General features: G+C 64.9%; 52 protein-coding genes, 1 tRNA gene and 1 riboswitch (2 of these 54 only partly in view). Of the genes, 35 read left to right on the top strand and 18 right to left on the bottom strand.

The genetic code is table 11. The annotated features are described in order from the left end of the window. Positions 1 to 38, top strand: partial view of a TRAP transporter large permease gene (locus tag OIN59_RS15520; protein ID WP_274111877.1) — the 3' end only. It extends 1750 nt beyond the left edge of the window; only the last 38 of its 1788 coding nucleotides appear in the window; its start codon lies beyond the left edge, outside the window; the stop codon is at positions 36 to 38. Between the two features lie 537 nt (positions 39 to 575). Here the strand turns inward: OIN59_RS15520 and OIN59_RS15515 are convergent. From OIN59_RS15515 to xseB, 4 genes are all read right to left on the bottom strand, one after another. Beyond that, a complete protein-coding gene (locus OIN59_RS15515) occupies positions 576 to 1658 on the bottom strand; it encodes a TRAP transporter substrate-binding protein (protein ID WP_274111875.1) in 1083 nt (360 codons plus the stop codon). 245 nt (positions 1659 to 1903) lie between these two features. Beyond that, a complete protein-coding gene (gene dxs / locus OIN59_RS15510) occupies positions 1904 to 3802 on the bottom strand; it encodes a 1-deoxy-D-xylulose-5-phosphate synthase (protein ID WP_274111873.1) in 1899 nt (632 codons plus the stop codon). Positions 3803 to 3893: 91 nt separating this feature from the next. Next, positions 3894 to 4868 (bottom strand): polyprenyl synthetase family protein, encoded by a 975-nt coding sequence (locus OIN59_RS15505; RefSeq protein WP_274111870.1) that lies wholly within the window; start codon positions 4866 to 4868, stop codon positions 3894 to 3896. Beyond that, positions 4865 to 5107 carry an exodeoxyribonuclease VII small subunit gene (gene xseB / locus OIN59_RS15500; protein WP_056639486.1) on the bottom strand — a complete coding sequence of 81 codons (243 nt, stop codon included), beginning with the start codon at positions 5105 to 5107 and terminating at the stop codon, positions 4865 to 4867. Before xseB ends, OIN59_RS15505 begins: the two co-directional genes overlap by 4 nt. A 275-nt stretch (positions 5108 to 5382) precedes the next feature. Here xseB and OIN59_RS15495 point away from each other — a divergent pair, with 275 nt between their 5' ends. The 5 genes from OIN59_RS15495 to flhC all read left to right on the top strand — a co-directional run bounded on the left by OIN59_RS15495 (position 5383) and on the right by flhC (position 9875). Then, positions 5383 to 6537 carry an aromatic ring-hydroxylating oxygenase subunit alpha gene (locus OIN59_RS15495; RefSeq protein ID WP_274111867.1) on the top strand — a complete coding sequence of 385 codons (1155 nt, stop codon included), beginning with the start codon at positions 5383 to 5385 and terminating at the stop codon, positions 6535 to 6537. A 140-nt stretch (positions 6538 to 6677) separates the two neighbouring features. Continuing rightward, positions 6678 to 7589, top strand: a complete 912-nt coding sequence (locus OIN59_RS15490; protein ID WP_274111865.1) for a DMT family transporter — start codon at positions 6678 to 6680, stop codon at positions 7587 to 7589. Positions 7590 to 7691: 102 nt separating this feature from the next. Beyond that, a complete protein-coding gene (locus OIN59_RS15485) occupies positions 7692 to 8597 on the top strand; it encodes a sulfurtransferase (RefSeq protein WP_274111863.1) in 906 nt (301 codons plus the stop codon). A gap of 345 nt (positions 8598 to 8942) precedes the next feature. Further along, positions 8943 to 9269, top strand: coding sequence for a flagellar transcriptional regulator FlhD (gene flhD, locus OIN59_RS15480; protein ID WP_015015270.1), 327 nt, complete (start codon positions 8943 to 8945; stop codon positions 9267 to 9269). Positions 9270 to 9314: 45 nt separating this feature from the next. Next, positions 9315 to 9875: a flagellar transcriptional regulator FlhC gene (flhC, locus tag OIN59_RS15475; protein ID WP_274111859.1), complete on the top strand. Its 561-nt coding sequence runs from the start codon at positions 9315 to 9317 to the stop codon at positions 9873 to 9875. A gap of 149 nt (positions 9876 to 10024) precedes the next feature. Here flhC and OIN59_RS15470 read toward each other — a convergent pair whose 3' ends face one another. Both OIN59_RS15470 and OIN59_RS15465 read right to left on the bottom strand, forming a co-directional pair. Next, positions 10025 to 10606, bottom strand: a complete 582-nt coding sequence (locus OIN59_RS15470) for a FlgO family outer membrane protein (RefSeq protein WP_274111857.1) — start codon at positions 10604 to 10606, stop codon at positions 10025 to 10027. After that, positions 10603 to 11337, bottom strand: a complete 735-nt coding sequence (locus tag OIN59_RS15465; RefSeq protein ID WP_274111855.1) for a hypothetical protein — start codon at positions 11335 to 11337, stop codon at positions 10603 to 10605. Before OIN59_RS15465 ends, OIN59_RS15470 begins: the two co-directional genes overlap by 4 nt. Positions 11338 to 11476: 139 nt before the next feature. On the opposite strand from OIN59_RS15465, the gene OIN59_RS15460 reads away from it, so the two are divergent. The 3 genes from OIN59_RS15460 (at position 11477) to OIN59_RS15450 (ending at position 14641) form a co-directional block, all read left to right on the top strand. Then, positions 11477 to 12724, top strand: coding sequence for a spherulation-specific family 4 protein (locus OIN59_RS15460; protein ID WP_274111853.1), 1248 nt, complete (start codon positions 11477 to 11479; stop codon positions 12722 to 12724). A gap of 68 nt (positions 12725 to 12792) precedes the next feature. After that, positions 12793 to 14043, top strand: a complete 1251-nt coding sequence (locus OIN59_RS15455) for an AI-2E family transporter (RefSeq protein ID WP_274111851.1) — start codon at positions 12793 to 12795, stop codon at positions 14041 to 14043. Between the two features lie 304 nt (positions 14044 to 14347). After that, positions 14348 to 14641, top strand: a complete 294-nt coding sequence (locus OIN59_RS15450) for a DUF4148 domain-containing protein (protein WP_274111849.1) — start codon at positions 14348 to 14350, stop codon at positions 14639 to 14641. Between the two features lie 194 nt (positions 14642 to 14835). On the opposite strand, the gene ppc is transcribed toward OIN59_RS15450, so the two are convergent. Further along, positions 14836 to 17625: a phosphoenolpyruvate carboxylase gene (gene ppc / locus OIN59_RS15445; protein WP_274111847.1), complete on the bottom strand. Its 2790-nt coding sequence runs from the start codon at positions 17623 to 17625 to the stop codon at positions 14836 to 14838. Between the two features lie 128 nt (positions 17626 to 17753). Between ppc and hemC the strand changes: the two genes are divergently transcribed. The 8 genes from hemC to OIN59_RS15405 all read left to right on the top strand — a co-directional run bounded on the left by hemC (position 17754) and on the right by OIN59_RS15405 (position 25048). Beyond that, positions 17754 to 18689, top strand: a complete 936-nt coding sequence (hemC, locus tag OIN59_RS15440) for a hydroxymethylbilane synthase (RefSeq protein WP_274111845.1) — start codon at positions 17754 to 17756, stop codon at positions 18687 to 18689. Positions 18690 to 18700: 11 nt separating this feature from the next. Then, the gene (locus tag OIN59_RS15435; protein WP_274111843.1) at positions 18701 to 19513 is read left to right on the top strand and encodes a uroporphyrinogen-III synthase; all 813 of its coding nucleotides are present in this window, start codon (positions 18701 to 18703) and stop codon (positions 19511 to 19513) included. Then, positions 19510 to 20652, top strand: coding sequence for a uroporphyrinogen-III C-methyltransferase (locus OIN59_RS15430; RefSeq protein ID WP_274111841.1), 1143 nt, complete (start codon positions 19510 to 19512; stop codon positions 20650 to 20652). Before OIN59_RS15435 ends, OIN59_RS15430 begins: the two co-directional genes overlap by 4 nt. Before the next feature lie 4 nt (positions 20653 to 20656). Further along, entirely contained in the window at positions 20657 to 21934 is a 1278-nt protein-coding gene (locus OIN59_RS15425) for a heme biosynthesis HemY N-terminal domain-containing protein (RefSeq protein ID WP_274111839.1), read from the top strand. A gap of 354 nt (positions 21935 to 22288) precedes the next feature. Next, complete coding sequence (locus OIN59_RS15420; RefSeq protein WP_274111837.1) at positions 22289 to 22861, top strand: cytochrome b; 573 nt, start codon at positions 22289 to 22291, stop codon at positions 22859 to 22861. 119 nt (positions 22862 to 22980) lie between these two features. After that, positions 22981 to 23556, top strand: coding sequence for a YceI family protein (locus OIN59_RS15415; RefSeq protein ID WP_274111835.1), 576 nt, complete (start codon positions 22981 to 22983; stop codon positions 23554 to 23556). A gap of 88 nt (positions 23557 to 23644) precedes the next feature. Further along, a complete protein-coding gene (locus OIN59_RS15410; RefSeq protein WP_274111833.1) occupies positions 23645 to 24223 on the top strand; it encodes a YceI family protein in 579 nt (192 codons plus the stop codon). 201 nt (positions 24224 to 24424) lie between these two features. Further along, positions 24425 to 25048, top strand: coding sequence for a VOC family protein (locus tag OIN59_RS15405; protein ID WP_274111831.1), 624 nt, complete (start codon positions 24425 to 24427; stop codon positions 25046 to 25048). A 195-nt stretch (positions 25049 to 25243) separates the two neighbouring features. On the opposite strand, the gene OIN59_RS15400 is transcribed toward OIN59_RS15405, so the two are convergent. Then, on the bottom strand, positions 25244 to 27100 hold the full coding sequence (locus OIN59_RS15400) for a M48 family metallopeptidase (RefSeq protein ID WP_274111829.1): 1857 nt from the start codon (positions 27098 to 27100) through the stop codon (positions 25244 to 25246). A gap of 467 nt (positions 27101 to 27567) precedes the next feature. Between OIN59_RS15400 and OIN59_RS15395 the strand changes: the two genes are divergently transcribed. Both OIN59_RS15395 and galU read left to right on the top strand, forming a co-directional pair. Then, complete coding sequence (locus OIN59_RS15395) at positions 27568 to 30465, top strand: valine--tRNA ligase (RefSeq protein ID WP_274111827.1); 2898 nt, start codon at positions 27568 to 27570, stop codon at positions 30463 to 30465. A gap of 133 nt (positions 30466 to 30598) precedes the next feature. Then, the gene (gene galU / locus OIN59_RS15390; RefSeq protein ID WP_274111825.1) at positions 30599 to 31486 is read left to right on the top strand and encodes a UTP--glucose-1-phosphate uridylyltransferase GalU; all 888 of its coding nucleotides are present in this window, start codon (positions 30599 to 30601) and stop codon (positions 31484 to 31486) included. A 124-nt stretch (positions 31487 to 31610) separates the two neighbouring features. Here galU and OIN59_RS15385 read toward each other — a convergent pair whose 3' ends face one another. The 3 genes from OIN59_RS15385 to cysM form a co-directional block, all read right to left on the bottom strand. Then, complete coding sequence (locus OIN59_RS15385; RefSeq protein ID WP_056067086.1) at positions 31611 to 31838, bottom strand: sulfurtransferase TusA family protein; 228 nt, start codon at positions 31836 to 31838, stop codon at positions 31611 to 31613. 5 nt (positions 31839 to 31843) lie between these two features. Further along, positions 31844 to 32428 (bottom strand): NUDIX domain-containing protein, encoded by a 585-nt coding sequence (locus tag OIN59_RS15380; protein WP_274111823.1) that lies wholly within the window; start codon positions 32426 to 32428, stop codon positions 31844 to 31846. Positions 32429 to 32554: 126 nt separating this feature from the next. Continuing rightward, positions 32555 to 33457 carry a cysteine synthase CysM gene (gene cysM, locus OIN59_RS15375; protein ID WP_274111821.1) on the bottom strand — a complete coding sequence of 301 codons (903 nt, stop codon included), beginning with the start codon at positions 33455 to 33457 and terminating at the stop codon, positions 32555 to 32557. Positions 33458 to 33496: 39 nt separating this feature from the next. Here cysM and OIN59_RS15370 point away from each other — a divergent pair. Next, a tRNA-Leu gene (locus tag OIN59_RS15370) sits at positions 33497 to 33581 on the top strand. A 499-nt stretch (positions 33582 to 34080) separates the two neighbouring features. On the opposite strand, the gene OIN59_RS15365 is transcribed toward OIN59_RS15370, so the two are convergent. Continuing rightward, a complete protein-coding gene (locus OIN59_RS15365) occupies positions 34081 to 34296 on the bottom strand; it encodes a hypothetical protein (protein ID WP_015015343.1) in 216 nt (71 codons plus the stop codon). A 95-nt stretch (positions 34297 to 34391) separates the two neighbouring features. Continuing rightward, complete coding sequence (locus OIN59_RS15360) at positions 34392 to 35336, bottom strand: LysR family transcriptional regulator (protein ID WP_274112015.1); 945 nt, start codon at positions 35334 to 35336, stop codon at positions 34392 to 34394. 177 nt (positions 35337 to 35513) lie between these two features. On the opposite strand from OIN59_RS15360, the gene OIN59_RS15355 reads away from it, so the two are divergent. The 3 genes from OIN59_RS15355 (at position 35514) to OIN59_RS15345 (ending at position 40129) form a co-directional block, all read left to right on the top strand. Further along, positions 35514 to 36707: an acyl-CoA dehydrogenase gene (locus OIN59_RS15355; RefSeq protein ID WP_274111813.1), complete on the top strand. Its 1194-nt coding sequence runs from the start codon at positions 35514 to 35516 to the stop codon at positions 36705 to 36707. Positions 36708 to 36915: 208 nt separating this feature from the next. Continuing rightward, positions 36916 to 38190, top strand: coding sequence for a CaiB/BaiF CoA transferase family protein (locus tag OIN59_RS15350; protein ID WP_274111811.1), 1275 nt, complete (start codon positions 36916 to 36918; stop codon positions 38188 to 38190). 337 nt (positions 38191 to 38527) lie between these two features. Next, entirely contained in the window at positions 38528 to 40129 is a 1602-nt protein-coding gene (locus OIN59_RS15345) for a methyl-accepting chemotaxis protein (protein ID WP_274111809.1), read from the top strand. Positions 40130 to 40223: 94 nt separating this feature from the next. Here the strand turns inward: OIN59_RS15345 and OIN59_RS15340 are convergent, their stop codons facing one another. The 3 genes from OIN59_RS15340 to OIN59_RS15330 all read right to left on the bottom strand — a co-directional run bounded on the left by OIN59_RS15340 (position 40224) and on the right by OIN59_RS15330 (position 42809). Then, positions 40224 to 40775 carry a 6,7-dimethyl-8-ribityllumazine synthase gene (locus tag OIN59_RS15340; RefSeq protein WP_274111807.1) on the bottom strand — a complete coding sequence of 184 codons (552 nt, stop codon included), beginning with the start codon at positions 40773 to 40775 and terminating at the stop codon, positions 40224 to 40226. Positions 40776 to 40927: 152 nt separating this feature from the next. Then, positions 40928 to 41098: riboswitch (FMN riboswitch) on the bottom strand. A gap of 136 nt (positions 41099 to 41234) precedes the next feature. Continuing rightward, a complete protein-coding gene (locus OIN59_RS15335) occupies positions 41235 to 41720 on the bottom strand; it encodes a hypothetical protein (RefSeq protein ID WP_274111805.1) in 486 nt (161 codons plus the stop codon). 114 nt (positions 41721 to 41834) lie between these two features. After that, positions 41835 to 42809, bottom strand: a complete 975-nt coding sequence (locus tag OIN59_RS15330) for a LysR family transcriptional regulator (RefSeq protein WP_274111803.1) — start codon at positions 42807 to 42809, stop codon at positions 41835 to 41837. Positions 42810 to 42965: 156 nt separating this feature from the next. Here OIN59_RS15330 and OIN59_RS15325 point away from each other — a divergent pair, with 156 nt between their 5' ends. The 6 genes from OIN59_RS15325 to OIN59_RS15300 all read left to right on the top strand — a co-directional run bounded on the left by OIN59_RS15325 (position 42966) and on the right by OIN59_RS15300 (position 49918). Then, positions 42966 to 43985, top strand: a complete 1020-nt coding sequence (locus tag OIN59_RS15325) for a TRAP transporter substrate-binding protein (RefSeq protein WP_274111801.1) — start codon at positions 42966 to 42968, stop codon at positions 43983 to 43985. A gap of 70 nt (positions 43986 to 44055) precedes the next feature. Further along, positions 44056 to 45837: an IlvD/Edd family dehydratase gene (locus OIN59_RS15320; RefSeq protein WP_274111799.1), complete on the top strand. Its 1782-nt coding sequence runs from the start codon at positions 44056 to 44058 to the stop codon at positions 45835 to 45837. A 52-nt stretch (positions 45838 to 45889) separates the two neighbouring features. Then, complete coding sequence (locus tag OIN59_RS15315) at positions 45890 to 47119, top strand: fumarylacetoacetate hydrolase family protein (RefSeq protein WP_274111797.1); 1230 nt, start codon at positions 45890 to 45892, stop codon at positions 47117 to 47119. A gap of 27 nt (positions 47120 to 47146) precedes the next feature. Continuing rightward, complete coding sequence (locus tag OIN59_RS15310) at positions 47147 to 47716, top strand: TRAP transporter small permease (RefSeq protein ID WP_274111795.1); 570 nt, start codon at positions 47147 to 47149, stop codon at positions 47714 to 47716. A gap of 43 nt (positions 47717 to 47759) precedes the next feature. After that, on the top strand, positions 47760 to 49040 hold the full coding sequence (locus tag OIN59_RS15305; RefSeq protein WP_274111793.1) for a TRAP transporter large permease subunit: 1281 nt from the start codon (positions 47760 to 47762) through the stop codon (positions 49038 to 49040). 209 nt (positions 49041 to 49249) lie between these two features. Next, entirely contained in the window at positions 49250 to 49918 is a 669-nt protein-coding gene (locus OIN59_RS15300) for a CPBP family glutamic-type intramembrane protease (protein ID WP_274111791.1), read from the top strand. A gap of 52 nt (positions 49919 to 49970) precedes the next feature. Here OIN59_RS15300 and OIN59_RS15295 read toward each other — a convergent pair whose 3' ends face one another. Then, the gene (locus OIN59_RS15295; protein WP_274111789.1) at positions 49971 to 50612 is read right to left on the bottom strand and encodes an NAD(P)-dependent oxidoreductase; all 642 of its coding nucleotides are present in this window, start codon (positions 50610 to 50612) and stop codon (positions 49971 to 49973) included. Positions 50613 to 50732: 120 nt separating this feature from the next. Between OIN59_RS15295 and OIN59_RS15290 the strand changes: the two genes are divergently transcribed. From OIN59_RS15290 to OIN59_RS15270, 5 genes are all read left to right on the top strand, one after another. Continuing rightward, entirely contained in the window at positions 50733 to 51635 is a 903-nt protein-coding gene (locus OIN59_RS15290; RefSeq protein WP_274111787.1) for a LysR family transcriptional regulator, read from the top strand. A gap of 113 nt (positions 51636 to 51748) precedes the next feature. Then, positions 51749 to 52072 (top strand): antibiotic biosynthesis monooxygenase family protein, encoded by a 324-nt coding sequence (locus OIN59_RS15285; RefSeq protein ID WP_274111785.1) that lies wholly within the window; start codon positions 51749 to 51751, stop codon positions 52070 to 52072. Positions 52073 to 52336: 264 nt separating this feature from the next. Then, positions 52337 to 53296 (top strand): chemotaxis protein, encoded by a 960-nt coding sequence (locus tag OIN59_RS15280; protein ID WP_274111783.1) that lies wholly within the window; start codon positions 52337 to 52339, stop codon positions 53294 to 53296. 340 nt (positions 53297 to 53636) lie between these two features. Beyond that, positions 53637 to 54188, top strand: a complete 552-nt coding sequence (locus OIN59_RS15275) for a hypothetical protein (protein WP_274111781.1) — start codon at positions 53637 to 53639, stop codon at positions 54186 to 54188. A gap of 46 nt (positions 54189 to 54234) precedes the next feature. After that, positions 54235 to 54897 carry a DUF4124 domain-containing protein gene (locus OIN59_RS15270; RefSeq protein ID WP_274111780.1) on the top strand — a complete coding sequence of 221 codons (663 nt, stop codon included), beginning with the start codon at positions 54235 to 54237 and terminating at the stop codon, positions 54895 to 54897. Positions 54898 to 54947: 50 nt separating this feature from the next. On the opposite strand, the gene OIN59_RS15265 is transcribed toward OIN59_RS15270, so the two are convergent. Then, positions 54948 to 55892: an NAD-dependent epimerase/dehydratase family protein gene (locus OIN59_RS15265; protein ID WP_274111778.1), complete on the bottom strand. Its 945-nt coding sequence runs from the start codon at positions 55890 to 55892 to the stop codon at positions 54948 to 54950. Positions 55893 to 55940: 48 nt separating this feature from the next. On the opposite strand from OIN59_RS15265, the gene OIN59_RS15260 reads away from it, so the two are divergent. Continuing rightward, positions 55941 to 56214, top strand: partial view of a CDP-6-deoxy-delta-3,4-glucoseen reductase gene (locus tag OIN59_RS15260; RefSeq protein WP_274111776.1) — the 5' portion only. 791 nt of this gene lie beyond the right edge of the window; the window shows 274 of its 1065 coding nt (coding positions 1–274); it begins with the start codon at positions 55941 to 55943; its stop codon lies off the right edge, out of view.

Raw genomic sequence — 56214 nt, 5'->3', positions numbered from 1 at the left:
AGGCCCTGCAGGACTCGCTGGCCAACGAGAAAAAGTGATCTAAACCACACGGGGCTGTTGACCAGCCTCTAAGGCACCAGAAGCCCCGGCAGATGCCATCTGCCGGGGCTTTTTTATGGGTGCTTCCAGATAGGCTGGGGCTACGGCCCCAAGATGTAAACAGACAACGCACTGTGGCAAATGTCCAGTGATCGGAGCCCCTGGAATCGACCGGGCCTATGGTTTGCCTACCGCCCCGTGCTGAGGTAGCACGCCATACGAGCCTGTTGACAGCCTCGCAAGAGATCGCCAGCAGGTTCTCAATGGGCTACACACGGCGCAAAACCATGGCGCCGACAACACACGGCAGCAAGGCCTGCCACAGCCGGGGGATCGCCGCTCGGTGCTGTGCAGGTACCCCCCTGCGGCCCACCCGATCGAACATTTCCGCTTGGTTCCACTGCCCCGTCTGCACCTCAGCCCCGCCTCTGCACCCACGATAGGACCCCATCTGACAAGACGCAAAAAAACCCGCCAGGCGAGCCGGGCGGGTTTTTGATCGGTCATGCCGTGCGGCTTGCGCCGCAGCCAGGCAATTAGATCTTCTGTGCGGACATGAAGGTGTCGTAGCGGGCTTCGGCAAAGCGGAACCAGAGGATCTGGTCGCGCTGGAAGGCACGCATGTCGGCGTAGATCTTCTTCCACTCGGGGCTCTTGGCATCGTTCTCGGCGAACACTTCCATCGAAGCCTTGAACGAAGCGTCCATCACGGCTTGCGAGAAAGGCAGCACCTTGGTCTTGGCAGCCACGAGTTGCTTGAGGGCCGTGGGGTTCAGCGCATCGTACTTGGCCAGCATGTCCACGTGGGCCACGTTGGTTGCGGCTTCGATGATGGCCTTGTTCTCAGCCGACAGGCCGTCAAACGCCTTCTGGTTGACGAAGAAGTCCACCTCAGGACCACCCTCCCACCAGCCGGGGTAGTAGTAGAAGGGCGCAACCTTGTTGAAGCCCAGCTTCTGGTCATCGTATGGACCCACCCACTCGGCGGCGTCCAGCGTGCCCTTTTCGAGGGCTTGGTAGATTTCGCCGCCAGGGATGCTCTGGGGCACGGCACCCAGCTTTTGCATCACTTCACCGATCAGGCCGCCGCCCAGGCGCATCTTCATGCCCTTGAAGTCAGCAGGCGACTTGATTTCCTTGCGATACCAGCCACCCATCTGCGTGCCGGTGTTGCCACCTGCAAAGCTGATCATGTTGAAGCCGCCGTAGAACTCGTTCATGAGCTTGCGGCCATTGCCATGCAGCATCCAGGCGTTCATCTGGCGGGCATTGAAACCAAATGGAATCGCCGAGCCCAGAGCGAACGCGGGGTTCTTGCCGTAGAAGTAGTAAGGCACGGTGTGTGCCATTTCCACGGTGCCTTGTTGCACACCATCGACCACGCCAAAGGGAGGCATCAGCTCGCCACCAGCGTGCACGGAGATTTCGAACTTGCCGCCCGACATGGCCTTGACAGCCTTGGAGAACACATCAGCGCCGCCATAAATGGTGTCCAGCGACTTAGGGAAGCTGGAGGCCAGACGCCAGCGAATGGCAGCCTGGGCGTGGACGGCGGGCGCAGCGCCTGCAGCCAGCACACCGGCGATGCCAGCGTGCTTGATGATTGAACGACGATCCATGAGGTTCTCTCCGATATATTGATTGCAAAACTTGGTCCGCACGCGTTGTGCACGGCCAGCCAAGGACATGTTTCAGCCGGGACCATTGTAGGAACATGACCCCCAGGACTTTTGCGGGTTTTCCCGCGAAAGTCCAGCCTCAACACATACCTTCAGGGTTCTGCAAGCATCTGCGCGACAACGGTGCAAAAGCCATCACGGCACCTACAGACAAGCGCGATGCGCCGCCTGTAGTCCACCCCGTTTCAGCCCGCGCTGCCAGGCAAAAACCGCGCTGCAATCGATGCGCGAATACCCGCTGCATCCAGCCCCTGCAACGCCAGCAACTTGGCCGGGTCCCCATGCTCGATGAACACATCGGCCAGCCCGAGTTGCAGCACCGGGCGCACGATGCCCATGGCGTTGAGTGCCTCGGTCACCGCGCTGCCAGCACCGCCCATGATGGCGCCCTCTTCGACCGTCACGAGGGCGTCGTGGCGCTCGGCCACCTCGCGCAGCAAGGCCTCGTCGATGGGCTTGGCCCAGCGCATGTTGACCACGGTGGCATCGAGCGCCTCGCCCACCTCCAGCGCGGGATACAGCAAGGTGCCAAACGCCAGGATGGCGATGCGAGGGGCCTTGCTGTCCGCCTCCACCCCCTTGCGCTCACGGCGGATCTCGCCCTTGCCAAACGGCAAACCATCCAGCGCTGCCAAGGGCGCCACGCCTGCGCCACTGCCACGCGGGTAGCGCACGGCCACAGGGTGGTCCTGTTCAAACGCACTGCTGAGCAACTGGCGGCATTCGCGCTCGTCGGCGGGGCAGGCCATGCTCATGTTGGGAATGCAGCGCACGAACGGTATGTCGTAGGCACCAGCGTGCGTGGCGCCGTCGGCGCCGACCAGGCCCGCGCGGTCCAGTGCAAACACCACGGGCAGGTTCTGCAGGGCCACGTCGTGGATCAACTGGTCGTAGCCCCGCTGCAGAAAGGTGGAGTAGATGGCGACCACGGGCTTGATGCCTTCGCAGGCCATGCCCGCTGCGAACGTGACGGCATGCTGTTCGGCAATGCCCACGTCGTAGTAGCGGTCTGGAAAGCGCTTTTCAAACTCGACCATGCCCGAGCCCTCGCGCATGGCGGGGGTGATACCCACCAGGCGCTCGTCGTGCGCCGCCATGTCGCACAGCCATTGGCCAAACACCTGTGTAAAGGTCTGCTTGGGGGGGGTGGCGGGTTTGGTCAGGCCTACGGAGGGGTCGAACTTGCCGGGGCCGTGGTAGGCCACGGGGTCGGCCTCGGCCAGCTTGTAGCCCTGGCCCTTCTTGGTGACCACGTGCAGGAACTGCGGACCCTTGAGGCTCTTGATGTTCTCCAGGGTGGGGATCAGCGAATCGAGGTCGTGCCCGTCGATGGGGCCAATGTAGTTGAAGCCGAATTTCTCGAACAGCGTGGCGGGCACCACCATGCCCTTGGCCTGCTGCTCGAAGCGCTTGGCCAGCTCCAGCAGCGGCGGCACGGGGCGCAGCACGGTCTTGCCCACGTTTTTGGCGGCGGCGTAGAACTGCCCGCTCATCAGCTGGGCCAGGTAGCGGTTGAGCGCGCCCACGGGCGGGCTGATGCTCATGTCGTTGTCGTTGAGCACCACCAGCAGGTTGCAGTCGGCCACGCCCGCGTTGTTGAGCGCCTCGAACGCCATGCCAGCGCTCATTGCGCCATCGCCAATGATCGCCACCGCATGGCGGTTGTCGCCCTTGCGCTTGGCGGCCAGCGCCATGCCCAGCGCCGCCGAGATGCTGGTGCTGGAATGCGCGGTGCCAAAGGTGTCGTAAATGCTCTCGGCCCGCTGCGGAAAGCCCGAGATGCCGCCCAGCTGGCGCAGCGTGTGCATGCGGTCGCGGCGGCCCGTCAGGATCTTGTGGGGATAGGTCTGATGGCCCACGTCCCACACCAGGCGGTCTTCAGGGGTGCTGAAGACGTGGTGCAGGGCCACGGTCAGCTCCACCGTGCCCAGGTTGGAGCTGAGGTGGCCGCCGGTCTGGGAGACGCTCTGCAGCACGAACTCGCGCAGCTCGGTCGCCAGCACCTTAAGGTCCGCGCGCGAGAGCCGGCGCAGGTCTGCCGGGTCATTGATGGTCTGCAGCAGGGGAAAGGATGTCGTGGACATTGACTATTCTTTTGATAGCTACCAGCGCAATAGATTCAAGCGCCAGCAGGCATTTTGACATGAAGAGAGTCGCCAGGGACCAAGGCCTGGCTCAGTGCGAGCGGCGCACGACCATGTCCGCCAGGGCCGCCAGGGCACGGGTGTCCGGCAAGCCACTGCGGCCCAGGGCCGCATGCGCCTCGACCAGCAGCTCCTGCGCATAGGCCTGTGCACGCTCCAGCCCGAGCAACGACACGTAGGTGGGTTTGTCTGCGGCAGCGTCCTTGCCCGCCGTTTTCCCCAGGGTGGCCGAGTCGGCGACCACATCCAGGATGTCGTCCACCACCTGGAACGCCAGCCCCATGGCAGCGCCGTAGTCTGACAGTGCCTGGTAGCCACTGGGCGCCGCGTGGCCACACAAGGCCCCCATGAGCACACTGCCCTGCAACAGCGCGCCGGTCTTGAGGCGGTGCATCTGGCGCAGTTGCGCTTCGGTCAGCGCCACCCCCACGCTGGCCAGGTCAATCGCCTGGCCGCCCGCCATACCGGCCGAGCCCGCAGCCCGAGCCAGCAGCCGGCACAGGGCCGCCTGCGTGGCGGCGGGGATGAGGGTGTTGTCGGGGGTCAGCAGTTCAAACGCAAAGGCCTGCAAGGCATCGCCCGCCAGCAGTGCTTGGGCTTCGCCAAACTGCACATGCACGGTGGGCTTGCCACGGCGCAGCACGTCGTTGTCCATGCAGGGCATATCGTCGTGGACCAGCGAGTAAGCATGGATCAGCTCGCCCGCGCACGCGGCCCGCAGGGCGGCTTCGTCGAGGGCTGCGCGCACCGCAGCATCCTGAGGCACTGCGGAATTCAACGCGCCGCTGCACGCCGCCTCGTACGCCGCCAGCACCAGCAGGGGCCGCAGGCGCTTGCCGCCATCCAGCACCGCGTAGCGCATGGCGTCGCCCAGCCCTGCCGGAGCGCCGTCGCCCACCCATAGGGACAGGGCCTGCTCCACGCGGGCCAGGTGGTTTTGAATCCAGAGGTTCGTGTCCAGGGGCTGGCCCATCACCGTCGCAGGGGTCATTGGCAACGCGCTCATTCCTGGTTCCATGGTTGCAGCTGGCCGTCGTCCAGCACTTTGATCTGGTCCTGCACGGCATCAAGCCGGTGGCGGCAAAAGGCCAGCAATGTGGCGCCGCGCTGGTAGCCCGCCAGCATCTGGTCCAGCGGCAACTGACCCGATTCAATGCGAGCCACGAGCTGCTCCAACTCCTCCAGAGCCGCCTCATAGCTGGCAGGTTCGGCGGGAAGAGCGGGGGTTGCGGGGGCCTTGGGCATGGAGGGGGCGGCAGTGCGCAGGTGAAAAACCGGTGATTTTAGGCGCAGCGCTGTAGCGCCCGTGTCAGACGGGGACCGATCCGTGGGGACCCTCTATTTTTCTGGAACCGGTGTTTTCTATTCACGTAGCAGGGGTGCGGGAATAACCCCACCACCTATAATCCCATTCCCGTCGAGCCGGCTACCTACCCTAGCCGGTTTTCTTTTTCCAGATGCGCCTTCCCTGGCGCACCTCCCGCACTCTCTCTGTGGGGAGTCTTTAGGTCAGGTCACCCATGTCTGATTTAAGTCTTCAACTGCAGCAGGCCGCAAGCCAACTACCAGTTTCGAGCTACTTTGACGATGCGCTGTTCCAGCGCGAGCTGGAGACCATCTTCCAGCGCGGGCCCCGCTATGTGGGGCATCAATTGGCTGTGCCCAACCCGGGCGACTATTACGCACTGCCCCAGGAGGGCGAGGGCCGCGCCCTGATGCGCGACAACCAGGGTGGCATCGAGCTGGTCTCCAACGTGTGCCGCCACCGGCAAGCGGTCATGCTCAAGGGCAAAGGGTCGCTGAACACCCAGCAAAAAGGCAGCGCGGGCGGCAACATCGTGTGCCCCCTGCACCGCTGGACGTATAGCCCCAAGGGCGAGTTGCTGGGCGCACCTCACTTTGCGCACGACCCGTGCCTGAATCTGAACAACTACAAGCTGCGCGAGTGGAACGGTCTTCTCTTTGAAGACAACGGCTACGACGTGGCCGCCGACCTGGCCCAGATGGGCCCGCGTGCCGACCTCGACTTTGACGGCTACGTGCTCGACCATGTGGAGCTGCACGAGTGCAACTACAACTGGAAGACCTTCATCGAGGTCTATCTGGAGGACTACCACGTGGGCCCCTTCCACCCAGGCCTGGGCAGCTTTGTCACCTGTGACGACCTGCGCTGGGAGTTTGGCAAGAACTACTCGGTACAAACCGTGGGTGTGGCCAACCGCCTGGGCAAGGCCGGCAGCCCGGTGTACGAACGCTGGCACAAGGCGCTGCTGGACTACCGCGAAGGCAAGCCGCCGAAGTACGGCGCCATCTGGCTCACGCTGTACCCGCACATCATGATCGAGTGGTACCCGCATGTGCTCACCGTGTCCACGCTGCACCCCATCAGCCCGACCAAGACGCTGAACATGGTGGAGTTCTACTACCCCGAAGAAATCGCTGCGTTCGAGCGCGAGTTCGTCGAGGCACAGAAGGCCGCCTATATGGAGACCTGCATCGAGGACGACGAGATCGGCGAGCGCATGGACGCAGGCCGCAAGGCCCTGCTGGCACGCGGTGACAACGAGGTCGGCCCCTATCAGAGCCCCATGGAAGACGGCATGCAGCACTTCCATGAGTGGTACCGGTCAGCGATGGGCAATGACACCATCGATCCGGCCACGCCGAATCGCTGAATACGACGGAAAAACCCCGCCAATCTGCGGGCCCGCCGGGGTCTGCTCTCATTACAATAGCTGCCAGTGCTTAAAAAATAAGCGCTAGCAGCTATTTTCACTTCTGCGCCACACGGCGCGCTTCAAGAGATCACAACCCGATGCAAGCCCTCTGGATGGTGTTGGCCGCGTTCCTGTTTGCCAGCATGGGCGTGTGCGTCAAGATCGCCTCGGACTTCTTCAACTCGGCCGAGCTGGTGTGCTACCGGGGGCTGATCGGCATGCTCATTCTGTGGCTGCTGGCGCGCTCGCAAAAGGTGACACTGGCGACGCAATACCCCGGCATGCACGCATGGCGCAGCCTGGTGGGCGTGGCGTCGCTGGGCGCCTGGTTCTACGCCATTGCCCACCTGCCGCTGGCCACCGCCATGACGCTTAACTACATGAGCAGCGTGTGGATCGCGGCGTTCCTGATCGGTGGCACGCTGCTGGCCTGGCGCCCCTCGCCAGCCACCCCGCGCCCTGCCCTGCAAGGCCCGCTGGTGCTCACGGTGCTGGTCGGATTTGTGGGCGTGGTGCTGATGCTGCGCCCCAGCCTGGACCAGAACCAGGCCTTCGCGGGGATGATCGGCCTCATGTCCGGACTGTCGGCCGCGTTTGCCTACATGCAGGTGGTGGCGCTGTCGCGTCTGGGCGAGCCCGAGTCGCGCACCGTCTTCTACTTTGCGGTGGGCTCTGCCGTGGCGGGCGGCGGGGCCATGCTGTTTACCGGCACCTCGGACTGGCCGGGCTGGCAGGCAATGTGGCTGCTGCCGATCGGTGTACTGGCAGCGGGCGGCCAGTTATGCATGACCAAGGCTTACGCCAGCGCCAAGACCCAGCGCGGCACGCTGGTGGTAGCCAATCTGCAGTATTCGGGCATCGTGTTTGCCGGTATCTACAGCGTGCTGTTGTTTGGCGACCAAATTCCGCCCATCGGCTGGATCGGTATGGCACTCATCGTGGGCAGCGGCATTGTGGCCACCATCTTGCGGGCCCGGGCTGCACCCGGCGCGCCTGCAGAAGAACACTGACAGATACAAAAACAGATACGCACGGACGAGGACACACCCCATCGGGATGGCCACAATGGAGCCCTCCTCGACATATCACGTCACTTCGCACCGCCCCTGCCGATGACCACCTACACCACGCTCATCTCCGCCCCCGACCTGCAAGCCCTCATCGCCAGCGGCACGCCGCTGATGGTGTTTGACTGCAGCTTCGAACTCATGCAACCCACGGCCGGGGCCCAGCAGTACGCGCAGGCGCACATCCCCGGCGCGGTGTACGCCAACCTCGACAACGACCTCAGCGCCAAACACGGCGCCCCCGGCGCGCACGGCACGGTAACCGCCCAAGAGGCCGACCAGCCCGCATCCGGCGGCCGCCACCCGCTGCCCAGCCGCGAGCATTTCTCCATGTGGCTGTCCAGCGTGGGTTTTGCCAACGGCATGCAGGCCGTGGTGTACGACCGCCAGGGCGCCAACTACTGCGGCCGCCTGTGGTGGATGCTCAAGTGGGCGGGCCATGACGCAGCAGCCGTGCTCGACGGTGGACTGCAGGCCTGGCAAGCCGCGGGCGGGGCGGTCCACAGCGGCGAGGAGCCCTCGCACTTCCAGTCCCAATTTCAATTGAAGGAGCCTTTGCGCCGGTTGGCCACGGCCAGCGACGTCCTCGCCCAACTGCAGCAGCCCGCCGACCAGACCGTGATCGATGCCCGCGCAGGTGCCCGCTACCGGGGCGAGGTGGAGCCGCTGGACCCGGTGGCAGGCCACATTCCGGGCGCGCTCAACCGCCCCTTTGCCGAGAACATCGGTGCCGACGGCCGCTTCAAGCCCGCAGCCGTGCTGCGCGCAGAGTTCGATGCCCTGCTGGCGGGCCGTGCCCCCGCCACCGTGGTGCACCAGTGCGGCAGCGGCGTGAGCGCCGTGCCCAATCTGCTGGCCATGGAGATTGCAGGCCTGGGTCATACCGCGCTGTTTGCGGGGAGCTGGAGCGAGTGGTGTTCAGACCCTACGCGCCCTGTCGAAAGAGGTTGAACAGCGCTGACTGCGGCGTCTAAGAACGTGTTCACGATTTAACGAACGCCGCGGGTTGCAAAAGCGCAAAAAAGATGGTTTTGCAGGCGCTATCAAAACCATGAGCAGAATTCAGGGACCGGCGCCTGCCAACGCAGCAGGCGCGCCCCCTGAAAAGCCAGCAGACGCCTGATCTGCGTGTAAGGCAATTTCCTACACGGCCCGCCGCGAAACCAGACACGCGGCACAGTCAAACCCCGACTTAATTTCTGATTGGGGCGGTTTCACAATCCATTTCAACGGATCACGCAAAACCTGCAGTCAGCAGAAAACGCAAGACCCGGTACTGGAAAAAAGGAAGCTGCCATGACCAACGAACAAATCCTCGCTGAAATCCGCGAAGCCAACCTCACCTACCTGATGCTGGCCCAAACCCTGATCCGTCAGGACAAGGCCGAAGCGGTTTTCCGTCTGGGCATGAACGAGGAGTCTGCCGACATTCTCGCTTCGCTGTCGGCAGCGCAAGTGATGAAACTGGCCTCCCGCAACACGCTACTTTGCAGCTTCCGCGTGGACGACAACCTGGTGTGGAGCTTGCTGACCAACCACTCGGCCAAGAAGGTGGGCAACGACGCCACCAATACGCTGCACGCCAACATCCTGATGGCCAGCCGCGTGTCCGAAGTGCTCTGAAGCATTCGCCAGCAGCGTTATCCCCGTTCTCACCGAAAGCCCGCCATGTCCTCCACCACCACCGTCGCCAAAGCCCCTGTCAAAAGCGTTCTGAACGAGTCCAAGCAGATCGAACGCGCAGCCATGCTGATCCAGATGGGCGCCCGCATGCAGGTGCTGGAGTCCGAGACCACGCTGTCATATGAACGCCTGATTCGCCTGTACAAGGAGATCGCGGGCAAGTCCCCGTCCAAGGGCCAGCTGCCGTTCTCGACCGACTGGTTCCTGACCTGGCAAGAGAACATCCACAGCTCGCTGTTTTTGAACATCTACGAATACCTGTCCAAGGGCGTGGACCTGGATTCGGTGGAGCTGCTGACCAAGGCCTACCGTCTGTACAACGAACAAGTCGCCACGGCCGAGATCGAGCCCCTGCTGTCCTTCACCCGCGCCTGGCGCCTGGTGAAATTTGTGGACGCTGGCATGCTGACGCGCACCAAGTGCAGCCAGTGCGGAGGCCAGTTCGTGACCGAGCTGTATGAGAACCGCCACTTCACCTGCGGCCTGTGCAACCCACCCGCACGTGCGGGCAAGAGCAAGACAGCCGGCGCACTGATGCTGCATTGAAACGCTCGCGGATTTTTGAATAAAAACCGCCCAATGCGCCTATGCAGATTGCCTCAATAGCTATCAATTAAATAGCAATCAACTGTCCTAAGGCCTTTTAACTACGCGCCACTTTCGTGCAGTGGCGCGTCGGACCACCGAGCGTTCCGTCAACGCCCGGCGAGCAAGGTACGCACGTTCTCGTCCACCGGCACCGCATAGTTGTGCGCCGCCATCACGTGGTTGCCCACCGGGTTCACCAGCTTGAGGCTGATGTAAACCACCGACGCCGACACCGCGTACGTGCCCACCACCACGGCCTGCGCGTTCTGCGCCTGGCTGACCTCCCGCACCTCGCGCGACAGCAGCAGCTCGCCCTGCTCGCGGTGCAGCACCAGGTTGTCACGCAGCTTCACCTCCGTCACGCGCAGCCCGCGCTGCACCATGCGCCCCGCAATCTGCTCCGAAAAGATGCGCCCCAGCCGCGACGATTCATTGAGCCGATCCACATTGACCAAGGTGGCCACCAGCAACGGCTGGCCCGCATCCAGGGCCACATTGACCAGCAAGGCATCCGTCGCCCGTTCGTTCACCTCGATGAGATCGGTGCGCGACATGCCGCCTGCACGGTCGCCGTAGTAATAACTGTGGACCGGGTTGGTCGTACAGCCCTGCAGCGCCAAGGCCGACACCACGACCACGCCCAAACAGCATGCGAACCGGAGCCTGCCAGGATGGAGACGGCGCATCATGGCGCAACCACCTGCCAGGTTTTGACCGGGGTGGGGACTGGCGCGGGCGCCGGGACCGCTGGCTGATAAAGGACGGCATCCTCACGCTCGATGTAGTACAGGTCAGCCGACCCCGCCAGGTATCGGTCGCGGGTCTTGAGCGTCGTGGTGATCAGAACTTCCGTCCGGGTAGGCCCGCCCGCTGCAGCGCCCTGCGTGTACAGATGAGCCATGTCCAATGCCAGGCCAGCCCCCACCCCCAGAGCGGTCGCAACGCCCGGCAGCAAAGTGCGGTCTGAATAGTGCACCTTCCAGTCGCGCCATACCCCTACGCCGGTCCCGAGGAGGGTCCCAGCGATGGGGACAGGGAAGCTAGGTGGAACGCCAGCCTGGTGTTGAACCACCTGGGTCTGCACCTCCAGCTCCACCGCTGTCGGAACCGTGGACAGAACGACGCCACGGTTCAACAAATGCACTGTCAGGAGTTTGAGGAAGCCCGCGTTGAAGCTAGATTTGTCCGCCACCGTCACGTGAATGGGGTATTCGCCTTCGGGCCAAGACGCGATCTTCTCGGCAACTCGCGCAGCTACGTCGGCAGCCAACACATCCCAGTGGTGCACGGCACGGGCCTTTTTTTGGCCTGTAGCGGGATAGTTGTCGGCGCGTGGCACGTCCAGGGTGCCGCAGCCAGCCAGCAGCGTCGCTGCCAGCAACAGTACAACGGTCGAAGTGCGCAGGAAGGAAGGTCGCATGGAGCCATGGTAGTGGCGCCAGCCATCCGTGATCGGCACAACAACGCCGTGTTTCCCACCCTATGCCGCGTTTTCATTGCTTGGTGACGCCACTACAAGCGCTCACAATAGCCACACACCCAACAAACCTCGGAAGACCATGCACACCAAGAACACGACACCCCGCCTCGCGTCCCTGCTGGCCTTGACCGCCGCGCTGGCTGGCTGCGGCGGCGCGTCCGACAAGACTGCCACGCCCGCTCCGCCTTCACCGCCTCCGCCGCCAGCGGCTGCGCCCGTCAGCGTGAGCTTTGTGCAGTCCGCCAACAACGTGCTGGAGCCCAGCAGCTCGGAACCTCTGTCTGTCAATGTCACCACGAACGGAAGCACCGCGCCGAACGGCACCGTTGCCACCTTCGCCGTGAACCCCACCACCGCAGGCACCCTGGCCCCGGTGGCACCCACAACGGTAGGAGGGGTCGCCAGCACCACCTTGACGGTCAGCAGCCTGCCGCCAACCGCCACGTTTCAGGTGACGGCGACCGCCACCAGCAGCGCAAACTCAGCCAGTGACAGCCTGACGTACTACGTGCGCCCGGCTCACAAACCGCTGCAGGTGTTGGTCCCCGCCTATTTCACGGCCACAGGTACGACCTCCCCATGGACCACACTCACGAGTGGTGCGACCAGCTACCCTGACGTGCAGATCAACGCCATTGCCAGCACCAGCAGTGGCATCCTGACAGCCGCCACCAAGGAAGACACCGACCTCACCACCGCCATCAAGGCCTTCAGGGCGGTGTCGGGCACCAGCAACCGCGTGATCGGGTATGTGGCAACCGCATCAAGCAGCGGCGGCACGCTCTCCGTCGCGGACGTCAAGGCAACCATCGACAACTACATCAGGCTCTATCCCAATCTGCTCGATGGCTTTTTTCTGGACGGCATGGCCGCCGACAGTGCACGAGTCGCGTACTTTCAGGACATCTACAACTACGTTAAGGTACTGGCATCGGGTATGAGTACAGCCGCCAGCGCCCTGGGCACACCCCTGCTGATTGGCAATCCTGGCACCTACCCTGTTCCTGCCTATGCAGCGGTCGCCGACACGCTGGTGACCTACGCAGGCAATGCCGCCGCCTACCAGAACGTGGATCCTCAACCGTCAAGCACCTGGGTCTATGCCAAGGCCAACACTGCGCAAGCCATGCTGGTGCACTCGGCCAGCACCTGCACGGAGATGCAAGCGGCAGTGAAAAACGCAAACCGCCCACGCCTGAACACGGGCATGGTGTACGCCACCAATCTTGCCATCGGCGCCCCATGGTCGGCACTGCCCACCTATTGGCCGCAGTTGCTGGGCACCGTAGATGCCCTCAACAAAGAGCGCACTTTGCCACTGTGCTAGAGACTGCGGGCCATACCAAGCGCTGAGCGCCTACATGCGTCTGCCAACGGCCCCCTCACAATCGGCGCATGACGACTGAGCCCACCACCACGACGCCACCAGACGCAACCCCGACGGCAGGACAGGTAGCCGCCGCACAGTTGGCGGACGCTGCGCCCCGCGAAAACTCCGAGGCCCAGGCAGCCGCAGGGTTCTCCCCTCCTGCCAACCCGGCGCCCCTGATGCTCCACATGCCCGTGGACGTGCGCAACCTGTCGCTCGCGTTGCTGGCGCTGTTTGCCAGCGTAGCGCTGCTGCATTGGGCCAGCGCGGTGTTCATTCCCATCATGCTGAGTCTGCTGCTGACCATTGCGCTGCGGCCGACGGTGGAGATGATGGCCCGCTGGCGTGTGCCACGGGCGGTGGGGGCGGGGGTGTTGCTGGTGGCCATCGTCGCCGTGCTGGCCAGCACGGCCTGGTCGCTCAGCGATGGCGCGGCCCAACTGGTGGACTCGGTACCCGTCGCCGCCAAAAAGGTCCGCGACAACCTCAAGGCTCGCGCGGGTGGCAGCAGCCCGCTGGACACCGTGCAGAAGGCGGCCACCCAGATCGAGCAGGCTGCCAACGAAAACAGTGCCAGCAGCACGGCGCCACGCCGGGGGGTGCAGCGCGTTATCGTGGAGCGCCCGCCCTTCAACATCCGCGACTACCTGTGGAGCGGCACCATGGGCCTCATGTCCGCCCTGGGGCAGCTCATGGTGGTGGTGTTTCTGACCTACTTCGCCCTCGCCTCGGGCAACCTGTTTCGCGACAAGCTGCTGCGCATCGCGGGCACCAGCCTGGAGCGGCGCAAGGTGACCATCCATGTGCTGCAAGACATCACCCAGCAGATACAGCGTTATCTGCTGCTGCAGGTGTTCACCAGCGTGCTGGTGGGCTTGGCCACCGGCACCGCCTACTGGGCGTTGGGGCTGGAAAACGCGGCCGTATGGGGCGTCGTGGCCGCGGTGCTCAACCTCGCGCCGTACATCGGCTCGGCGCTGGTCACGGGGGCCTCGGCCCTGGTGGCGTTCTTGCAGTTTGGCACCCTGGACATGGCCATGGCCATCGGCGGCGCCTCGCTGGTCATCCACACCCTGATCGGGAACCTGCTCACCCCCTGGCTCACGAGCCGCACCAGCAGCATGAGCCCCGTGGCCGTGTTCGTCAGCGTGCTGGCCTGGGGCTGGCTGTGGGGACTGTGGGGGCTGCTGCTGGGCATCCCGGTGATGATGGCCGTGAAGGCCGTGTGTGACCGGGTGGAAGACCTGAAGGCCGTGGGCGAGTTGCTGGGGGACTGAGACGCAGCATCTGCTGCGAACTCTGCCTGCGCCCCCTGCCTCGCTGCGGAGTGATGGCATCTCAGTCCCACCCCATCTCACCCGCACATCAAGGCGCCCCCCTGTGGTCGAAGCGGCCTCAAAGATTGTTCTCAATACTGGAACAGTTAGTTTGCGACTGAGTAGTTTTTCTCTGAACAGCACCGGCGTACAGTTCATCCCATCGATGAGCCGAACCCGCAAGGCGACTCACCGAACCCGGTTCAGGAATGGTTTTTGACCCGGCTTTTTTGAGACGCTTTTTCAACTTTCAAGGATTTTCATCATGAACAAGACTGCCCGTTTCCTCTCCGTCGCCGCTGTTGCCGCTTTCGCCGCCTTTGGTGCCCATGCTGACGAAGCCGATGGCTCGCAATTTGCCCTGAAGTTCGACACCAACCGCACCCGTGCTGAAGTAACGGCCGAAGCCGTGGTCGAAGCCCGCACCCACAACATGGAGCCAGCAGGCTCGCGCGTGGTGACCTACAAGTCCACCGCTGACCGCGCTGCCGTGCGTGCCCAGGCTGCTGACGCTGTGCGCACCGGCCAGATCCCCCACGGCGAATTCAGCGCCATGTAATTGACGCAGTTGCGGGACTTCCCATGGTGGCGGCACTTCGCGTTCGCGGGTGTTGCTGCCATGGGGAGTGTTAACTGAACCGCAGGGGCGGGCAGGCAGATCGGGCTCCCTCTGGGAGCCCTTTTTGTTGTGGGTGCCAGCGTTCGCAGCAGGCCGTGACGCACAGAGCCAGATCGCGCGGCGCTACCCACCGATCAGCCGGTATTGCGAAGCCCCGCCGCAATGCCGTTGATGGAAATGTGAATCCCGGTCTGCACCCGCTCATCGCCCTGCCCCGCGCGCCAGCGGCGCACCAACTCGACCTGCAGGTGGTGCAGCGGATCGATGTACGGAAAGCGGTGCTTGATGGAGCGCGCCAGCGCCGTGTTGTGCGTCAGGCGCTGCTTGTCGCCCGTGATCCGCGTGAGCGCCTCGGCCGTGCGGTGCCATTCGGCCTCAATGCTGGTGAACACCTTCTTGCGCAGGCGCGCATCGGTCACGAGTTCGCTATAGCGCGAGGCCAGGGCCAGGTCGCTTTTGGCAAGCACCATATCCATGTTGGACAGCAGGGTGCGAAAGAACGGCCACTGGCGGTACATCTTTTGCAGCAAGGCCAGTTGCGCCTTGGGGTCCTTGCCCTGGGTATTCACAAACGACTCCACGGCCGAGCCAAAACCGTACCAGCCGGGCAGCGTGAGGCGGCACTGGCCCCAGCTGAAACCCCAGGGGATGGCACGCAGGTCCTCAATTTTCTGACTGGCCTTGCGCGATGCGGGGCGGGAGCCGATGTTGAGTTCGGCGATCTCGCGGATGGGGGTGGAGTTGAAGAAATACTCGGTGAAGCCAGGGGTCTCGTACACCAGCGCGCGGTAGCCGCCCATGCTCGCCAACGAGAGCTGCGCGGCCGCATCCAAAAAAGCCTTGGTCGCAGGCTTGGTGGGCTGCAGCAGCGTGGCTTCGAGCGTGGCGGCGACCAGGGTTTCGAGATTGCGGCGGCCGATCTCGGGGTTGGCGTATTTGGAGGCAATGACTTCACCCTGCTCCGTCAGGCGGATCTGCCCGCGCACGGTGCCAGGGGGTTGCGCCAGGATGGCCTGGTAGCTGGGGCCACCGCCCCGGCCCACCGTGCCGCCCCGGCCGTGGAACATGCGCAACTGGATGCCATGGCTGGTGGCGAGTTCGTCAAACAGTTCGACGAGGGCGATCTCGGCGCGGTACAGCTCCCAATTGCTGGTGAAGATGCCGCCGTCCTTGTTGCTGTCGCTGTAGCCCAGCATGATGTCCTGCTCGCCGCTGCTGCGCTGCACCAACGCGGCCACGCCGGGCAACGCATAGAACTCGCGCATGATGGGCGCGGCGTTGCGCAGGTCTTCGATGGTCTCGAACAGTGGCACCACGATGAGGTGGTTCTTGGACTCGGCGTCCAGGGTCCCATTCATCAGACCCACTTCCTTTTGCAGCAACAGCACTTCGAGCAGGTCGCTCACCGTCTCGGTGTGGCTGATGATGTAGTGGCGGATGGCCTCGTGACCAAAACGCTCGCGCATCACGCGGGCGGTTTCGAAGATGGCCAGCTCGCTTTGTGCGTGGGAGGAATACTCGGCGCCCACCACACGCAGCGGGCGCGCATCGTTCAACAACTTGATCAGCAGCGCGCGCTTGGCGGCTTCTTGCAGGCCCGCATAGTTCGGCTCGATGCGCGCCTTGGCCAGCAGCTCGGCCACCACCTCTTCGTGTTTGTCGGAGCTTTGGCGCAAGTCCACCGTGGCGAGATGGAACCCAAACACCTGCACTGCGCGGATCAGCGGGTGCAGACGCTCTGCGGCCAATGACTGGCCGTGGTGGGATTGGAGCGAGGCCTCGATCACCCGCAGGTCAGCCAAAAACTCTTCGGCGCTGGCATAGGCGTTCTGTGGCGCCACGGCATGGCGGGCTGCCTCGCCGCCCGTCAAATCCTTGAGTGACGCCGCGAGGCGCGCATAGATACCAGTCAGCGCCCGGCGGTAGGGCTCGTCCACGCGATGCTCATTGGTGTCGGGTGAGCGATGGGCCAGTGCCTCCATCTCGGCCGACACCTGCACCAGGCGCGCCGACAGCGACAGCTCGCCGCCCAGGTAATGCACCTCGGTCAGGTAGTGGCGCAGGGCGACTTCGGCCTGGCGGCCCAGGGCGTATTGCAAGGTTTGCGCAGTGACATTCGGATTGCCGTCGCGATCGCCGCCGATCCACTGGCCCATGCGCAGAAAGCTGTGCACGGGGTATTGGCCCAGCTCGTTTTCCAGGTCCGCATAGATCTTGGGGATCTCGCGCAAGAAGGTGGCCTCGTAATAAGAAAGCGCGTTCTCGATCTCGTCGGCCACGGTGAGCTTGCTGTAGCGCAGCAGGCGCGTTTGCCACAGCTGGGCCACGCGGGCACGCAGCAGCGCCTCGTTGGCGGCCAGCTCGCGCGGGGTGAGCGCATCCTTGGCGCTGTTGTAGAGCTGGGCGCGTACCTGGATGTCGTCGCGCGTGGCCAGCAACTGAGCGATGTCGCGCTCGGCATCCAGAATGCTCTTGCGCTGCACCTCGGTGGGGTGAGCCGTGAGCACGGGCGCCACATAGCTGCCTGCCAGCGTCTGCGAAATCGTCTTGGGCGCAATACCGGCCCAGCGCAGGCGCGACAGAGCAACCTCGATGCTGCCCTCTTGCGTGTCGCCCGCGCGCTCGTGTACGGCGCGGCGGCGGATATGGTGGCGGTCTTCGGCCAGGTTGGCCAGGTGGCTGAAGTAGGTGAACGCACGGATCACGCTCACCGTCTGGTCGCCGGACAGCGACTTGAGCAGCTTCTTGAGCGCACGGTCGGCCTCCTGGTCGGCATCGCGGCGAAAGGCCACCGAGAGTTTGCGCACCTGCTCGACCAGCTCGTATGCATCCACCCCCTCCTGTTCACGGATCACATCACCCAGAATGCGGCCCAGCAGGCGGATGTCATCAATCAGGGGCTGGTCCTTGTCGGATCGTTTCATGCAGGAGTCTCCGGGATGAGTGGGATGGCCTGGCGCCGACCACCCGCATGACCGCAGGCCGCACCAGCCCCAGTGCGGGCGCATGCTAGCATCCTGAGCCCCTGAATAATTACAAACAGGTTACGAACTTGAGCCCCTCGCAAACGCCCACTATCATCATTGCCACCCGCGAAAGCCGCCTCGCGCTGTGGCAGGCTGAGCATGTCAAAGCACTGCTCGAAGCCCGTGGCCACAGCGTGCAACTGCTGGGCATGACCACCAAGGGCGACCAGATTCTGGACAAATCGCTCAGCAAGGTCGGCGGCAAGGGCCTGTTTGTCAAAGAGCTGGAAGTGGCCCTCGAAGAAGGCCGCGCCCACATCGCCGTGCATTCGCTCAAGGACGTGCCCATGGAGCTGCCCGAGGGGTTTGCCCTGGCCTGTGTGATGGAGCGCGAAGACCCGCGCGATGCCTTTGTCTCCCCCCACTATGAGAACCTGGACGCCCTGCCACAGGGCGCCGTCGTCGGCACCTCCAGCCTGCGCCGCCAGGTGCTGCTGCAGGCCCTGCGGCCCGACCTGAAGATTGAGCCCTTGCGTGGCAACCTGGACACCCGCCTGCGCAAGCTGGACGACGGCCAGTACGACGCCATCGTGCTGGCCGCCGCAGGCCTCAAGCGCCTGGGTCTGGAAGCCCGCATCCGCGCCACGTTTGCCCCCACCGCCATGCTGCCCGCCGCAGGCCAGGGCGCGCTGGGCATCGAGGTGCGCAGCGACCGGCAGGATCTGATCGACGCGCTGGCACCGCTGGCGCACCAGGCCACCTGGCTGACGGTGGCCGCCGAGCGTGCCGTGAGCCGCGCCATGGGCGGCAGCTGCTCGATGCCGCTGGCAGCGCACGGCACGTTCACCAACGATGTATTGCAGCTTGATGCCGCCTGGGGCGACGTGGACGGGCAGGCCCCCCTGGTACGTGTGGCAGACAACGCCGCCGTTACCACGCTGGCGCAGGCCGAAGCACTGGGCGACGCGATTGCCCAGCGCCTGCGTGCCGGTGGTGCCCGGGGCGCAGAACCCCTGATTTGATCGCCCATGCCATGCCCCGGGTGATCGTCACGCGGCCCGCCCGCGAGGCTGCGCACTGGGTGCAGCTGCTGGGTGCGCGCGGGGTGGATGCCGTGGCCCTGCCGCTCATCGCCATCGGCCCGTGCCGCGACGCGGCGGCAGAGCAAGCGCTCACCCAGGCGCATGTCCGGCTTGCACAGTACCGGGCGCTGATGTTTGTCAGCGGCAACGCAGTGGTTCATTTTTTTGAGCAAAACAAGGTTCTAGCGCTTGCTGGTAAAGCGCAACCAGCTATCAAAACAAGAGCGTGGGCACCTGGCCCCGGCACGGTGCGAGCGCTGGAGCAGGCTGGTGTGCCATCGGGCTGCATTGACGGCCCCGCGCCGGATGCGCCGCAATTCGACTCGGAAGCGCTGTGGCAACAGGTGGCCACACAGATCCGGCCCGGCGACCGCGTGCTGATCGTGCGCGGGAGATCCGCCCCCCCTCAGGGTGAGCATGAAAGCCAAGGCAACGGCCGCGACTGGCTGGCGCGCCAGATCGAGGCGGCGGGTGGCATGGTGGAGTTTGTGGTGGCCTACCAACGTGGTGCGCCGCACTTTTCGGCGCATGAGGTGGCGTTGGCGCAACAGGCGGCGCACGATGGCTCCATCTGGCTGCTGAGCAGCTCTGAAGCCGTGGCCCACCTGGCCGAAGCCCTGCCGGGCCAGCACTGGGGCGCCGCGCACGCGCTGGCCACCCACCCGCGCATCGCCGAAGCGGCCCGCGCAGCAGGCTTTGGCGTAGTGCGGGAATGCCGTCCGGCATTGGAAGACGTGGTGGCCTCGATAGAATCGGCCGCATGAGTTCTGCGCCTCCTGACGACCTGCCCTCCACGCCCCCCGCAGCCCCCGTGGCCGCCGCCGTGGGCGCGCCCGCAGTGAGCCCGGCCCCCTCACCTGCCACACCAGCGGCCGCCACCAGCGCTGGCCGAAGCGGCGCCATGACATTGCTGCTGGGCACCGTGGCGGTGGCCGCACTGGTCAGCAGCGGCCTGCTGTGGCAAAAGCTCAGCGCCATCCAGGAGCAACTGGCCCGGCAATCGGCAGATTCGGGCGCCCTGGCCATCGAGGCCCGCACCATGGCCCGCCAAGCCGAAGAGCAGGTGCGCGACACGGCGGCTCGCCTGTCCGTGGCGGAGGCCCGCGTGAGCGAGGTCGCATTGCAGCGCAGCCAGCTTGAAGAACTCATGCAAAGCCTGTCGCGTTCGCGCGACGAAAACCTGGTGGTGGACATTGAGTCGGCCATCCGCCTGGCGCAGCAGCAGGCCCAGCTCACGGGCAGCCTGGAGCCTCTGGTGGCCGCGCTCAAAAGCGCCAATCAGCGCATCGAGCGCTCCGCCCAGCCCCGCCTGGCCCCGGTGCAGCGCGCTATTGGCCGCGACCTGGACCGCCTGACCCGAGCCACCGTGACGGACACCGCCGGGTTGCTGGCCCGCCTGGACGAACTGGTGCGCCAGGTGGACGACCTGCCTGTGCTCAACGCCGTGGCCCAGGCCGCCGCCACCAAACGCCTGTCCGCAGGCCCCGGCGCCCAGACTGGCGACAAATCCGTGGGCCAGGGTGATCTGGCCTGGTGGCAGACCGCCTTGCAGCGCAGCTGGGAGGTGGTGCGCGACGAAGCCCGCAGCCTCGTGCGCGTGAGCCGCATCGACCAGCCCGAAGCCATCTTGCTGGCCCCCGAGCAAACCTTCTTTCTGCGCGAGAACCTCAAGTTCAAGCTGCTCAATGCACGCCTGGGCGTCCTGGCCCGCCAGTTCGAGTCGGCCCGGGCCGATTTGGCCGCAGCCACCGCAGCGCTCAACAAGTATTTCGACCCCGCTTCGCGCCGCACGCAGAACGTGGCCTCCACTCTGCAGCAGGCCCAGGCCAGCATGAAGGCGGCCGAGCTGCCGCGCCTGGACGAAACCCTGTCTGCCCTGGCCACAGCCGCGGCCGGACGTTGACGATATGCGTGCTGCACTTTGGCTTTTGGCGTTGTTTGGCGTGGCCGTGGCTGCCGCGCTGTTTGCGGGCAACAACCAGGGAACCGTCACCCTGTACTGGCCGCCCTACCGCATCGACCTGTCGCTCAACATGGTGGTGTTGCTGCTGGTGGGCAGCTTTGTCACCGTGTATGCCGCGCTGCGGGCCCTGGCGGCGCTGCTGGCGTTGCCACACCAGGCACGCCGCTGGCGCGTGCAGCAAAAAGAGCGTGCCATGCACAGCGCACTGCTCGACGCGTTGACCCACATGCTGGGCGGCCGGTTCATCCGCTCGCGCAAGGCCGCCGTGGCGGCGTTGTCGCAAGAACATGCACTGAAGGTCAGCGGCGAGGCGGTGCCCCATGGCAAGCAGCTGCGGGCCCTGTCCCACATGATTGCCGCCGAGGCCTCGCATGCACTGCAGGACCGCGCCACGCGCGAAACCCACCTGCAGGACGCGCTGCAAGAAGCCCCCATGCGCGGCTCCATCAACGAGCAGGAAATGCACGAAGGCGCCCAGATGCGTGCCGCCCGTTGGTCGCTGGACGACCGTGACGCCAGCGCGGCCCTCGACCGCTTGGCGGCCCTGCCCCAGGGCGCCGCGCGGCGCACGTTGGCGCTGCGCATCAAGCTCAAAGCCACCCGTCTGGCGCGCCAGACGCAAGACGCGCTGGACACCGCACGCCTCTTGGGCAAACACCGCGCGTTCTCGCCCAATGCGGCGCAGAGCATCGTGCGCGGCCTGGCCACCGAACTCATCAACAGCGCACACGACACCGCCCAACTGCAGCAGATCTGGCTGTCGCTGGAGGTCAGCGAACGCACTATGCCGGAGCTGGCCATCCACGCCGCCCAGCGGCTGGCCGCACTGGGCGGAGATGCCACGCAGGTGCGAGCCTGGCTGCTGCCCGTGTGGGAACGCATGGTGGACCTGCCCGATGCACTGGCCGAGCAACACGCCCTCAAGCTGGTGCGCGCGCTGGAGGCGGGGCTGGACGCGCTCGACGGCCCCTGGCTGGCGCGCATCGAGTCGGCCCAACAAGCAAACCCGCGCGACGCTCGCCTGCAGTACCTGGCAGGCATGGCTTGCCTCAAGCGCCAGCTGTGGGGCAAGGCCCAGCAGTTGTTGACCCAGGCCGCCCAGCAGCTCACTGACGCCCAGCTGCGCGCCAGCGCCTGGCGCCACTTGGCCGAACTCGCCGAGCAGCGCGGCGACGACAGCGCCGCCGCCAGCGCCTGGAAGCAGGCCGCGCTGGCCCGATAACCCAGGCATCCGGGGGCGCTGCGGCGCTCCCGGCCCGTGCAGCCCGCCATCGCTGCATTTGCTGCGCCTCCGTTCGCCAACGCATGAGGCAACGGTGCTCCCATATGTTCCACGCGGGCACCACGCCCATGGCGCACAGGTGGTAGCGCCAAAAAAAAATGGCACAGCATTGGGGAACTTTGAGCGCTCAAGGCCTATCGATTCAATTAATTTGAATTAAGGCATCAATCTGCCTGAAGCAGATTTTGGGCAGCGCTACCTACACTGCCCCATCACCCAGCCGTTGGACCGCCAAGTCCGGCGGCCCCTGCAGCCTTCGCTCGCCCTCTTTTTGACTGGCCTCTTGATTCGCTGATGACCACCACTGCCGCCACGACCCTCGACACCCCACGCCGCTACACGCGCACCGCCATGCTGTTGCACTGGGTGCTGGGTCTGGCGCTGATTGCTCTGTTTGGCATCGGCGTCTACATGGCCGACCTGCCTTTTTCGCCCCAACGTCTGAAGCTCTACAACTGGCACAAATGGGCCGGTGTGACCATCCTCGTGCTCTCGGCGCTGCGTCTGCTGTGGCGCGTCACGCACCGCCCGCCTGCGCTGCCCAACGCGGTCGAGAAGTCCATGCCCGGCTGGCAAAAGCTGGCGCACCACGGCACTCACCACCTGCTGTATGGGCTCTTCTTCGCCGTGCCACTGATTGGCTGGGCCTACAGCTCGGCGGCGGGGTTCCCCATCGTGTTCCTGGGCCTGTGGCAGCTGCCTGACTTTGTGCCGGTGAGCAAGGACCTGGCCGAAGCCATCAAGCCCTGGCACCAGTACACGGCGTTTGCACTGGCCGCGCTGGCGGTGCTGCACATCGCCGCAGCGCTCAAGCACCAGTTGGTGGACCGTGACGGCCTGCTCAACCGCATGCTGCCGGGGAAATAACCAGCCTCCACCTTCAGGGCGCCATGGCAACCCTTGGTGGGTGCCTTGCCCACCTCAAATGTCGCGTGCCCATCTGCGATCACTGCTTCCACCTTTTGTGAATTGAACGGAGTTTCTGCATGCATCTGTCTTCTACCTTGTCCCGCATCGTGCTCGGCGCTGCCCTCGTTGCGGGCGCCCAGGCAGCACTGGCCCAGCAGCAGTTGGTGCCCGCGCAGAGCGAGGTGCAATTCACCGCTCGCCAGATGGGCGTGCCGCTGGAAGGCCACTTCAAGAAGTTCAATGCCCAGGTGGCGTTTGACCCGGCCAAGCTGGCCACCAGCAAGATCGCCTTCACGGTGGACACCGGCAGCGCCACGCTGGGTTCGCGCGAAACCGATGCCGAGCTGCCCAAGCCCGCATGGTTCAACGTGCCCAAGTTCCCCCAGGCCCAATTCGTGTCGTCCAGCATCAAGGCGCTGGGCGGCGGCAAGTTTGAAGTGGCGGGCGCGCTCACCATCAAGGGCAACAGCCAGAACGTGGTCGTGCCCGTGACGCTGACCCAGAGCGGCCCCACCACCACGGCCACTGGCGCACTGCCCATCAAGCGGCTGACCTTCAAGATCGGCGAAAACGAGTGGGCCGACACCTCCATGGTGGCCGACGACGTGCAGGTCAAGTTCAAGCTCGCGCTGACCGGCGTCGGAAAGCTGTGACCGGTCTTTGACTGCGCCCCACCCCATCAGTCCGCCATCTTTCCTTTCTGGTTCGTTTCGTAGTTCCTCTTTTCAAGGAGTCTTTTCCATGCGCAAATCCCTGTTCTCCCTGCTGGCCGTAGCCGCGGCCACCGCCCTGACCGCTGGCGCCGCCCAGGCCGCCACCTACGCCATCGACCCCACGCACACCTTCGTGACGTTCGAGATCAGCCACTTTGGCGCCACCACGAACCGCGCCCGCTTCGACAAGAAGCAAGGTGCAGTGGAGTTCGACCGCGCCGCCAAGACTGGCAAGGTGGAAATCTCCATCGACACCACCTCGGTGAACTCGGGCACGCCTCCGTTTGACAAGCACCTGCAAAGCGCCGACCTGTTCGACGCGGCCAAGCACCCCACGATCAAGTTCGTGTCCGACAAATTCAGCTTCAACGGCGACAAGGTCAGTGAAGTGACCGGCCAGCTCACGCTGCTGGGCAAGACCGCGCCCGTCACCCTCAAGGCCACGCAGTTCAACTGCTACGACAGCCCCATGCTCAAGCGCGAAGTGTGCGGCGGCGACTTTGAAGCCACCATCGACCGCACCCAGTGGGGCATGAACTACGGCGTGGAATGGGGTTTCCCCAAGAACGTGCGCCTGGTGGTGCAGATCGAAGCCGTGAAGCAGTAATCCAGACTGAACCGGTGGAAGGGCTACGCACTACGCAGCCCTGCCGCCAACCCTTTCTGCCAGCCACCTATGCCTTGCGCCGGGTGGCTTTTTCTTTGGCCCCAGCCAGCCCCCCTCTCTCTGCTCAGCGAACAAAAATTAACTTAACGTAAATCAATTACGAATAGTAGAATTGTGCTCACCGATTTGAGGAGACTCTGCATGAACGCCGTTTTGAACCCGACCGACCTGGCCAGCCTGCCTGCACCCGCCGCCATCCAGCAGTTGCACCACTACGCCTACAAGGCCCGCGACGCCGAGGAAACGCGCCAGTTCTATGAAGACATCCTGGGCTTGCCGCTGTACCACATCATCCAGAGCGACTACGTGCCCAGCACGGGCGAATACTGCCCCTACACCCACTTCTTCTTTCGCCTGCAGGACGGCTCTTTCATCGCCTTTTTCGACCTGGGCGACGACGTGAAGGCCGAGCCCTCGCCCAACACGCCCCTGTGGGTCAACCACATTGCGTTCCGCGTGAACACCGTGCAGGAGCTGGAGAACACCAAGCAGCGACTGGAGGCGCATGGCGTGGAAGTGCTGGGCGTGACGGACCACCACATCTTCAAGAGCATTTATTTCTTCGACCCCAACGGCATTCGCCTGGAGCTGTCGGCCCAGCTGGCCAACGACGAGCAAATGGAAAAAGACAGCACCGTGGCCCACGCCCGCCTGCGCGAGTGGACGGTGCGCAAGGAGCAATGGCGCAAGGAGCGCGCCGAGGGCAAGGTGGACGCACCGCTCAAGCCCCAGCAAAACGACCGCCCGGAGTTTGTGCGCAAGTAAGTCCTTGCCCAGCGGGCTGCAGGGCGTACACCGCCCTGGCACCGGCGCATCACACGCGCAACGTGGTAGCCCCCGACCAGAGACGGAGGCCAGGTCTGGCCGTTGCCCCACAGCTTCGTCCGGCAATTTAGAGCCCCAGAGCACTGAGGCGCTTTATTTACTTGACTTTATAGCTATACAAACAATAGCAAACAACTAGCTTGCCTGTTGCTGCGAGCGCATGATCTGGTGGCGCTGCCAGTAGTGACTGACCACAGCGTTGAACTGGTCCTTGTCCTTCTTGAGGCCGGGCAGCTTGATCTTGCTGGTCTTGGCGCCCAGGCCCAGGGCATTCTTCTCGGGGTGCGTCACGATCAGCGCGTTGCCAAAGCTGCTTTCCTTGAACTGCAGTGCCTTGATGGCGTCCCAGAACACCGTGGTCTCGTCGGCCGAGGTGCGGATGCCGTCAATGCTCACCTCCACCGTCGCATCGCCCTTGAGGGCAAACACCACGGGCGGAAAGAACTGCAGCACCAAAGCCCGCTCTTCGTCATTGGCAGGCTCGTAGCGGTAGGCCAGGCTGCGCTCGTGGTCTTGCGCAAACTGCTGCTCGTAAGCGCTCCACAGCCGCTGCTCGATGGCGTCAGCGGTCAGTATCTCCTGCACCCAGGTGGTGGCGGGCACGCGCACGGCGATGGCGCCGTAGTCGCGCTCTTTCAGGGCCATGCCCACGTTGCGCAGGCGCTCGGGCATGGCAGGGTGCGAGTCGAACGGGTGCGGCACATTGGCCGTCTTCATCGCATCCACAAAGTCGGGCGACGCTGCGTAAGGCGCCAGGCCCTGGGCCACAAAACTGGCAATGCCCAGCGTGCTGTTGTCGTGCCGCTCGTTGCGGCCAAACAGCTCATCCTCGATGCGGTAGCGGTACTGGGCGTAGGCGGCAATCTTGACCAGCGACTGTGCAATCGCCGCAGGGCTCACCAGCTTGGCCGCCAGGCGGTCGGCCTTGAACTCGCGCTCGCGGCTGTCGCTGGCCAGGGCGATCTCGAAGATGGTGCGGTACAGGTCCAGCAACGGCGACACCACGGCCGACAGTCCGCCCGTGCGGATGGCATGGCGGTAGTGGTCAAACTGCACCAGCTTGGGCCCCAGCTGCGCGCTGCGCCGCGTGTCGCCCCCGCGCAGGTGGGCCAGTTCATGGCCCAGCACGGCGTCGGCCTCGGTCTGGTCCAGGATGCGCAGCAGCGGCAGGCTCACAAACAGCGTGCGGCCGGTGAGGGTTTGCTGGCCCACGGTGATCGGAGCCTCGGTCACGAAGAAGTTGGCGTCAATGCCCGCCACGATGTGCCGGGGCGGCTCTGTCTTCAGGCGCTGCGCCAGGTGGCGAATGCGCTGCCACAGCAGCGGTGCATCGGCCTCGGCCACCAGCTCGCCCACCACCTGGTTGCTGGACTGCACCCGCTTGAAGATGCCCGCCACCGCCACCAGCACCCCCGCCGCCACGGCAAACCCCACAAACAGCACCAGCTTGGGCGAATACTGGTGAAAGAAAAACGCCGTGACCCAGAACGACAGCCACACCGCCATCGCCCCCTGCACCACCAGCGCCGTGGCGCTGGCCCAGGAGGTCAGGCGCCAGCCAGCAACAAAGCTGGCGTACTGCAGCGTGCGGTCGGCAAACGCCAGCGCCCCCAGCCCCAACACCGCCAACAGCAACGCAGCGCTGGCCACCAGCGTCCACAGCGACAGCTTGCGCGCCATGTGGAACTGCCAGACATCGGAGAAGGTGTCGCACAGCGCCTCGCGGTATTCGCGGGCCTCGGGGTCTGCATTGCTGCAGATGGTGGACGGCGGATTGCTGCGGTAGTAGTCCTTGCGCGCCTGCTTCTCGTCGGCGGGCAGGCTCTTTTCGGCATCGATGCGCTGGCTGATGCCGGCCACAAAACGGGTGTCCTGGTCGGTCTGGACATGGCGGGTGAACACATAGGTCACCGCAGGCACCAGGAACAGCGCCAGCAGCGCATAGGCAAAGACCTTGACCAGGCCCAGGCGCCAGGCAGATTGAAACGTCATAGGTTCGGATGGTTGTGACGGCCCGGCACCTTGGCACCGGAAGGCTGAACGCCACCCGCAAACCACCGCACCAGTCCTTGTTGTAAATCGTGATCCTTAGAGCGGCTAACAAAACTCAGCGAAGCGGCCCTGGCTAGGCGTTTCGCCGCAGGCAGTACAAGTAGTACGACAAGGCGAGACAACGACGCCAGGGGAGTTTTGTTAGCCGCTCTCAGAGCCTGGTCCGCGTTGCCGCGCCCTCCTCGCTCTGTGGGGCGGGATTATCAGGACGCATTCGCCCGCGCACCCAGGCACAAGGTAACCATTGGAAAGAATCGGCCGACAGACGGCGCGCAATTGCCAAACGGCCCAAGGCCCTGCGGGACCAGCGCCGGGGTGGCGGTCCCTTAAAATGTGCGGTTCACCCTCTTGTTCGTCGGAGCGCTCCCTGCGGCCGCTCCGCCCCACTGCCCCCACTGCCACACCCCATGAGCACGCCCCAACCACAACCCGGCCTCGAAAGCCTGTCCAAGTCGTTTGAACCAGCCGCGCTGGAAGCCCACTGGGGCCCCGAATGGGAAAAGCGCGGCTATGGCACCGCAGGCCACCGTGGCACGGGCCAGCCCCAGGCGGGCGAGCCCGCGTTCTCCATCCAGTTGCCGCCCCCCAACGTGACGGGCACGCTGCACATGGGCCATGCGTTCAACCAGACGATCATGGACAGCCTCACGCGCTATCACCGCATGCGCGGCTTCAACACGGTGTGGGTGCCGGGCACCGATCACGCGGGCATCGCCACGCAGATCGTGGTGGAGCGCCAGCTGCAAGAACAAGGCATCAGCCGCTACGACATGGGCCCGACCCCGCCCGAGGCGCGCAAGAACTTTGTGAGCAAGGTGTGGGAGTGGAAGGAAAAGTCCGGCAACACCATCACCACGCAGATGCGCCGCATGGGCGACAGCGTGGACTGGAGCCGCGAATACTTCACCATGGACGACAAGCTGTCCAAGGTGGTCACTGACACCTTCGTGAAGCTGTACGAGCAGGGCCTGATCTACCGCGGCAAGCGCCTGGTGAACTGGGACCCGAAGCTGCAGTCCGCCGTATCCGACCTGGAGGTCGAGAGCGAAGAAAAAGACGGCTCGCTCTGGCACATCGCCTACCCCCTGGCCGATGGATCGGGCAGCCTGACGGTGGCCACCACCCGCCCCGAAACCATGCTGGGCGACGTGGCGCTGATGGTGCACCCCGAGGATGCACGCTACACCCACCTGATCGGCAAGATGGTCAACCTGCCGCTGTGCGACCGCCAGATTCCGGTGATTGCCGACGAGTACGTGGACAAGGAATTCGGCACGGGCGTGGTGAAGGTGACCCCCGCGCACGACCAAAACGACTACGCCGTGGGCCAGCGCCACAAGCTGCCCATGATCGTGGTGCTCACGCTGCAGGCCACCATCAACGAGAACGCGCCAGCCAAGTACCAGGGCATGGACCGCTTCGTGGCCCGCAAGGCCGTGGTGGCTGACCTCGAAGCCATCGGCGCGCTGGTCGAGGTGAAGAAACACAAGCTCATGGTGCCCATCTGCACCCGCACCGGCCAGGTGATCGAGCCCATGCTGACCGACCAGTGGTTCGTGGCCATGAGCAAGGTGGGCGAAGGCGACGCCACCGGCAAGAGCATTGCGCAAAAGGCCATCGATGCCGTGGCCAGCGGCGAAGTGACCTTTGTGCCCGAGAACTGGGTGAACACCTACAACCAGTGGATGAACAACATCCAGGACTGGTGCATCAGCCGCCAGCTGTGGTGGGGCCACCAGATTCCGGCCTGGTACGACGAAGACGGCAACGTGATCGTGGCCCGCGACGAAGCCGAGGCGCAGGCCAAGGCCCCAGGCAAAAAGCTGCGCCGCGATGAAGACGTGCTCGACACCTGGTACTCGTCCGCGCTCGTCCCGTTCAGCACCATGGGCTGGCCCGAACAGGGCGATGCACCCACCGACGACTTCAACCTGTACTTGCCCAGCACCGTGCTGGTGACGGGCTACGACATCATCTTCTTCTGGGTCGCCCGGATGATCATGATGACCACGCACTTCACGGGCCGCGTGCCGTTCAAGCACGTTTACATCCACGGCCTGGTGCGCGACGCGCAGGGCAAGAAGATGTCCAAGTCCGAAGGCAACGTGCTCGACCCGGTGGACCTGATCGACGGCATTGCGCTCGACCCACTGCTCGACAAGCGCACCACCGGCCTGCGTAAGCCCGAGACCGCCCCCACGGTGCGCAAGAACACGCAAAAGGAATTTCCTGAGGGCATTCCGGCCTACGGCGCCGATGCGCTGCGCTTTACCTTTGCGGCGCTGGCCAGCCTGGGGCGCAGCATCAACTTCGACAGCAAGCGCTGCGAGGGCTACCGCAACTTCTGCAACAAGCTCTGGAACGCCAGCCGCTTTGTGTTGATGAACTGCGAAGGCCAGGACTGCGGCCTGAAGGAGCACACCAAGGAAGAGTGCCAGCCCGGCGGCCCCGCCCACGGCTACATGCAGTTCAGCCAGGCCGACCGCTGGATCTCGTCGCTGCTGCAAAAGACCGAGGCCGAAGTGGCCAAGGGCTTTGCCGAGTACCGCCTGGACAATGTGGCCAACACGATCTACGACTTTGTCTGGAACGAATACTGCGACTGGTACCTGGAGATCGCCAAGGTGCAGATCCAGAACGGCACCGAAGCGCAGCAGCGCGCCACACGCCGCACGCTGATCCGCGTGCTGGAAGCCATCCTGCGCCTGGCCCATCCGATCATCCCGTTCATCACCGAAGCCCTGTGGCAGGTGGTGGCGCCTGTGGCCGGCATCCCCGGCGAGTCGGTCAGCATCGCCCGCTATCCGCAGGCCCAACTGGAGAAGATCGACGAAACTGCCATCGCCCACATGGGCCGTGTGAAGGGCCTGGTGGATGCCTGCCGCGCGCTGCGCGGCGAGATGAATGTCTCGCCCTCCACCCGCCTGCCGATGTACGTGGTGGGCGACACCGAGTTCATGCGTGGCGTGGCCCCCGTGCTGCAGGCACTGGCCAAGCTCAGCGAGGTGAAGGTGTTTGACGACGAGGCCGCCTGGGCGGCCGCCGCACAGGCTGCGCCCGTGGCCGTGGTGGGCGACGCCCGCATGTGCCTGTACATGGAGATTGACGTGGCAGCCGAGAAGGCCCGCCTGTCCAAGGAGATCGCACGCATCGACGGCGAAATCACCAAGGCCAACAACAAGCTGTCCAACGAGGCCTTCGTGGCCAAGGCCCCGGCAGCGGTGATCGAGCAGGAGAAAAAGCGCATCGCCGACTTTGGCGCCACGCTGGGCCGCTTGCGCGATCAGCTGACACGGCTGGGCTGAAGCCCGGGCCATACTGCGCCATGGCAGCCCCTCCCACACGGGCCGCCTGCCTTATTTTTGTGTTCTGCCGGTGTGGGTTGCGGGCTGTAGTGCAGCCCCGGCACACCGTCATCCATCCGTCTAGAGGAGCCCCATGACTGTTGCCACAACCGTTCGCAAAGCCGTTTTCCCCGTTGCCGGACTGGGCACGCGTTTTCTGCCCGCCACCAAGGCCAGCCCCAAGGAGATGCTGCCCGTGGTGGACAAGCCGCTGATCCAATACGCGGTCGAAGAGGCCTACGCCGCCGGCATTCGCCACATGATTTTTGTGACGGGCCGCAGCAAGCGCGCGATTGAAGACCACTTCGACACCGCTTACGAGCTGGAGGCCGAACTCGAAGCCGCAGGCAAGAAGGAACTGCTGGAGCTGGTGCGCTCCATCCAGCCCAGCGACATGGACTGCGCCTTTGTGCGCCAACCCCGCTCACTGGGCCTGGGCCACGCCGTGTTGTGCGCCGAGCCCCTGGTGGGCAAGGAGCCCTTTGCCGTGCTGCTGGCCGACGACCTGATGGTCGGCCCCCAGGGCGGCCAGCCCGTGCTGGCCCAGATGGCCACCGCGTTTCGCCAGCAGGGCCGCTCGGTGATCGCCGTGCAAGAGGTGCCCGAGGACCAGGTGCACAAATACGGCATCGTGGCGGGCGAGCCCGCCGGTGGCCCGCTGATCCGCATCCAGCGCATTGTCGAAAAGCCCAAGGCGGCCGACGCCCCCTCGCGCATGGGCGTGGCGGGCCGCTACATCCTCACGCCTGGCGTGTTTGACGAGATCCGCAACCAGCCACGTGGCGTGGGCGGCGAGATCCAGCTCACCGACGGCATCGCCCGCCTGATGCAGCATGAGGCCGTGTATGCGTTCCAGTACCAGGGCAAGCGCTACGACTGCGGCAGCAAGGAAGGGTTTCTGGAAGCGACGGTGGAGCTGGCCTTGCAGCACCCCCAAGTGGGGGGCCACTTCCGGGACTACCTGAAGGGCCTGTCGCTGTAACGCTCCACCAACCAAAGACCGGTCATTACCGGCCATCCCCGGTCGGGTCGGTCGGGTCGGCCAAAACTTCAAAATTGATAGCTGCAAGTGCTTACCCCATAAGCGCTAGCAGCTATTTTTACATCTATCGGCGGCGCAGGATGTGGATGAACTCCTCGCCCACCGTCTGCTGCTCCACCAGCTCGTTGCCGGTCTGCTTGGCAAACGCCTGAAAGTCGCGCAGCGACCCGTTGTCTGTCGCCACCACCTTGAGCAGCTGGCCGCTGGCCATGTCCGACAGCGCCTTCTTGGCCTTGAGGATGGGCAAGGGGCAATTCAGGCCCCGGGTGTCGATTTCTTTGTGAATGTCCATGGTCATCAATCCTTTGGCGGCGTCGCGGCCGGGGCTTGTTCATCGAGCCCCCGGCGACGCTCTGCATTTTCTTCGGCCGTAAAAAACACCGGCTCGTGGCCCCGTGTGCGCAGCCAGTCGGCCAGCGCATAGCCCGTGCCCGCAGGCCAGCATCTAAGGTCTGGCAGATCGTACAGCCGGTAGTCCACCAGCTCCGGCGACAGTTGCACCTGCCCGGTGGCCACCACGTGGTAGGCAATGATGACCTGGTTCATGCGCAAAAACTCGTAGGCCCCCACCAGGGTGGTGGACTGCACATCAAGGTTCGTCTCCTCCTTGACCTCGCGCGCAATGCCCTCCTGGGGCGACTCGCCAGCCTCCATGAAGCCGGTGATCAGCGCAAACATCTTGCCCGGCCAGGCCGCGTTGCGCGCCAGCAGCACCTTGCCGTCGATCTCCACGATAGCGGCCAGCACCGGCGTGGGGTTGTTCCAGTGCGTCCAGCCGCAGGCGGGGCAGCGCAGCCGCTCCTTGTCGCCGCCATCTTCGGCCAGCGTGATGGGTTGCAACTCGGTGGCACAGTGGGGGCAAAAACGGACTTCGTAGGACATATGCTATCTTTTATGTAGCTGCCGAGGCATATTCATCCGGCACCAGCAGCCATTTTTAGTCAAGAATCAACGCAGGGGCGCCTGGCAACGCCTGTGGAGCCCACCATCATGCGGGCCGCCCCCCGGTCACGCCGGGAACACCCCTGTCGACAAGTACCGGTCGCCCCGGTCGCACACGATGAAGACGATGGTGGCATTGCTGTCGCGCGCGGCGATCTGCTGCGCCACCCAGCAGGCCCCGGCGGCCGAGATACCCGCAAAAATGCCTTCTTCGCGCGCGAGGCGCCGGCACATGTCTTCGGCGCTGTCCTGGCTCACGTACACCAGCTCATCCACAGTGCTGGCGTCATAAATCTTGGGTAGATATTCTTGCGGCCATTTGCGGATGCCCGGAATACGCGAGCCTTCTTCGGGCTGCGCGCCAATGATCTGGATGGCTGGGTTCTTCTCCTTGAGGAACCGCGACACGCCGGTGATGGTGCCCGTGGTGCCCATGGCGCTCACAAAGTGCGTGATGCGGCCACCTGTTTGCTCCCAGATCTCGGGACCCGTGGTTTCGTAGTGGATGCGGGGGTTGTCGGGGTTGCCAAACTGGTCCAGCACCTTGCCTTCGCCACGTTTTTGCATGGCCTCGGCCAAGTCGCGGGCATGCTCCATGCCACCGCTCTTGGGGGTGAGCACCAGCTCAGCGCCAAAGGCCTTCATGGTCTGCGCACGCTCGATAGACAGGTCCTCCGGCATCACCAGCACCATGCGGTAGCCCTTGATGGCAGCCGCCATGGCCAAGGCGATGCCGGTATTGCCCGACGTGGCCTCGATCAGCGTGTCGCCAGGGCGAATGTCGCCACGCTCCTCGGCGCGGCGGATCATCGACAGCGCGGGCCGATCTTTGACGGACCCCGCCGGGTTGTTGCCTTCCAGCTTGCCCAGCACCACGTTGCCACGCACCGCGTTGTCCTGGGCCCCAATGCGCTGCAGCGCCACCAACGGCGTGTTGCCTACCGCGTCTTCAATCGTCGGATATTTCATACGCCCTACTGTGCCATAATTCAGGGCTTCACATATTCCGCCCGGGTGGTGAAATTGGTAGACGCAGGGGACTCAAAATCCCCCGCCGCAAGGCGTGCCGGTTCGATTCCGGCCCCGGGCACCACAGTCAATAAGGCCGGTAGCTTCCACGAGCTATCGGCCTTTTTGCTGGGCAGGACCATGTGACACCTGCACCCGCCATACCGTACCGCCCCCATGACCGCCCAAGACCTGATTGCCCACGCCACGGTGCTGGCCTACCGACTGGCGGGCTATGCATTGCAGAACATGGCCGAGGACGCGGCCCTGCTGGCGATGATGTTCTGCTGACCATCGCGTCCGCAGCCCCTCCCCCAAAAAAATTTCGCTGTGCCTCCGCGCACGGCCGGTGCGCTGAAGTCATGGCGCCGCGCAGGCGCTCAACCCCTCGCAGCCCTCGGGATCGTCAGCAGCGCTTGCACGTAGCGCAGGTAGGCGGGGTCAGATGACGTCACCACGCGGACCAGAAAACCCAGCATCCGCGCACCAGAATTCAGCCAAGGGCAGAACCCACCACTGCGCGGGCGCCTTGCGCCAAGCCCCGCGACGGGTGCGCAGAAAAAGGGCCGGGCGGATGCGCGGGGTCAGTTGTCCTGTCGCCGGATCAACTGGCGGCCACTGGCGGTGATGGCCAGCTCGCCTCCCGTCCCTTTGGTGATGAACCCCCATTCCAGCAAACGCCCCGAGACATGGTCTTTGAGCGCATGGGGCAGCGTGATGACTTCGCCCATTTCAAGCTGCTTCAGGGTTTCGATCTCATCCACCGTGGGATCGAAATGCGGGGCATGGTAGGTGGTCATGGTGATCGCTTTCAAACGGAGCCGATGCAAGCAAACGAATCTGACAGACTTGCCCGTGGCCAGATTAGTTCAGCGCCAGGGGCAATGCAAGCGCATCATCCCGCAGTCGATGGGCCACTGGCCTCGGCCATGTGCTGCAGCCAGCGCGCAAAGGTGGCCAACACCGGGGGCTGTGCCTGCGCGGGGCTGATGAGGTAGTAGGCGCGCTCGCCACGCAGCGGGCGATTGCAGGCCACCACCAGTTCACCGTTGGCCAGCTCGGCCTCGATCAACAACGGTGGCATCAGCGCCACGCCCATGCCGTGGGTAGCCGCCACGGCCAGCATGGAGAACAGCTCGTAGCGCGGGCCGTCCAGCGCGTGCGGGGCATCCACCCCCATGGCATCAAACCACTGGCGCCAGCCGTAGGGGCGCGTGCTTTGCTGCAGCAGGGGCAGGTCGGCCAACGCCTCTGCCGCCACGGGCTGGTGGGCGCGGCCCCGGCCTCGGGGCGCGGCGGATTCGAGCAGGCGCGGACTGCACACAGGCACCACGTCTTCGTGCATCAGCAACTGCGCCTGCACGCCGGGCCAGTTGGCGACCTGCTCGGGTGTGCCCGCGTACAGCGCGGCATCAAAGGTGGTGTCGGCAAACAAAAAAGGCCGCGTCTGTGTGTCGATGTGCACCACGATGTCGGGGTGCGCCTGCGCCAACTGTGGCAGGCGGGGGATAAGCCAGCGTGTGGCAAAGGTGGGCACTGCGGCCAGCGTGAGGGTGCCGCCCTCGCCCTGGTGCGCCATCACGTCGAGCGTGTCGCGCTCCAGCCCCTGCAGCCAGCGCGCCACTTGGCGGCCGTAGTGCGCGCCAGCGGGCGTCAGCACCACGCCGTGGCGCGTGCGGCGAAAGAGTTGCACACCCAAAAATTCTTCCAGCGCCTGGATCTGACGCGACACCGCGCTTTGGGTGAGCGACAGCTCCTGCGCGGCGCGGGTGTAGCTCTCGTGGCGGGCTGCCACTTCAAAACAAGCCAGGGCCTGGGTCGATGGAATGTTGCGGCGCATGATGAAGAGGAACTTGTGACGGGCCAGCCACGCCTTGGTGTAGCTGGCAGCAAGTATTCCATACATTCCATAAACGCATGTCTGGATGAAAAGAACTCGCTTGCGAGGTGCCACACCAAAACCTACCATGCACCCCAGACCCGTTTCTTTCACGCTTTTTTCGACCTGGAGACACACATGGCCCACGCCGCTTTTCAATGGGATGACCCTTTCCTTCTGAGCCAGCAACTGACCGACGACGAGCGCGCCATCCGCGACGCTGCCGCCGCCTACTGCCAGGACAAGCTGGCACCCCGCGTGCTGGACGCCTTCCGCCACGAAAAGATGGACGTGAGCATCTTCCGCGAGATGGGCGAAGTGGGCCTCTTGGGCCCCACCATCCCCGAGCAATACGGTGGCCCCGGCCTGAGCTATGTGGCCTACGGCCTGATCGCCCGCGAGGTGGAGCGTGTGGACTCGGGCTACCGCTCGATGGCCAGCGTGCAGTCGTCGCTGGTGATGGTGCCCATTTATGAATTCGGCAGCGAAGCCCAGCGCCAGAAGTACCTGCCCAAGCTCGCCAGCGGCGAGTGGATCGGCTGCTTTGGCCTGACCGAGCCCGACCATGGCTCCGACCCTGGCAGCATGGCCACGCGCGCCTACAAGGTCGATGGCGGCTACAAGCTCAAGGGCAGCAAGATGTGGATCACCAACAGCCCCGTGGCCGACGTGTTCGTGGTCTGGGCCAAGGAAGTGTCCGAAGGCGGCGCCGTGGGTCCCATCCGCGGCTTTGTGCTCGAAAAGGGCATGAAGGGCCTGACAGCCCCCGCCATCCACGGCAAGGTGGGCCTGCGCGCGTCGATTACCGGCGAGATCGTGATGGACGATGTGTTCGTGCCCGAAGAAAACGCGTTCCCTGAAGTGCAAGGCCTCAAGGGCCCCTTCACCTGCCTGAACAGCGCACGCTACGGCATCGCCTGGGGCGCGCTGGGTGCGGCCGAGTTCTGCTGGCACACCGCCCGCCAGTACACGCTGGACCGCAAGCAGTTCGGCCGCCCCCTGGCCGCCAACCAGCTCATCCAAAAGAAGCTGGCCGACATGCAGACCGAGATTGCCATCGGCCTGCAGGCCTGCCTGCAGTTCGGCCGCATGAAGGACGCGGGCACGGCCAGCGTGGAAGGCACCTCCATCATCAAGCGCAACAGCTGCGGCAAGGCGCTGGACATTGCCCGCCTGGCGCGCGACATGATGGGCGGCAACGGCATCAGCGACGAGTTTGGCGTGGCCCGCCACCTGGTGAACCTGGAAGTGGTGAACACGTATGAAGGCACGCACGATGTGCACGCCCTCATCCTGGGCCGCGCCCAGACGGGCATCGCGGCATTTTCGTGACATCCCCCTGAGGCGCTGCGCGCCTTCCCCCTTCTCTCGGCTTCGCCGGGAAGGGGGACGACGCCCTCGCTGCGGGGCGGCCCTTGCTCGGCGTCCCTGGCTTGGAGACACGCCCACCTCACCCCTCATGCCAATTTCACACACACTTGGCCTCTAACGCCTTATATACAAGCGCTAGCAGCTATCAATTTAATAGTTCACTAACCCCATGACCACACCCATCCCGAACGCAGGCGCCCTCGCAGGCATCAAGGTGCTCGACCTCTCCCGCGTGCTGGCCGGGCCGTGGTGCACGCAGATCTTGGCCGACCTGGGCGCGGACGTGGTCAAGGTGGAGCGCCCCGGTGTGGGCGACGACACGCGCCAGTGGGGCCCACCCTTCTTGAAGGATGCCGAAGGCAACGCCACCAACCAGGCCAGCTACTACACCGCCTGCAACCGCAACAAGCGCTCCGTCACCATCGACATGGCCTCCCCCGAGGGCCAGGCGCTCATCCGGCAGATGGCGCAAGAGGCCGACATCGTGGTGGAAAACTTCAAGGTCGGCGGCCTGAAGCAATACGGTCTGGACCATGAAAGCCTGCGCGCACTCAACCCGCGCCTCATCTACTGCTCGGTCACCGGCTTCGGCCAGGACGGCCCCTATGCCGAGCGCGCAGGCTACGACCTGATGGTGCAAGCCATGACGGGCCTGATGAGCATCACCGGCCAGGCCGACAACCAGCCCGGCGGCGGCCCCATGCGCGTGGGCGTGGCCGTGATCGACCTGTTCACCGGCCTGTACGCCAGCAACGCCATCCTGGCCGCGCTGCATGTGCGCGACAACGCCACCAGCGGCACGGGCCAGGGCCAGCACATCGATATGGCGCTGCTGGATGTGGGCATGGCCGTGCTGGCCAACCAGGCCTCGGGGTTCCTGGCCACAGGCAAGGCGCCCGGCCGCATGGGCAACAGCCACCCCAGCCTCGCGCCGTATCAGGACTTTGCGACCGCCGACGGCAACATGCTGCTGGCCATTGGCAACGACGGGCAGTTCCAGCGCTTCTGTGCAGCAGCCAACCAGCCGCAATGGGCCAGCGACCCGCGCTTTGCCACCAACACGCTGCGCGTGCAAAACCGTACCGCGCTGATCCCCGCCATGGAGGCCGTGACCCGCACGCGCACCACGGCCGACTGGATCACGCTGCTGGAAGACAAGGCCGTGCCCTGCGGCCCCATCAACACCATCGCCCAGGCCTTCGACGACGCGCAGGTGCAGGCGCGCGGCCTAGCCGTGACGCTGCCGCGCTGGAAGGACGGCGAGGCCGCCACCGACAACGTGCAGCAGATCACCGGTGTGGCCAGCCCGCTGCGCCTGTCGGCCACCCCACCCGTGCTGCGCAATGCGCCGCCGGCACTGGGCCAGCACACCGACGAGGTGTTGCGCGAGATGGGGCTGGACCCTGCGCGCATCGCTGCACTGCGGGCCAGCGGGGTTTTGTAGCCAGACCCTCGCGGCATCGGCCTGCGCCATGCCCTGACCACTGCACGGCCTTGCCCTCACCGGCAAGGCCGTTCTGTTTGCGCTCTTTGCATCCCATCAGCCACTAGCGCTTATCCTACATGCGCTCCCAGCTATCAATTTGATACTACAGCGAGCGACCGACAGCGCCTGCATGCACTGGCCCCACGGCAAAAAAGACATGTACAAAAATTTACATCTGTCTTCATAATCCCAAACACACCCTGTCTGCGGCCCAGCGCATGGCGCGCACCGGTGGATCAAGACGGAGGGCTTACGGCCCCCACTGCGACGTTTCTGGACCCTCAAGGAGTTCCTCATGAAGCTCAGCCTCAAGCTCCCCCTGGCCTTTACCGTGTCGCTGCTTTTGCTGTTTGCAGCGGCCCTGTTTGGCATCAGCCGCCTGAACCAGGCGCTCGACACCTACCAGACCACCGTGGCCCAGAGCTTTGAGCACGAGCGCATGGTGGCGGGCATGCTCAACCACTTCAAGGTGCAAGTGCAGGAGTGGAAAAACGTGCTGCTGCGCGGCAAGGACCCGGCCCAGCTCACGCGCTACTGGGCCGCGTTTGAAAAGCAGGAACAGGCCATCAAGGACGAGGCGCACAAGCTCATCGCCGCCCTGCCTCCCGGTGAAGGCCATGAACGTGTGCAGCAGTTTGCCCAGGCCCACGAACGCATGGGCGCGGCCTACCGCAAAGGGTTTGAAGCCTTCAAGGCAGCCGACCACGACCCGCAGGCTGGCGACAAGGCCGTGGCGGGCATGGACCGCGAACCCTCGCAACTACTGGACCAGGCAGGCGACCTGATCGCCAAGGCCAGCCACGCCGTGGCCGAGCGCGCAGCCGCCACCGCACAGCGCGCCACCACCATCAGCCTGGTGGTGATGCTGGTGGTGTGTGCCCTGGGCATTGCAGGCGCCATTGCGTTCAGCCGCACGGTGGTGAACCCGCTGGACAACGCCGTGCGCGTGTCGCAGGCCGTGGCCAGCGGCGACCTCACGGTAGCGCGCCATGTGCAGGGCAAGGACGAAATCGCCCTGCTGCTGAACGCGCTGCACGACATGCAGGTCAGCCTGTCGCGCGTGGTGAGCAATGTGCGCAACAACGCTGACAGCGTGGCCGCCGCCAGCACCGAAATCGCGCAAGGCAACAACGACCTGTCGGCCCGCACCGAGCAGCAGGCCAGCGCGCTGGAAGAAACCTCGGCTTCGATGGAAGAGCTGAGTTCCACCGTGCAGGCCAATGCAGAAAACGCGCGCACCGCCAACCAGTTGGCCGTGAGCGCCAGCACCGTGGCCGTGCAAGGCGGCGATGTGGTGGCCGAGGTGGTGACGACCATGAAGGGCATCAACGACAGCAGCAAGAAGATCGCCGACATCATCTCAGTCATCGACGGCATCGCCTTCCAGACCAACATCCTCGCGCTGAACGCGGCCGTGGAGGCAGCCCGCGCGGGCGAGCAGGGCCGGGGTTTTGCGGTGGTGGCCAGCGAGGTGCGCAGCCTGGCGCAGCGCAGCGCAGACGCCGCCAAGGAGATCAAGACCTTGATCCACACCAGCGTGGAGCGCGTGGAGCAAGGTACCACGCTGGTGGACAAGGCGGGCGCCACGATGAACGAGGTGGTCAGCGCCATCCGCCGCGTGACCGACATCGTGGGCGAGATCAGCGCCGCCAGCAGCGAGCAGAGTGCAGGCGTGGCCCAGGTGGGGGACGCCATCACCGAAATGGACCAGGCCACGCAGCAGAACGCGGCACTGGTCGAACAAAGCGCAGCGGCGGCCGACAGCCTCAAGGTACAGGCCCAGCAGCTGGTGCAGGCGGTGGCGGTGTTCCGGCTGGCGGACACCGATGCCAGCGCCCCCACACGCGCCCACTTGCCAGTGCCCGGACAGCACCAGCCCCGCCTGGCCGCTGGCTGAGGCGGCGCAGAAACTTCAAGCCAAATCGGCCTATAGCGCTTTACCATCAAGCGCTAGATGCTATCCAAAATATAGCAATCTAAAAACCAACGGATCAGGCCTCAACCAGCACCGGCGAAGCCTGCGGCGCCGCACCCAGCGTGGGCGAGGCCAGCTTGCGCAGGTAGGCCATGGTCTGCAGGCAGGCCTGGGCGACCTCAGTGCCCTTCTTCACGAAGTGTTCGCGGAAGAAGCGCAGATGGTCCTCGTGGTCGTGGAAGTCGCGCGGTGTGAGCACGGCCGACATCACGGGCACCTCGGTGTCGAGCTGCACGCGCATCAGCCCGTCGATGACGGCGGTGGTGACGAACTCGTGGCGGTAGATGCCGCCGTTGACCACCAGCGCGCAGGCCACGATGGCGTCGTAGCGCCCGCTGCGCGCGAGCTTGCGGGCCAACAGCGGAATCTCGAACGCACCGGGCACGTCGAACAGCGCCACCTGCGCGGGGGGCAGGCCGTGGCGGTCGAACTCGGCCAGGGCCGCGTCGCGCGCCTGGTGCACGATGTCCTGGTGCCAGCTGGCACTGATGATGGCCACGCGGGCGCCACGGTGAGCGGCGACGGGCGCGAGGGGAGAGACGGAAGAAGTAGCAGAAGACTGATTCATGGGTTCCTCAAAACAGGTCATACCAGAATCAGGGCGCGCGCGAACACGGCACCTGCACAAGGCGGCGCAGGCCTCAGGCACTTGCACGCGGGCTTTGAAAACACGCAGGCAAAAACCATAGGCCCAGCCACCCGGTGCGGGAGCTGTGGGTATCGCGATCTCTTTCATCCGGACTGTGACCGTCGGCTCTGGTTTCGCACCAGATCTGCTGACCCTGCAGGCCTGTTCCGAAGAACGGCACCGCAGGCGCTCGCGGGCTCTTGCTGGCTTTTCAGCTTGCAAATACCGCCGGTGGGGAATTTCGCCCCGCCCTGAGAACGCTGTCGGCCCCGAAGGTCATCCGGGGCTAACGGATGGGATTTTAGGCGGCGGGCACACGGCACGCCGTCGCGCAGGCGATTGCCTGCACTGGCAGTGGCGGCTTCTGTGGCTCGGGCTGTGCTGAACGCCGAAAACGGCTCAGCGCACGCGCTGAAACCCGCCTTCGGCCCAAGCCGCTGCGCTGGCGGGAGTGAGCTTGAAGGTAGGCGGCGCGGACGCACGCGCCAGTTCCTCACCCAGCTCGTCCTGCGCGCTCAGCGTGGCCGTGGCGCCCTCCTCGTCGGGCACGATGGCCAGGGCCACGCGCAGGCGCTGACAGTCTGCGGTGGTGATGTGCACGCTCTTGTTCAGCTGCGCGTGCAGCTGCTGCTCATGGCGGCGCACCACCTCGCTGGCGGTCTTGACCAAGGTGTGGAAGGCCGACACATCCAGCGGTTTGGGGTTCTTCTTGTCCCGCCCCATGGTCCAGGGGCCCACCAGCGCGGGCTCGGCCTCGCCCTTCAGCGTCATGGCCACGGCCCAGCCGTCGTCATCCTCGTTCTTGATGACCTGCGCCGTCCAGCGCCCATCGCTCCAGCAGCGGGGTTCCTGGATGGTGTCGGGCGTGTCGGGTGCGTCGGTCATGGAGAAAAAGGCCTGGTTTGCGGGAAAGGGCGCAGAGCATAACGGCAGGTCCCGGCGGCCTCAGTTTTCAATAACCATTGGTTATCGAAAAGACCATGCACCGCGCAGGCCGGGTCACTCCCCAAAAACGTCCGGCGCCACGCCCGCCGTCTCGCGCAGCACGTCGATAAAGGCCTGTGCCGAGGGCGTGGGCGGCTCGCCCAGGCGGGTGATGAGGCCATAGCTGGGCATGCGGTCGGGCAGCTCGACGGGGATGCGCGAGAGCAGCCCACGGTCCACGTATTTCTGGATCAGCGCGGCGGGCTGCAGCGACATCATGTGGGTGGTGTTCATCAGCTCCAGCGCAAAGAGGAAGGACGGCGTCTCCACCACCCCCGCCGTGAGCGCCAGGCCCGCGCCACCGAACAGGTCGTCCGACACCTTTCGCACGGCCGTGGAGGCGGGGTACAGAATCCACGGCCAGTGTGCCAGTTCGGTCAGCGACAGGTCGGTTGCGCCGCGCAGCGGGTGGTGCTGCCCGCCCACCACATGCAGCGGCTCGGCGGACAGGTGCTCATAGTGGAACTGGCTGCGCTGGTCCTCGGTGGTGAAGCGGCCAATCATCAGATCGATCTTGCGCTCGGCCAGCCAGGCGATGAGCTGGTCGCTGCTCTGCTCCAGGATCTTGATGACCAGCAGAGGCCGCAGGCGCTGGATCTCCACCACCGACGCCACCAGCACATGCGCGGCCGACCCGGTGATAGCGCCCACCGTGAGGTGGCCGTGGCCGCCTTGCTTGAGGGCGTTGAACTCGTCCACAAACCTCCGCTGCCCGTCCAGCGCGGCGCTGGCGTAGCGCAACGTAAAAAGCCCCAGCTCATTGGGCCGCATGCCGCGCGAGAGGCGGTCGAACAAGCGCGCCTCCAGGATCTCCTCGATGTCCATCAGGATCTTGGTGGCCGCAGGCTGCGTGACGTGCATCTGCTCGGCCGTCAGGCGCAGGTTGCGGGTGCGGCCCAGGATGTCCAGAAACTGCAAATGCCGAAAGCGCAGGCGCGCGCAGGCCTGCGCCAAAGACAAGGGTTTACCCGGAAATTCGTCTGGACTCATAAGCGTTTGGAATGGATTGTCGCAAAACATTCAGTGGACCCGGCAGGGCGCGAAACCTAACCTTCGCCTTGCGTTCATGACGGCTTGCCCAAAAAAGCTGCACACGCCGACGGCCTCGCCAGCGGGGTCCCGCCATTCCAACGGAGACAAGACACCATGCAATTCCATTCCCTCGCCAAATCCTTGGCACTTGCCACCACGCTGCTGGCCGCACTCGCCGCCCCCGTCTCGGCCCAAGTCAAGGAACACACCTTCAAGGTCGGCATCGGCCTGAGCGACGACCACCCGCAGGCCCAGGCCGTGCGCCACTTTGCCGAGCGCCTGCAGGCCAAGAGCGGCGGCAAGATGAACGCCAAGCTGTTTGCCAGCGGCGCTTTGGGCAACGATGTGAGCATGACCTCGGCCCTGCGCGGCGGCACGCTGGAGATGACGATTCCCGACTCGTCCACGCTGATGTCGCTGATCAAGCCCTTTGGTGTGCTGAACCTGCCGCTCACCTTCAACGCCGAGGCAGAAGCCGACGCCTTGCTCGACGGCCCCTTCGGCCAGAAGCTGCTGGCCATGCTGCCCGACAAGGGCCTGATCGGCCTGGGCTTCTGGGAAAACGGCTTTCGCCACGTGACCAACTCGCGCCGCCCCATCAACACGGCCGATGATCTGGCAGGCCTGAAGCTGCGCGTGATCCAGAGCCCCCTGTTCCTGGACACCTTCAACGCGCTGGGCACCAACGCCACGCCCATGCCGTTCACCGAGCTGTACACCGCCATGGAACAAAAGGCCGTCGACGGCCAGGAGAACCCGCCCGCCACCATCCTGGCCAGCAAGTTCTATGAAGTGCAAAAGCACCTGGTGCTGTCGCGCCACATGTACAGCGCCTGGGTGCTGCTGATGTCCAAGAAGACCTGGGACAGCCTTTCGGCCGAGGAACGCAAGATCGTGCAGGAGGCCGCGCGCGAGGCCACGGTGTTCGAGCGCAAGACCATCCGCGCCTTCAGCGAAACCGCCTTGGGCGAGCTGAAGAAGGCTGGCATGCAGATCACCGAGCTGCCCGCCGCCGAGCAGGCCAAGCTGCGCACCAAGCTGCAGCCCGTGCTGACCAAGTACGGCAAGGAGTTTGGTGAAGAGACCACCAGCGAAATGATGGGCGAGCTGGCCAAGGTGCGGGGCGGTAAGTAAGCGCTTGGTTCGTTCCCCAGGGCGCAGCGTCCTGCTGCGTCCAGCCCCTCGTTTGTGACATCCCGACCCCATGACCAAAACACCCCGCCGCCCCTTCCGCTCCCGCGAATGGTTTGCCGCCCCCGAGCGGTCGGACATGACCGCGCTGTATCTGGAGCGGTTCATGAACTACGGGCTCACCCCCGAAGAGCTGCGATCGGGCCGGCCCATCATCGGCATTGCGCAGACGGGCAGCGACCTGTCGCCCTGCAACCGCATCCACCTGGACCTGGCGCGCCGCGTGCGCGACGGTATCCGCGATGCGGGCGGGATTCCGATGGAGTTTCCGGTCCACCCCATCTTTGAAAACTGCCGCCGCCCCACGGCCGCGCTGGACCGCAACCTGGCCTACCTGGGCCTGGTGGAGATCCTGTACGGCTACCCCATCGATGCCGTGGTGCTGACCACAGGCTGCGACAAGACCACGCCTGCGGGCATCATGGCAGCGTCCACCGTGGACATACCGGCCATCGTTCTCTCGGGTGGGCCGATGCTGGACGGCTGGCACGAAGGGCAGCTGGTGGGCTCGGGCACCGTCATCTGGCGCAGCCGCCGCCAGCTCGCGGCGGGCGAGATCGACGAGGAAGAGTTCTTGCAACGCGCCTGCAACAGCGCGCCCTCGGCCGGGCACTGCAACACCATGGGCACGGCATCGACCATGAACGCCGTGGCCGAGGCGCTGGGCCTGTCGCTGCCGGGCTGCGCGGCCATCCCCGCGCCCTACCGCGAGCGCGGCCAGATGGCCTACGAGACCGGGCGCCGCATCGTGGAGATGGCGTACGAAGACCTGCGCCCCTCGCGCATCCTGACGCGCGAGAGCTTCTTGAATGCACTGTCAGTGGTCAGCGTGGCGGGCGGCAGCAGCAACGCGCAGGTGCACATCATGGCCATGGCGCGCCACGCGGGCGTGCAGCTGGACGCGCAAGACTGGACGGACCACGCCTACGACCTGCCCCTGCTGCTGAACATGCAGCCTGCGGGCCAGTTTCTGGGCGAGCGCTTCTTCCGTGCGGGCGGTGTGCCCGCGCTGATGTGGGAGCTGCAGCAGGCCGGCAAGCTGCATGCCGATTGCGCCAGCGTGACCGGCAAGACGGTGGGCGAAAACATGCAAGGCCGCGAGACCCACGACCGCGAGGTGATCCGCCCGTTCGGCAACCCACTCATGCACAAGGCGGGGTTCATGGTGCTCAGCGGCAATCTGTTCGACTTCGGGATCATGAAGACCTCGGTGATCTCCGAAGCCTTTCGCCAGCGCTACCTCAGCCAGCCGGGCGCGGAAGGCATCTTTGAGGCCCGTGCTGTGGTATTTGAGGGTGCGGACGACTACCACGCCCGCATCAACGACCCGGCGCTGAACATCGACGAAGGCTGCATCCTGGTCATGCGCGGCGCAGGCCCCATCGGCTGGCCGGGCTCGGCCGAAGTGGTGAACATGCAGCCGCCCGATGCGCTGATCCGGCGTGGCATCAACACGTTGCCCACGCTGGGCGACGGGCGCCAGTCGGGCACGGCGGACAGCCCATCCATCCTGAACGCATCGCCCGAGAGCGCCGTGGGCGGGGGCCTCTCCTGGCTGCAAAGCGGCGACACGATCCGCATCGACCTCAACACCGGTCGCTGCGATGCGCTGGTGGCACCCGAGGAAATCACGCGTCGAAAGCGCGACCTGCCCGCTCCGCCCGTGCCCGCAAGCCAGTCGCCCTGGGAGGCGCTGTACCGCGAGAAGACAGGACAGCTGGCCGATGGCGCGACGCTGGACTTTGCGCTGGCATTCCGGCGCATTTCCGAAAAAACGCCACGCCACAACCACTGACAACAAACGGGTACGCCACTGGCGCCCACCCGGACTTTTCGAAGGACTCTCCATGAACAACATGACGGCAGCGGCAGTTGCCGAACGGGCCCGTGCGCCCCAAGCCGCATTGCAAGTGCTCCCTGACGACGGCCTGCAGGGCACGTTGGTGGGCCGTGTGTGGGCACCTCAAGGCGCCGTTCCCGGCCCTGCCGTGGTGGCACTGCGGCCCGAGGGTGTGTTCGACCTCAGCGCGCACTACCCCACCATGAGCACACTGCTCGACACCCTGGCGCCCGCCGAGACCACCCGTGCAGCCACGGGCCAGTACCTGTGCAGCGTGCAAGAGCTGCTGGCCAACAGCCAACCCGGCGCGCGCGACACCACGCGATCCTGGCTGCTGGCCCCGTGCGACCTGCAGGTGGTCAAGGCCGCAGGCGTGACCTTTGCCGCCAGCCTGATCGAGCGTGTGATCGAAGAGCAGGCACGCGGCGACGCCACCCGCGCACAAGGCCTGCGCAGCCAGGTGGTCGGCCTCATCGGCGAGAACCTGGCCGACATGCGCCCCGGCTCGCCCGAGGCCATGCGCCTGAAAGCGCTGCTGCAGGACAAAGGCCTGTGGTCGCAGTATCTGGAGGTGGGCATTGGCCCCGATGCCGAGGTGTTCACCAAGGCGCCGGTGCTGGCCTCGGTAGGCTGCGGCGACGACATCGGCATCCGCTCCGATTCGGCCTGGAACAACCCCGAGCCCGAGGTGGTGCTGGCGGTGAACAGCCGGGGCCAGATCGTGGGCGCCACGCTGGGCAACGACGTGAACCTGCGCGACATCGAGGGCCGCAGCGCCCTGCTGCTGGGCAAGGCCAAGGACAACAACGCGTCGTGCGCCCTGGGCCCGTTCATCCGCCTGTTTGACGGCAGCTTCGGGCTGGAGCAGGTGCGCAATGAAACCGTGCACCTGCGTGTGGCTGGCGCGGACGGCTTTGAGCTGCGCGGCATCAACACCATGGCCAGCATCAGCCGCGACCCCACCGACCTGGTGGCGCAAACGCTGGCCGCGCACCAGTACCCGGATGGATTCATGCTGTTTCTGGGCACGCTGTTCGCGCCCATCGAAGACCGCGACCAGCCAGGCGGCGGCTTCACCCACCAACTGGGCGACCTGGTGTCCATCCAGAGCGCCTGGCTGGGCGGCCTGCACAACCGCGTGGCACACAGCGAAGCCGCCCCGCCCTGGCGCTTTGGCCTGCGTGCCTTCATGGGCAACCTGGCGCAGCGTGGGCTGCTGCAGGGCACGGCGCTCTGAGTCAAAAAAGAAAAACAGGAGACACCGATGCTGAATGCCTTCATCGACCGCTGCTGCCGCGCCATCAACCTGCTCATCGCACTGGCACTGGCCGTGATGGTGGTGATGGTGTTCGGCAACGTGGTGCTGCGCTACGCGTTCAACTCCGGCATCGCCATCAGCGAGGAGGTTTCGCGCTGGCTGTTCGTGTGGATCACCTTCCTGGGCGCCATCGTGGCCGTGCGCGAGCGCGGGCACCTGGGCACGGACTTTCTGCTGGCCCGGCTGCCACCACTGGGCCAGCGCATCTGCTTGGGCCTGAGCTATGGGCTGATGCTGTGGTGCACCTGGCTGCTGTTCAGCGGTGCGCTGGCACAGGCGCGCATCAATTGGGATGTAGATGCACCGGTCACAGGTGCGTCCATGGCCATCTTCTATGCCTCGGGTGTGGTGTTTGCCGTGGCGTCCGGCGTGCTGCTGGCGATGGACGGCTGGCGCATCGTGACCGGCCAGATGCCCGACAGCGAACTGCTGCACATCACCGAATCGGAAGAGCTGGCGTCCGTGGGCAGCACCCTGCCGCACGCAGCCCCAGCGCCCGCGACAGCGCGCAAGTGACCAACACCTTGCGAACCATGGCCCTGATCCGGAGCAACACCCCATGACCGTTTTTATCTTCCTCGGCTCCCTGCTGGCCGCCATGGCCATCGGCGTGCCGATTGCCTATGCGCTGCTCGTGTCTGGCGTGGCGCTGATGTGGCACCTGGACCTGTTTGACGCGCAGATCCTGGCGCAGAACGTCATCAACGGCGCGGACAGCTTCCCGCTGCTGGCCGTGCCCTTTTTCATGCTGGCGGGCGAAATCATGAATGTGGGCGGGTTGTCGCAGCGCATCGTCAAGCTCGCGCTCACGCTGGTGGGGCACAAGCGCGGCGGGCTGGGCTTTGTGGCCATCCTCGCGGCCTGCATGCTGGCGGCGCTGTCGGGCTCTGCCGTGGCAGACACCGCAGCATTGGCAGCCCTGCTGCTGCCCATGATGGTGAAGGCCGGGCACGACAAGGCGCGCGCTGGCGGGTTGATCGCCTCGGCCGGCATCATCGCGCCGGTCATCCCGCCCTCCATCGGTTTTGTGGTGTTCGGCGTGGCGGCCAATGTGTCGATCAGCAAGCTGTTTCTGGCGGGCATCGTGCCGGGGCTGCTGTTGGGGCTGGCGATTGCCATCACCTGGTACTGGGTATCGCAGCGCGAAAACGTCACGCCACCGCCCAAGGCATCGACGGCCGAAACGCTGCAGGCGTTCAAGGATTCGACTTGGGCTCTGTTCCTGCCCGTCATCGTGATCGTGGGCCTGAAGATGGGCGTCTTTACCCCCACAGAGGCGGCGGCGGTCGCGGCGGTCTATGCCCTGCTGGTAGCCACGCTGGTCTACCGCGAGCTGCACTGGCGCCAGTTGACCGAGGTGTTCATCAGCGCCGCAAAAACCACGGCGGTGATCATGTTCCTGGTGGCCGCTGCCATGGTCAGCGCCTGGCTCATCACCGTGGCAGACATCCCGCGCCAGCTGGTGGATCTGCTCAAGCCCTTGATGGAACACCGCACCCTGCTGCTCATCGCCATCATGGTGCTGGTGATGGCCGTGGGCACCGCCATGGACATGACGCCCACCATCCTCATCCTCACCCCGGTGCTGATGCCGGTGGTCAAAGCCGCCGGTATCGACCCGGTCTATTTCGGCGTGCTCTTCATCATCAACAACGCCATCGGGCTCATCACACCACCCGTGGGCACGGTGCTGAACGTGGTGGCAGGCGTGGGCAAGATGCGCATGGACGACGTCACCCGAGGCGTCATCCCGTTCATGGTGGCGCAGTTCGCGGTGATGTTCCTGATGGTGCTGTTTCCGTCCATCGTGATGGTGCCGATGCGGTGGTTTACAGGATGAAGGCTCATCGCCGACTGGCCCGCCGGATCGCTCCATGCGATCAATTGCGGACTATTTCACGCCAAGTCACATGGCGACACAGCGGACGTGGCCATTCACCCGGAAGATAGGTCTTTCCCGCTCGGCTCCACGCTTTCTCCGACGTCTGAATGGGATCACCATCAAACTTGATCCCAGGGGAACGCTTGATCGCATCACCAAAGAGACAGATGGTTCTGAATGCGGGCCAGCAGGCTCGCGTCGGCTGGGCGCTCATTCCAGTGTGTGTCGTCTGGCAACTCAACGGCCTTTACCTGCCGACAATGGGGCGCGAGGATGTTTTGCTGTTCTGGGCGGTTGACGGGGTTCAATGGATAGCGCTTCCCGCCATCTTGCTCGGGCTGCTTGCCCATAAAGCCGCAGTGCGCCCCCAGCAGTACGGACTAGTAACTCCGGAAAAGAACCTTTGGCCCCTCGCAGGACAGAGCCTGATGGTGTTCGTCACCGCCGGGCTGGTTTTTCTGGTGGCGCGAAACCTGTCTTGGCGGGTGCTGGGGCCATCGCCTGGCAGCGTCCATTGGACGCAATTTCTCCCCCAGGGCCTAGCGGGTGCGGCGGTGCAAATCTACGCGGCGGTCAGCGCTGGGCTGGTAGAGAGCGTCTTCTTCATCGGGCTACCCTGGCTCTGGTATCGCAGTGCGCGCCAGCAACCTTCAGAACTGCATTTCACATTTTCTGTATCGGTCATCTTTGCACTGGCGCACTGGGAACACGGCAGGCACATCATGATTGCAGCCTTTTTTTCACATTTCGTGATGTGCAGGTGGTTCTTGTTCTGGAGAACGCTGTGGCCCGTGGTGCTGGGTCACACGATGATCGACTTGGCTGCTTTTGCCTGAAGAAACAAAGGGCAGCACCCACCAGTGACGACCCTTTGCCGATCCGAAAGGTTCAGTTCGCCACCGTGAACCGCTTTTGCACGTGGCGCGGCGTTTCCAGCTCGTCCACGATGGCCACGGCGAGGTCGGCCACGCTGATGCTGCCGGGCTGCTCGCCATTCATCAAGGGGGCTTCGTCGCCCAGACGGTACTGGCCGGTGCGCTCGCCGGGCTGCAGCAGGATGGGGGGCGAGAGGAAGGTCCAGTCCAGCGTGTTTTCGGTGCGGATCCAGTTCAGCGCCTCGCGCGCGGCCAGGGCGCCCTGCTTCCATTCGGCGGGGAACTGGGGCGTATCCACCAGCTGCACGCCGGGCGCCACAAACAGGCTGCCAGCGCCACCCACCATGAGAAAGCGGCGCACACCAGCCGCCTTGGTGCCGTCGATGATGGCGCGGGTGCCCTTCAGGAAGTCGTCGTGGATGTTGGGGTTCTCCCAGCCGGGGTTGTAGGCGCTCACCACGGCATCGTGGCCCACGGCGGCCTTGGCGATTTGGGCGGCGTCTTGTGCGTCGGCTGCCACCACCGCAAGGCCTTCGCGGGCAGCGAGCTTGGCGGGGTTGCGGGCCAGCACGGTCACGCGGTGGCCGCGTTGCAGCAGTTCAGCAAGCACAGCCGAGCCCACAAAGCCGGTGGCGCCAATCAGGGCGATGTTCATACGATGTCCTTGGTTTCAGAGTTGCGATGCAGTGAGAATAGGAGCTTGTCAAAGCGAGCGGTAGATGGCTAAAACCATCTTCTCTTTGAAGCCCACCTTCACAATCAGATTTTTTCAAGCATGGAAGACCTCAAACGCATGGCGGTGTTTGCCGCCGTGGTGCAGCACGGCTCGATGAGCAGCGCCGCACGCGCCTTGGGCATGAGCACTTCCGCCGTGAGCCAGCAGGTGCGCAAGCTCGAAAGCGATGGCGGCGTGACGCTGCTGCACCGCTCCACCCGCAAGCTGGCGCTGACCGAGGCGGGCCAGCGTTACCACGCGCGCTGCGCCGCGATGTGGGCGGCGGCGGAGCAGGCGCGGGCCGAGCTGGCAGCCTCCCGCGATGCGCCCAGTGGCGAGCTGCGGATGTCGGCCACCGTGGGTTTTGCCCGGCACATCGCGCCAGCACTGGGCGAGCTGTTGGCCGCACACCCGGCGCTGCGCCTGCGGCTGCTGGTGGACGACTCCACCATCGATCTCATCAACGCCCGCATCGATTTGGCCGTGCGCTATGGGCGCCTGGCGGACTCGACCTGGGCGGCACGGCGCCTGGGCGGCATGTGCTGGTACCTGTGCGCATCGCCCGAATGGGTGGCCACACACGGCATGCCGCAGCACCCGGACGCTCTGCTGTCCCTCAGCTGGCTGGGCTTTGCGCGGGAGAGCGGCGGGTTGCTCATCGACCTGCGCAGCCCCACGGGTGAGCCGCGCGCGTTGCGGGTGGAGCCGCGCATTGCCAGCAACAACCAGCTGTCGATCCAGCAGATGTGCGAGGCCGGGCTGGGCCTGGCGCTGGTGGGCAGCATGGACGCGCACGACGCGCTGCAGGCCGGCAGGCTGGTGCAGTTGCTACCCGAGTGGTCGTTTGGCACGCTGGACATCTGGGCAGTCACGCCCCAGCGCGATGCCCAGCCCGCCAAGGTGCGCCAGGCGATGGCAGCCCTGGAGACCTACTTGCGCCAATTACCAGGCATCTACCGCTGAGGGCTCGATCCCGACCCGGTCGCAGCACATGAATGCCGACACCACCAGGCCACCGATTCCTCTGATTCAGTGGACTGGGTTACAAAGCCGGATCGCCAACCTACTGCTTCGTCATGATCCTTGAAATCGCCCACCTCACCATCCGCGCTGGACAGAACGAAGCCTTTGAGCAGGCTTTTGCGCAAGCACAGATCCTCATTGCCTCCATGCCCGGCTACCTGGCCCATGAACTAGACCACTGCGTGGAACGCCCCCAGGACTACGTGCTGTTGGTGCGTTGGGCCACGCTGGAAGACCACGAGGTGGGGTTCCGCCAGTCGCCCCAGTACCAGGATTGGAAGCGCCTGTTGCACCACTTCTACGATCCGTTCCCCACGGTGCTTCACTTTGAGGCACCGGCCTGCGCGGCCACACTGCGGTCCGCATCTGCAGTCTGAGGCACCAGGGCAGGCGGATTCACTCGTCATTCAATAATATTGATTATTTTGATAAATGTGATACATTTCCATTGCAGACGTTTATGGACACATGGAAATCGGTGCACACAAGCAACGGTGCGCAGGACGCCAAGGGTATGCAAACCCTAATGGGGTTCGGTCTGCCCAGGCATATATCCGCTGCGGGTGCAAAAATTGCGGACAGTCGCAACGTCTACTTCTAGAATTTGTAAACACGCGTATCTTTTGCGCGAAGGATCCAACATGAAAGCCATCCAGCAGGACATCGACGAGCGGACCAACCTCACCAGCACCAACAAGTTCGAGCTGCTGCTGTTTCGCTTGGGTGTTGACAGCGCCTTGGGTAAATCCGAGCTGTTCGGCATCAACGTCTTCAAGATCCGCGAGATCGTGGCCATGCCCAGCATCACGCCGATTGCGGGCACCACAGCGCATTCGCTGGGGGTGGTCAACCTGCGCGGGCAGGTGATTCCGGTGCTGGACCTGCCCGCCATCGTGGGCTGCAAGCCCCAGACGGGGCTGAACATCATGCTGGTGACCGAGTACGCACGCACCACCCAGGCATTTGCTGTGGAGTCGGTCGAAGACATCGTGCGCCTTGACTGGAAGCAGGTGCTGTCGGCCGAAACCAGCGGCGCCGCTGGCAAGCTGGTGACCAGCATTGCTCGCCTGGATGGCAACACTGATGAGTCCCGCCTGGCGCAGGTGCTGGACGTGGAAGCCATCCTGCAAATGATCTCGCCCTCCGACGGGCATGAAGTCACCGAGGAAAAGGTGGGCGCCAAGCTCAAGCTCAAGCCCGGCTGCATCATCCTGGCGGCCGACGACTCGTTCGTGGCGCGCTCGCTCATCGAACAGGAGCTCAAGGTGCTTAACGCGCCCTACGAAATGGTGAAGTCTGGCAAGGAGGCCTGGGACCGGCTCAATGCCATCGCCAAGAGTGCGGAGGCCGAAGGCAAGACCGCGCTCGACCGCGTAGCCATGGTGCTGACCGACCTGGAAATGCCCGAGATGGACGGCTTTACGCTGACACGCAACATCAAGCAGGACGCCCGCTTTCACGGTCTGCCCGTGGTCATCCACTCCTCGCTGTCGGGCTCGGCCAACGAAGACCATGTGCGCAGCGTCGGGGCCGACGGCTACGTGGCCAAGTTTGTGGCCGAAGACCTGGCCGAAACCATTCGCCGCGTGCTGCCCAAGTAAGCCTGTGCCCGACCCGGAGGGCCGCAAAGGCCTCGCCGGGCCGCGTGCGTCTTCACTGGTTTTATTTTTCGCAAAAATAACCGATTGCGCCAGCCGCATATAGCCTGGCAGCTATCATTTTTGATATTTCCAAGCAGTGGGCAGGCCCCGTGCTCACAGGTTGTTACAGCCTCAGCTGGTACCTGTGCAAGCACCGGGTCAACCAAAAACCACCCCCACGCGCTAAAGTGATTTGCACTCCTGTGCCAAGCCCCTGAAATTTGTAACGCTCCACCGGAGCGCTTTTCATGGGCTTTACGGACAAGGCGGAACGCGCCCACCCGGTCGGAGTCTGATCACCATGACCTACACCATCACCCGCATTCTTTCCGCCACGGTTCTGGGGGCCCTGGTGACGGGGTGCGCCACCGTGCCGGGCGACCCGTACTACGACGCTCCGCGCTACCCGGTGTACGAGCAGCCAGGCTATATCTACAGTGCCCCGCCGCCGGTGTACCAGGCCCCGCCCGTGTACCGCGCGCCTGGCGTGATCTATTCGGCCCCGCCGCCGCCGCCCGCCATCTACTACGGTGGACGTGACCGTGACGACCACCGCTGGGACAACGACCGCAACCGCAATGACTGGCGCGAAAGAGAGCGTGACCGTGACCGCGCTGAGCGCGACCGGGCTGCCCGTGAACGCGAACGCCGCGACCAGCAGGCCCGTGAAGCCGACCGCCGGGCCCGCGAGCAGGACCAGGCCCGCCGGGAACAGGCAGAGCGGGATCGCCGCGCTGCCGAAGACCGCCGCAACCGCGAAAACCGCCCTGGCCGTCTGGCGCCTGACAGCTACACCCCGAGCCCGTACGACTGGCGCTCACGCCAACAGTCCAACAGCCAGGAAAAGCCTTGATGGCCTGGCGCTGACCCCGCTGCTCCATTCACTTTCTAGGCACACCATGAAGCCACGTACCTACTCCCTCATCGCCGGTCTGTGCGTGGCCTTCCTGGGCACCCTTGCGCCCCTGGGGGCCCAGGCGCAGGTCGTGCGCTGCACCGACGCCGCCACGGGCAAGGTCACCTACACCGACGGCAACTGCGCCAGCGGCACCACCGTGCGTGAGGTGGAGGCCCGCAAAACCCCGCAAGAGATCCAGCAAGAGCGCGAAGAGGCGGCCGAGGCGCTGGCGCGCAAACAGCAGCGTCTGCAGGCCGAGGCCACCGCCGCAGAGACCGAGTCGCGGCGCAATGCACAGCACAACCAGGCTGCCCCCGCAAAAACCACAGACTACACACGCTCTCCGGAGTGCGCCCGCTCACGCCGCAACCTGGATGTGGTGTTGAGCAGCGTCACCGGTGGTGGCTACGAGCAAAAACTGCGGGTGGAAGCGGCGCAGCGCCAGGTCGATCTGGACTGCCTGGGCCCCCAGGGCTATGCGGAGGTGGAGAAATCCCGCCCCCGGCCAAGTACCACGACACCGGTGGTGGTGGTGCCCCCACCGTACTACCCCGTGCGGCCCACGCCCGTGCAGCCACCGGTCCCCACACCCGCCCCCAAAAAATTCACGCAGTGCAACGTGTTTCGCTGCTACGACGCCCAGGGCAATAGCTACCCCCGCTGATCCGGCGTCCGTGTTGGCGGGATGAGGAAAGTGCGGGGTTCTCCAGCTTCTCAGGCCCGCAACCCCTCGGCCACACTGGGGTAGCGCAACCGCAGCCCCAGCTCGCGCAGCATGCGCTGATTGTCCAGTCGGCGTGATTCGCTCATGAAACTCAGCAGCATCAGCGACAGCTGCTCCTGCGCCGCACTGCGCGGCACACGCGGCGGGCGCGGCAGGCCATACAGGTCGGCCGCCAGGTCAAAGTAGTCGCCCATCTTCATCTGGGTCGAGTCACTCACGTTGTAGGCGCGCTGCGGGCGCCCCTTCCACACCGCCGCCATGCAGGCGCGCGCCAGATCGTCGGCATGGATGTGGTTGGTGAACACATCGTCCTCGGCCGCCAGTACAGGTGTGCCCCGGCGCAAGCGCGCCTCCGGGGTGCCGCCCTCCCGGTCGGGGGCGTAAATGCCAGGAATGCGCAGCATGGTGGCCCGCACACCCGCGCGGCCCAGGTGGCGCACGGCGCGCTCGGCGTTCACGCGGCGCTGGGCGCGCGGGGTGCCGGGGGCCACTGTCCGTGTCTCTGGCACCAGCGCCCCCTGGCAGTCGCCATACACACCGCTCGTAGACGCATAGGCCAATGACACCGGCAGGCTGCGCAGCCGCAGCGCACGGGTCAGCGCCACAGTACGCGGGTCGCGCCACCAAGCATCGCCCCCTGCGCCTTCCCCCGGCGGGGGCGCCAGATGCAGCACCCGCGTGGCCAGGCCAGACAGCCTGCGCAACGTGCCCGCATCGTCCAGATTTCCCACCAGAGGCCGGGCCCCTTGCGCCCGCAGCCCCGCTACCCGCCCCGCGCTGGAAGTCAGCGCCAGCACCTGCATGCGCCCGGCCCCAGGGCCGGTCTGCAAATTGCGAAGCACCCGTTGACCGACATCACCGCAGCCCACAATGAGCAGGCGTTCGCGGCGAAAGCGCGCTGGGAGCGCGCCAAGGGGGTTCTGGTTTGAGGGCAAAATCGGGTCCGTTTGCTTAGCTAGAGACGACTCCAAGGATACCCACACATGACCAGCGCCGAGGCTGCTACCACCGCAGCGTTCCAGATCACCGTGCAGCCCAGCGGCCGCGCTTTCAGTGCCAATGCAGGCGAAGCCATTCTGGCCGCCGCCATCCGCAGCGGCGTGGGCCTGCCCTATGGCTGCAAAGACGGAGCGTGTGGCTCGTGCAAGTGCAAGAAGCTCAGCGGCACGGTGCAACACGGCGCCCACCAGTCCAAGGCCCTCACGGCCGATGAAGAGGCAGCGGGTCTGGTCCTGACCTGCTGCGCCCAGCCGCTGT

The sequence above is a fragment of the Acidovorax benzenivorans genome (assembly GCF_028680575.1).
Taxonomy (GTDB): Bacteria; Pseudomonadota; Gammaproteobacteria; order Burkholderiales; family Burkholderiaceae_C; genus Acidovorax; species Acidovorax benzenivorans.
This window is presented reverse-complemented; position numbering and strand designations above follow the sequence as displayed.

Coding starts and splice junctions, on each gene's coding strand:
- OIN59_RS15515 (WP_274111875.1), bottom strand. CDS start 1,658: ATGGATCGTCGTTCAATCATCAAGCACGCTGGCATCGCCGGTGTGCTG.
- dxs (WP_274111873.1), bottom strand. CDS start 3,802: ATGTCCACGACATCCTTTCCCCTGCTGCAGACCATCAATGACCCGGCA.
- OIN59_RS15505 (WP_274111870.1), bottom strand. CDS start 4,868: ATGAGCGCGTTGCCAATGACCCCTGCGACGGTGATGGGCCAGCCCCTG.
- xseB (WP_056639486.1), bottom strand. CDS start 5,107: ATGCCCAAGGCCCCCGCAACCCCCGCTCTTCCCGCCGAACCTGCCAGC.
- OIN59_RS15495 (WP_274111867.1), top strand. CDS start 5,383: ATGTCTGATTTAAGTCTTCAACTGCAGCAGGCCGCAAGCCAACTACCA.
- OIN59_RS15490 (WP_274111865.1), top strand. CDS start 6,678: ATGCAAGCCCTCTGGATGGTGTTGGCCGCGTTCCTGTTTGCCAGCATG.
- OIN59_RS15485 (WP_274111863.1), top strand. CDS start 7,692: ATGACCACCTACACCACGCTCATCTCCGCCCCCGACCTGCAAGCCCTC.
- flhD (WP_015015270.1), top strand. CDS start 8,943: ATGACCAACGAACAAATCCTCGCTGAAATCCGCGAAGCCAACCTCACC.
- flhC (WP_274111859.1), top strand. CDS start 9,315: ATGTCCTCCACCACCACCGTCGCCAAAGCCCCTGTCAAAAGCGTTCTG.
- OIN59_RS15470 (WP_274111857.1), bottom strand. CDS start 10,606: ATGATGCGCCGTCTCCATCCTGGCAGGCTCCGGTTCGCATGCTGTTTG.
- OIN59_RS15465 (WP_274111855.1), bottom strand. CDS start 11,337: ATGCGACCTTCCTTCCTGCGCACTTCGACCGTTGTACTGTTGCTGGCA.
- OIN59_RS15460 (WP_274111853.1), top strand. CDS start 11,477: ATGCACACCAAGAACACGACACCCCGCCTCGCGTCCCTGCTGGCCTTG.
- OIN59_RS15455 (WP_274111851.1), top strand. CDS start 12,793: ATGACGACTGAGCCCACCACCACGACGCCACCAGACGCAACCCCGACG.
- OIN59_RS15450 (WP_274111849.1), top strand. CDS start 14,348: ATGAACAAGACTGCCCGTTTCCTCTCCGTCGCCGCTGTTGCCGCTTTC.
- ppc (WP_274111847.1), bottom strand. CDS start 17,625: ATGAAACGATCCGACAAGGACCAGCCCCTGATTGATGACATCCGCCTG.
- OIN59_RS15435 (WP_274111843.1), top strand. CDS start 18,701: ATGCCCCGGGTGATCGTCACGCGGCCCGCCCGCGAGGCTGCGCACTGG.
- OIN59_RS15430 (WP_274111841.1), top strand. CDS start 19,510: ATGAGTTCTGCGCCTCCTGACGACCTGCCCTCCACGCCCCCCGCAGCC.
- OIN59_RS15425 (WP_274111839.1), top strand. CDS start 20,657: ATGCGTGCTGCACTTTGGCTTTTGGCGTTGTTTGGCGTGGCCGTGGCT.
- OIN59_RS15420 (WP_274111837.1), top strand. CDS start 22,289: ATGACCACCACTGCCGCCACGACCCTCGACACCCCACGCCGCTACACG.
- OIN59_RS15415 (WP_274111835.1), top strand. CDS start 22,981: ATGCATCTGTCTTCTACCTTGTCCCGCATCGTGCTCGGCGCTGCCCTC.
- OIN59_RS15410 (WP_274111833.1), top strand. CDS start 23,645: ATGCGCAAATCCCTGTTCTCCCTGCTGGCCGTAGCCGCGGCCACCGCC.
- OIN59_RS15405 (WP_274111831.1), top strand. CDS start 24,425: ATGAACGCCGTTTTGAACCCGACCGACCTGGCCAGCCTGCCTGCACCC.
- OIN59_RS15400 (WP_274111829.1), bottom strand. CDS start 27,100: ATGACGTTTCAATCTGCCTGGCGCCTGGGCCTGGTCAAGGTCTTTGCC.
- OIN59_RS15395 (WP_274111827.1), top strand. CDS start 27,568: ATGAGCACGCCCCAACCACAACCCGGCCTCGAAAGCCTGTCCAAGTCG.
- galU (WP_274111825.1), top strand. CDS start 30,599: ATGACTGTTGCCACAACCGTTCGCAAAGCCGTTTTCCCCGTTGCCGGA.
- OIN59_RS15385 (WP_056067086.1), bottom strand. CDS start 31,838: ATGGACATTCACAAAGAAATCGACACCCGGGGCCTGAATTGCCCCTTG.
- OIN59_RS15380 (WP_274111823.1), bottom strand. CDS start 32,428: ATGTCCTACGAAGTCCGTTTTTGCCCCCACTGTGCCACCGAGTTGCAA.
- cysM (WP_274111821.1), bottom strand. CDS start 33,457: ATGAAATATCCGACGATTGAAGACGCGGTAGGCAACACGCCGTTGGTG.
- OIN59_RS15365 (WP_015015343.1), bottom strand. CDS start 34,296: ATGACCACCTACCATGCCCCGCATTTCGATCCCACGGTGGATGAGATC.
- OIN59_RS15360 (WP_274112015.1), bottom strand. CDS start 35,336: ATGCGCCGCAACATTCCATCGACCCAGGCCCTGGCTTGTTTTGAAGTG.
- OIN59_RS15355 (WP_274111813.1), top strand. CDS start 35,514: ATGGCCCACGCCGCTTTTCAATGGGATGACCCTTTCCTTCTGAGCCAG.
- OIN59_RS15350 (WP_274111811.1), top strand. CDS start 36,916: ATGACCACACCCATCCCGAACGCAGGCGCCCTCGCAGGCATCAAGGTG.
- OIN59_RS15345 (WP_274111809.1), top strand. CDS start 38,528: ATGAAGCTCAGCCTCAAGCTCCCCCTGGCCTTTACCGTGTCGCTGCTT.
- OIN59_RS15340 (WP_274111807.1), bottom strand. CDS start 40,775: ATGAATCAGTCTTCTGCTACTTCTTCCGTCTCTCCCCTCGCGCCCGTC.
- OIN59_RS15335 (WP_274111805.1), bottom strand. CDS start 41,720: ATGACCGACGCACCCGACACGCCCGACACCATCCAGGAACCCCGCTGC.
- OIN59_RS15330 (WP_274111803.1), bottom strand. CDS start 42,809: ATGAGTCCAGACGAATTTCCGGGTAAACCCTTGTCTTTGGCGCAGGCC.
- OIN59_RS15325 (WP_274111801.1), top strand. CDS start 42,966: ATGCAATTCCATTCCCTCGCCAAATCCTTGGCACTTGCCACCACGCTG.
- OIN59_RS15320 (WP_274111799.1), top strand. CDS start 44,056: ATGACCAAAACACCCCGCCGCCCCTTCCGCTCCCGCGAATGGTTTGCC.
- OIN59_RS15315 (WP_274111797.1), top strand. CDS start 45,890: ATGAACAACATGACGGCAGCGGCAGTTGCCGAACGGGCCCGTGCGCCC.
- OIN59_RS15310 (WP_274111795.1), top strand. CDS start 47,147: ATGCTGAATGCCTTCATCGACCGCTGCTGCCGCGCCATCAACCTGCTC.
- OIN59_RS15305 (WP_274111793.1), top strand. CDS start 47,760: ATGACCGTTTTTATCTTCCTCGGCTCCCTGCTGGCCGCCATGGCCATC.
- OIN59_RS15300 (WP_274111791.1), top strand. CDS start 49,250: ATGGTTCTGAATGCGGGCCAGCAGGCTCGCGTCGGCTGGGCGCTCATT.
- OIN59_RS15295 (WP_274111789.1), bottom strand. CDS start 50,612: ATGAACATCGCCCTGATTGGCGCCACCGGCTTTGTGGGCTCGGCTGTG.
- OIN59_RS15290 (WP_274111787.1), top strand. CDS start 50,733: ATGGAAGACCTCAAACGCATGGCGGTGTTTGCCGCCGTGGTGCAGCAC.
- OIN59_RS15285 (WP_274111785.1), top strand. CDS start 51,749: ATGATCCTTGAAATCGCCCACCTCACCATCCGCGCTGGACAGAACGAA.
- OIN59_RS15280 (WP_274111783.1), top strand. CDS start 52,337: ATGAAAGCCATCCAGCAGGACATCGACGAGCGGACCAACCTCACCAGC.
- OIN59_RS15275 (WP_274111781.1), top strand. CDS start 53,637: ATGACCTACACCATCACCCGCATTCTTTCCGCCACGGTTCTGGGGGCC.
- OIN59_RS15270 (WP_274111780.1), top strand. CDS start 54,235: ATGAAGCCACGTACCTACTCCCTCATCGCCGGTCTGTGCGTGGCCTTC.